This is a genomic window from Salipiger marinus, from assembly GCF_035481585.1.
In the GTDB taxonomy this organism is placed as follows: Bacteria; Pseudomonadota; Alphaproteobacteria; order Rhodobacterales; family Rhodobacteraceae; genus Salipiger; species Salipiger marinus.
Genome location: NZ_JAYKSL010000019.1, coordinates 65,285 through 109,739 on the forward strand (window position 1 = coordinate 65,285; position 44,455 = coordinate 109,739).

The 44,455-nt window shown below is 67.7% G+C and carries 43 protein-coding genes and 1 pseudogene; 12 read left to right on the forward strand and 32 right to left on the reverse strand.

Annotation, left to right across the window (positions count from 1 at the left end):
* Window positions 1–13: 13 nt before the first annotated feature.
* Window positions 14–610, reverse strand: a complete 597-nt coding sequence (locus tag VK682_RS20755) for an NADPH-dependent FMN reductase (protein WP_230797725.1) — start codon at window positions 608–610, stop codon at window positions 14–16.
* A gap of 135 nt (window positions 611–745) precedes the next feature.
* Between VK682_RS20755 and cobT the strand changes: the two genes are divergently transcribed.
* The 3 genes from cobT (at window position 746) to VK682_RS20770 (ending at window position 4,975) form a co-directional block, all read left to right on the forward strand.
* Window positions 746–2,623 carry a cobaltochelatase subunit CobT gene (cobT, locus tag VK682_RS20760; protein ID WP_324782481.1) on the forward strand — a complete coding sequence of 626 codons (1,878 nt, stop codon included), beginning with the start codon at window positions 746–748 and terminating at the stop codon, window positions 2,621–2,623.
* A 171-nt stretch (window positions 2,624–2,794) separates the two neighbouring features.
* Window positions 2,795–4,573, forward strand: a complete 1,779-nt coding sequence (locus VK682_RS20765) for an aminopeptidase P family protein (protein WP_230797724.1) — start codon at window positions 2,795–2,797, stop codon at window positions 4,571–4,573.
* Between the two features lie 57 nt (window positions 4,574–4,630).
* Window positions 4,631–4,975: a DUF427 domain-containing protein gene (locus tag VK682_RS20770; protein ID WP_207543668.1), complete on the forward strand. Its 345-nt coding sequence runs from the start codon at window positions 4,631–4,633 to the stop codon at window positions 4,973–4,975.
* 66 nt (window positions 4,976–5,041) lie between these two features.
* Here the strand turns inward: VK682_RS20770 and VK682_RS20775 are convergent, their stop codons facing one another.
* Window positions 5,042–5,470, reverse strand: coding sequence for a MarR family winged helix-turn-helix transcriptional regulator (locus tag VK682_RS20775; RefSeq protein ID WP_089850281.1), 429 nt, complete (start codon window positions 5,468–5,470; stop codon window positions 5,042–5,044).
* 106 nt (window positions 5,471–5,576) lie between these two features.
* On the opposite strand from VK682_RS20775, the gene VK682_RS20780 reads away from it, so the two are divergent.
* Window positions 5,577–6,005 (forward strand): organic hydroperoxide resistance protein, encoded by a 429-nt coding sequence (locus VK682_RS20780; protein ID WP_230797723.1) that lies wholly within the window; start codon window positions 5,577–5,579, stop codon window positions 6,003–6,005.
* A gap of 39 nt (window positions 6,006–6,044) precedes the next feature.
* On the opposite strand, the gene VK682_RS20785 is transcribed toward VK682_RS20780, so the two are convergent.
* On the reverse strand, window positions 6,045–7,721 hold the full coding sequence (locus tag VK682_RS20785; protein WP_230797722.1) for a chloride channel protein: 1,677 nt from the start codon (window positions 7,719–7,721) through the stop codon (window positions 6,045–6,047).
* Between the two features lie 70 nt (window positions 7,722–7,791).
* On the opposite strand from VK682_RS20785, the gene VK682_RS20790 reads away from it, so the two are divergent.
* Window positions 7,792–9,165, forward strand: coding sequence for an FAD-binding oxidoreductase (locus VK682_RS20790; RefSeq protein ID WP_230797721.1), 1,374 nt, complete (start codon window positions 7,792–7,794; stop codon window positions 9,163–9,165).
* Between the two features lie 93 nt (window positions 9,166–9,258).
* Here VK682_RS20790 and VK682_RS20795 read toward each other — a convergent pair whose 3' ends face one another.
* Window positions 9,259–9,582 carry a 2Fe-2S iron-sulfur cluster-binding protein gene (locus tag VK682_RS20795; RefSeq protein WP_089850273.1) on the reverse strand — a complete coding sequence of 108 codons (324 nt, stop codon included), beginning with the start codon at window positions 9,580–9,582 and terminating at the stop codon, window positions 9,259–9,261.
* 188 nt (window positions 9,583–9,770) lie between these two features.
* Here VK682_RS20795 and VK682_RS20800 point away from each other — a divergent pair, with 188 nt between their 5' ends.
* Window positions 9,771–10,283 (forward strand): peptidoglycan-binding domain-containing protein, encoded by a 513-nt coding sequence (locus VK682_RS20800; RefSeq protein ID WP_230797720.1) that lies wholly within the window; start codon window positions 9,771–9,773, stop codon window positions 10,281–10,283.
* 148 nt (window positions 10,284–10,431) lie between these two features.
* Window positions 10,432–10,989, forward strand: a complete 558-nt coding sequence (locus VK682_RS20805; RefSeq protein ID WP_089850270.1) for a CHAP domain-containing protein — start codon at window positions 10,432–10,434, stop codon at window positions 10,987–10,989.
* A 78-nt stretch (window positions 10,990–11,067) separates the two neighbouring features.
* Here VK682_RS20805 and VK682_RS20810 read toward each other — a convergent pair whose 3' ends face one another.
* From VK682_RS20810 to VK682_RS20860, 11 genes are all read right to left on the reverse strand, one after another.
* The gene (locus VK682_RS20810) at window positions 11,068–11,907 is read right to left on the reverse strand and encodes a fumarylacetoacetate hydrolase family protein (RefSeq protein ID WP_230797718.1); all 840 of its coding nucleotides are present in this window, start codon (window positions 11,905–11,907) and stop codon (window positions 11,068–11,070) included.
* A 286-nt stretch (window positions 11,908–12,193) separates the two neighbouring features.
* Window positions 12,194–13,471 carry a TRAP transporter large permease gene (locus VK682_RS20815; RefSeq protein ID WP_089850266.1) on the reverse strand — a complete coding sequence of 426 codons (1,278 nt, stop codon included), beginning with the start codon at window positions 13,469–13,471 and terminating at the stop codon, window positions 12,194–12,196.
* Between the two features lie 7 nt (window positions 13,472–13,478).
* On the reverse strand, window positions 13,479–14,069 hold the full coding sequence (locus VK682_RS20820) for a TRAP transporter small permease (protein WP_089850265.1): 591 nt from the start codon (window positions 14,067–14,069) through the stop codon (window positions 13,479–13,481).
* Window positions 14,070–14,177: 108 nt separating this feature from the next.
* Window positions 14,178–15,167 carry a sialic acid TRAP transporter substrate-binding protein SiaP gene (locus tag VK682_RS20825; protein ID WP_230797717.1) on the reverse strand — a complete coding sequence of 330 codons (990 nt, stop codon included), beginning with the start codon at window positions 15,165–15,167 and terminating at the stop codon, window positions 14,178–14,180.
* 29 nt (window positions 15,168–15,196) lie between these two features.
* On the reverse strand, window positions 15,197–16,948 hold the full coding sequence (locus tag VK682_RS20830) for an Ldh family oxidoreductase (RefSeq protein WP_230797716.1): 1,752 nt from the start codon (window positions 16,946–16,948) through the stop codon (window positions 15,197–15,199).
* A 78-nt stretch (window positions 16,949–17,026) separates the two neighbouring features.
* Window positions 17,027–18,973 (reverse strand): 3-hydroxyacyl-CoA dehydrogenase NAD-binding domain-containing protein, encoded by a 1,947-nt coding sequence (locus VK682_RS20835; RefSeq protein WP_230797715.1) that lies wholly within the window; start codon window positions 18,971–18,973, stop codon window positions 17,027–17,029.
* A 1-nt stretch (window position 18,974) separates the two neighbouring features.
* A complete protein-coding gene (locus VK682_RS20840; RefSeq protein WP_324782484.1) occupies window positions 18,975–19,676 on the reverse strand; it encodes an ABC transporter ATP-binding protein in 702 nt (233 codons plus the stop codon).
* Window positions 19,663–20,454, reverse strand: coding sequence for an ABC transporter ATP-binding protein (locus tag VK682_RS20845; RefSeq protein ID WP_230797713.1), 792 nt, complete (start codon window positions 20,452–20,454; stop codon window positions 19,663–19,665). Before VK682_RS20845 ends, VK682_RS20840 begins: the two co-directional genes overlap by 14 nt.
* Window positions 20,451–21,407, reverse strand: a complete 957-nt coding sequence (locus VK682_RS20850) for a branched-chain amino acid ABC transporter permease (RefSeq protein ID WP_089850253.1) — start codon at window positions 21,405–21,407, stop codon at window positions 20,451–20,453. Before VK682_RS20850 ends, VK682_RS20845 begins: the two co-directional genes overlap by 4 nt.
* Entirely contained in the window at window positions 21,407–22,279 is an 873-nt protein-coding gene (locus VK682_RS20855) for a branched-chain amino acid ABC transporter permease (RefSeq protein ID WP_089850250.1), read from the reverse strand. Before VK682_RS20855 ends, VK682_RS20850 begins: the two co-directional genes overlap by 1 nt.
* A 71-nt stretch (window positions 22,280–22,350) precedes the next feature.
* Window positions 22,351–23,496 carry an ABC transporter substrate-binding protein gene (locus VK682_RS20860; RefSeq protein ID WP_230797712.1) on the reverse strand — a complete coding sequence of 382 codons (1,146 nt, stop codon included), beginning with the start codon at window positions 23,494–23,496 and terminating at the stop codon, window positions 22,351–22,353.
* A 228-nt stretch (window positions 23,497–23,724) separates the two neighbouring features.
* Here VK682_RS20860 and paaG point away from each other — a divergent pair, with 228 nt between their 5' ends.
* From paaG to VK682_RS20880, 4 genes are all read left to right on the forward strand, one after another.
* Window positions 23,725–24,519 (forward strand): 2-(1,2-epoxy-1,2-dihydrophenyl)acetyl-CoA isomerase PaaG, encoded by a 795-nt coding sequence (gene paaG, locus VK682_RS20865; protein ID WP_230797711.1) that lies wholly within the window; start codon window positions 23,725–23,727, stop codon window positions 24,517–24,519.
* Window positions 24,520–24,540: 21 nt separating this feature from the next.
* On the forward strand, window positions 24,541–24,981 hold the full coding sequence (gene paaI / locus VK682_RS20870) for a hydroxyphenylacetyl-CoA thioesterase PaaI (protein WP_089850377.1): 441 nt from the start codon (window positions 24,541–24,543) through the stop codon (window positions 24,979–24,981).
* 21 nt (window positions 24,982–25,002) lie between these two features.
* The gene (gene paaK / locus VK682_RS20875; protein ID WP_324782485.1) at window positions 25,003–26,310 is read left to right on the forward strand and encodes a phenylacetate--CoA ligase PaaK; all 1,308 of its coding nucleotides are present in this window, start codon (window positions 25,003–25,005) and stop codon (window positions 26,308–26,310) included.
* Window positions 26,311–26,387: 77 nt separating this feature from the next.
* Window positions 26,388–26,987 (forward strand): TetR/AcrR family transcriptional regulator, encoded by a 600-nt coding sequence (locus tag VK682_RS20880; protein WP_230797709.1) that lies wholly within the window; start codon window positions 26,388–26,390, stop codon window positions 26,985–26,987.
* A 634-nt stretch (window positions 26,988–27,621) separates the two neighbouring features.
* On the opposite strand, the gene VK682_RS20885 is transcribed toward VK682_RS20880, so the two are convergent.
* From VK682_RS20885 to VK682_RS20950, 14 genes are all read right to left on the reverse strand, one after another.
* Window positions 27,622–28,095 carry an acyl-CoA thioesterase gene (locus tag VK682_RS20885; protein WP_089850240.1) on the reverse strand — a complete coding sequence of 158 codons (474 nt, stop codon included), beginning with the start codon at window positions 28,093–28,095 and terminating at the stop codon, window positions 27,622–27,624.
* A gap of 3 nt (window positions 28,096–28,098) precedes the next feature.
* Window positions 28,099–30,162: a phenylacetic acid degradation bifunctional protein PaaZ gene (paaZ, locus tag VK682_RS20890; protein WP_324782486.1), complete on the reverse strand. Its 2,064-nt coding sequence runs from the start codon at window positions 30,160–30,162 to the stop codon at window positions 28,099–28,101.
* A gap of 16 nt (window positions 30,163–30,178) precedes the next feature.
* The gene (locus VK682_RS20895) at window positions 30,179–30,931 is read right to left on the reverse strand and encodes a Phenylacetic acid catabolic protein (protein WP_230797706.1); all 753 of its coding nucleotides are present in this window, start codon (window positions 30,929–30,931) and stop codon (window positions 30,179–30,181) included.
* Complete coding sequence (gene paaE / locus VK682_RS20900) at window positions 30,921–31,997, reverse strand: 1,2-phenylacetyl-CoA epoxidase subunit PaaE (protein ID WP_230797705.1); 1,077 nt, start codon at window positions 31,995–31,997, stop codon at window positions 30,921–30,923. The genes VK682_RS20895 and paaE overlap by 11 nt, the downstream gene beginning before the upstream one ends.
* Window positions 31,998–32,075: 78 nt before the next feature.
* Window positions 32,076–32,585: a 1,2-phenylacetyl-CoA epoxidase subunit PaaD gene (paaD, locus tag VK682_RS20905; RefSeq protein ID WP_230797704.1), complete on the reverse strand. Its 510-nt coding sequence runs from the start codon at window positions 32,583–32,585 to the stop codon at window positions 32,076–32,078.
* Between the two features lie 4 nt (window positions 32,586–32,589).
* Window positions 32,590–33,444, reverse strand: a complete 855-nt coding sequence (gene paaC / locus VK682_RS20910; RefSeq protein WP_230797703.1) for a 1,2-phenylacetyl-CoA epoxidase subunit PaaC — start codon at window positions 33,442–33,444, stop codon at window positions 32,590–32,592.
* Complete coding sequence (paaB, locus tag VK682_RS20915; protein WP_089850229.1) at window positions 33,444–33,731, reverse strand: 1,2-phenylacetyl-CoA epoxidase subunit PaaB; 288 nt, start codon at window positions 33,729–33,731, stop codon at window positions 33,444–33,446. The genes paaC and paaB overlap by 1 nt, the downstream gene beginning before the upstream one ends.
* Window positions 33,674–34,750, reverse strand: coding sequence for a 1,2-phenylacetyl-CoA epoxidase subunit PaaA (gene paaA / locus VK682_RS20920; RefSeq protein WP_324782487.1), 1,077 nt, complete (start codon window positions 34,748–34,750; stop codon window positions 33,674–33,676). The genes paaB and paaA overlap by 58 nt, the downstream gene beginning before the upstream one ends.
* 19 nt (window positions 34,751–34,769) lie before the next feature.
* Window positions 34,770–35,975: a 3-oxoadipyl-CoA thiolase gene (gene pcaF / locus VK682_RS20925; RefSeq protein WP_324782488.1), complete on the reverse strand. Its 1,206-nt coding sequence runs from the start codon at window positions 35,973–35,975 to the stop codon at window positions 34,770–34,772.
* A gap of 145 nt (window positions 35,976–36,120) precedes the next feature.
* Window positions 36,121–36,978 carry a PaaX family transcriptional regulator C-terminal domain-containing protein gene (locus VK682_RS20930; protein WP_324782489.1) on the reverse strand — a complete coding sequence of 286 codons (858 nt, stop codon included), beginning with the start codon at window positions 36,976–36,978 and terminating at the stop codon, window positions 36,121–36,123.
* 82 nt (window positions 36,979–37,060) lie between these two features.
* Complete coding sequence (locus tag VK682_RS20935) at window positions 37,061–37,855, reverse strand: siderophore-interacting protein (protein ID WP_230797700.1); 795 nt, start codon at window positions 37,853–37,855, stop codon at window positions 37,061–37,063.
* A gap of 198 nt (window positions 37,856–38,053) precedes the next feature.
* Complete coding sequence (locus VK682_RS20940; protein ID WP_324782490.1) at window positions 38,054–38,287, reverse strand: YgaP family membrane protein; 234 nt, start codon at window positions 38,285–38,287, stop codon at window positions 38,054–38,056.
* A gap of 57 nt (window positions 38,288–38,344) precedes the next feature.
* Window positions 38,345–39,013, reverse strand: coding sequence for a Crp/Fnr family transcriptional regulator (locus tag VK682_RS20945; RefSeq protein ID WP_230797698.1), 669 nt, complete (start codon window positions 39,011–39,013; stop codon window positions 38,345–38,347).
* A 69-nt stretch (window positions 39,014–39,082) separates the two neighbouring features.
* Complete coding sequence (locus VK682_RS20950; RefSeq protein WP_230797697.1) at window positions 39,083–40,048, reverse strand: SLAC1 anion channel family protein; 966 nt, start codon at window positions 40,046–40,048, stop codon at window positions 39,083–39,085.
* 378 nt (window positions 40,049–40,426) lie between these two features.
* Here VK682_RS20950 and VK682_RS20955 point away from each other — a divergent pair, with 378 nt between their 5' ends.
* A complete protein-coding gene (locus tag VK682_RS20955) occupies window positions 40,427–41,617 on the forward strand; it encodes a PQQ-dependent sugar dehydrogenase (protein ID WP_230797696.1) in 1,191 nt (396 codons plus the stop codon).
* Here VK682_RS20955 and VK682_RS20960 read toward each other — a convergent pair.
* The 3 genes and pseudogenes from VK682_RS20960 to VK682_RS20970 all read right to left on the reverse strand — a co-directional run.
* Window positions 41,614–42,528: an NAD-dependent epimerase/dehydratase family protein gene (locus VK682_RS20960; RefSeq protein WP_230797695.1), complete on the reverse strand. Its 915-nt coding sequence runs from the start codon at window positions 42,526–42,528 to the stop codon at window positions 41,614–41,616. The genes VK682_RS20955 and VK682_RS20960 overlap by 4 nt on opposite strands.
* Before the next feature lie 16 nt (window positions 42,529–42,544).
* Window positions 42,545–44,038 carry a glycerol kinase GlpK gene (gene glpK, locus VK682_RS20965; RefSeq protein ID WP_230797694.1) on the reverse strand — a complete coding sequence of 498 codons (1,494 nt, stop codon included), beginning with the start codon at window positions 44,036–44,038 and terminating at the stop codon, window positions 42,545–42,547.
* Window positions 44,039–44,319: 281 nt separating this feature from the next.
* Window positions 44,320–44,455: pseudogene (locus VK682_RS20970) on the reverse strand (IS3 family transposase); the annotation flags it as partial.

Consider the following 44,455-nt stretch of genomic DNA (forward strand, 5'->3'; position numbering starts at 1 on the left):
CCCCCCTGCCCCCTCAGGCGCTTTTGGCGCGGGCAGCCATGGTAGCCTCGGCCCACCACAGCAGTTCTTCGATCATCGCATCGGCAGATCCGCCGATGGCGTTCTCGACCTCCGCCAGCGGTTTTTCCTGCCCGCCCAGCGGATGGACCTCCATGAAGGTGCCTGCAGCGATATGTACGGCGTTGCGCAGCGGCACCATCTGCAGCTCCACCGCGATGCCGCGCAGATGCTCGATCGCGCGCGCAGCCCCCACGCCGCCATAGCCCACGGCGCCTGCGGGCTTGCGGTTCCATTCCTTGTAGGCCTGATCCAGCGCGTTCTTCAGCACACCGGTGATGGAGTGGTTGTATTCCGCGACCACAAAAATATAGCCGTCAAACTCCGCCAGCGTTTCCTGCCAGCGCACGGCACGCGGATCCTGCGAGGGCGCCCAGAGGTTGGAGGCCGCCTCGTCAAAGAAGGGCAGGTCGAAATCGCGCAGGTCCAGAAGCTCGGCCTCCATCCGGCCATCGGCCTGCAGGCGCGCGGTGATCCAGTCGGCGGGCACGTGGTTCCAGCGGGCGTCACGGGTGCTGCCGGTGATGACGGCGATGCGGGGCTTGCGGGTCATGAAAGTCTCCTTGGCAAAGGGGGGTGTCCCCGCACAACATGGCGCGGCACGGTCCACAGGCAAAGATCCGGTCCCCGCACAGTCGCTGTGCGCTTCCCTCTTGCCAATCCCGCGCGGCGGCGCGAAACCTGTGCCATGGCACGCGACACCGACAACCCCGCAGATCCGTTCAAGAAGGCGCTGGCCGACGCCACCAAGGTCATGGCCGACGATCCCGAGCTTACGGTCAACTATTCCGTCGACCCCTCCGGGGTGTCGGGCGACATCATGCGCCTGCCGCAGGTGTCGCGCCGTCTGACCCGCGACGAGGTGCTGCTGGCCCGCGGCACCGCCGACGCGCTGGCGCTGTACCGGCGCTATCACGATCCCGCGACCCATACCCGCTACGCGCCCCCCGGCGCCATCGCCCGCGATCTTTACGAGGCGATGGAAACCGCGCGCTGCGAAGCCATGGGGGCGCGCGACATGCCCGGCACCGCCGGCAATATCGACGCCAAGATCGGCCACGAGGCGGCGCGGCGCGGCTATGGGCAGATCACCCAGGCCTCGGAGGCGCCGCTGCCGGTGGCGGCGGGCTACATGATCCGCCATCTGGCCACCGGGCGCGACCTGCCCAAGGATGCGCGCCATGTCATGGAACTGTGGCGCGGCTTCATCGAGGATCAGGCGGGCGGCACGCTGGAAAGCCTGCAGGACAAGCTGGCCGACCAGACCGCCTTTGCCCGTTTCGCGCGGCAGATCATCACCGATCTGGGCTATGGCGACCAGCTGGGCGATGACCCGGACCAGCTGGATGACGACCAGCAGGACGAAGCCGAACCCGGATCCGACGAGGACGAACAGCCCGATTCCAACGGCGACGACCAGCAGGATCAGGACGAGGCGGAAGCCTCGCCAGAACAGTCGCAGGACGACACGCAGGACCAGAGTCAGGCGCAGGTCTCCATGGACGAGCTTGCCGATCAGGAGATGGGCGAAGAGGCCGAGATGCCGGACGGCGAGGCGCCGCTGGAACCGCCGCCGCCCCCCGCCGCCTCCGAGGCCGATCCGCTCTACAAGGTCTATGACGGCAGCCATGACGAGGAAATCCCCGCCGAGGATCTGGCCGATCCCGCCGAACTGGAACGCCTGCGCGCCTATCTGGACCAGCAGCTTGATCCGCTGAAAGGGGCGGTGTCGCGGCTGGCCAACAAGCTGCAGCGCCGCCTGCAGGCGCAGCAGAACCGCAGCTGGGAATTCGATCTGGAGGAAGGCATCCTTGATGCCGGACGTCTGGCACGCGTGGTCGCGAACCCGACCACCCCGCTCAGCTTCAAGGTCGAGAAGGATACGGAATTCCGCGACACGGTGGTAACGCTGCTGCTGGACAATTCCGGATCCATGCGCGGGCGCCCCATCTCCATCGCGGCGATCTGTGCCGATGTTCTGGCGCGCACGCTGGAACGCTGCTCGGTCAAGGTGGAGATCCTTGGCTTCACCACCCGCGCGTGGAAGGGCGGGCTTGCCCGTGAAAAATGGCTGGCCGAGGGGCGCGAACAGCAGCCCGGGCGGCTGAATGACCTGCGTCACATCATCTACAAACGCGCCGACGCGCCGTGGCGCCGGGTGCGCGACAATCTGGGCCTGATGATGAAAGAGGGCCTGCTGAAGGAAAACATCGACGGCGAGGCGCTGGAATGGGCGCACCGGCGTATGGTCGGGCGCCCCGAAGCGCGCAAGATCCTGATGGTGATCTCCGATGGCGCGCCGGTGGATGACAGCACCCTGTCGGTGAACCCCGCCAACTACCTTGAAAAGCACCTGCGCGATGTCATCGCCATGGTGGAACGGCGCCGGCAGGTGGAACTGCTGGCCATCGGCATCGGCCATGACGTGACCCGCTACTACAACCGCGCCGTGACCATCACCGACGTGGAACAGCTCGCCGGGGCGATGACCGAACAGCTCGCCGCCCTGTTCGATTCGGACCCGCGCGCCCGGGCACGGGTCATGGGCATGCGCCGCATAAGCTGAGATGCCGGGGCCGAGGGGCCAGCCCCTCGGGCTCCCCGGGATATTTGCAGCCAATGGAAACACAAGCACGTCCAGAGGTTTCCATTGGCTTAAAATATCCCGGGGTGAATTGGCGCGGCACGCGCCAAGAGGGGCAGAGCCCCTGACCAGCCCTCCAGAGGAGAGACCGCCATGTTCCAGAGCTTCGAGACCGCCGCCCGCCCGGAGCAGGGGCCGCCCCGTCTGGCCGCCCTGCGTGCCGAGCTTGCGGCGGAGGGTCTGGACGGGTTTCTGGTGCCGCGCGCCGATGCGCATCAGGGCGAATATGTGGCGCCGCATGACGACCGGCTGGCATGGCTGACCGGCTTTACCGGATCGGCGGGCTTTTGCGTGGCGCTGCGCGACAGTGCCGGGGTGTTTGTCGATGGCCGCTACCGGGTGCAGGTCAAGGCGCAGGTGGCCGCCGAGTTTACCCCGGTGGACTGGCCGGAAACCAGCTTGGGCGTCTGGATCGCGGCGCGGCTGCCGCAGGGCGGTCGGGTCGGGTTTGATCCATGGCTGCTTTCGGTCGAGCAGGCCACGCGGCTGCGCGCCGATCTGGGCGCGGTGGAGCTTGTGCCGGTTGCCAATCTGGTGGACCGGATCTGGACCGACCAGCCGCCCCCGCCCGCGGGCCGGGTCTTTGCCCAGCCCGAAGATCTGGCGGGGCAGTCCCATGGCGACAAGATCGCGCAGCTGGCGGCGGGGCTCACCCGCGCCCGTGCCTGTGTCCTCACCCTGCCCGACAGTCTGGCATGGCTGCTGAACATCCGGGGATCCGACATTCCGCGCAATCCGGTGCCGCATGGCTTTGCGCTGCTGCAGGCCGAAGGAGGAGTGACGCTGTTCATGGCGGCGGAGAAGCTGGCGGATCTGGGCGCGCATCTGGGGCCGCAGGTCACGCTGGCCGAGCCTGACGCCTTTCTGCCCGCCCTGCGCGCGCTGGAAGGCCTGGTGCAGATCGACCCCGCCACCTGCCCCGTGGCGGTGGCCGAGGCGCTGGCAGGCCGCGCGCTGGTGGAGGCGCCCGATCCCTGTCTTCTGCCCAAGGCGCGCAAGACCGGGGCCGAGCTTGCCGGAACCCGCGCCGCCCATCTGCGCGACGGGGCGGCCATGGTGCGCTTCCTGACATGGCTCGACGCGCAGACCCCCGGCAGCTTTTCGGAGATCGACGTGGTGCGCGCGCTGGAGGCCGAGCGCCGCGCCACCAATGCCCTGCGCGACATCTCGTTTGAGACCATCGCGGGCAGCGGTCCCAATGGCGCCATCGTGCATTACCGCGTGACCGAGGAGACCGACCGCGTGGTGCAGGCGGGCGATCTGCTGCTGGTGGACAGCGGCGGGCAGTATCAGGACGGCACCACCGACATCACCCGCACGCTGGCCATCGGTCCTGCCGGAGACGAGGAGCGTCTGGCCTTCACCCGCGTGCTGAAGGGCATGATCGCGCTGTCGCGGCTGCGCTGGCCCGAGGGGCTGGCCGGGCGCGACATCGACGCGCTGGCGCGGGTCTCGCTCTGGGAGGCGGGGCTGGATTATGGGCATGGCACCGGGCATGGCGTCGGCGCCTATCTGTCGGTGCATGAGGGGCCGCAGCGCATCGCCCGCAGCGGCACCGTGCCGCTGGAGCCGGGGATGATCCTGTCCAACGAGCCGGGCTTCTATCGCGAGGGCGCTTATGGTATCCGCATCGAGAACCTCATCGCGGTGGAGCCCGCGCCCCCCCTGCCCGGCCAGACTGTTGCGCGCATGCTGCGTTTCGAGACGCTGACCTATGTGCCCATCGACCGGCATCTGGTGGAGACGGGGCTGCTGACCAGCGCGGAGCGCGACTGGCTGAACGCCTATCACGCCGAGGTTCTGGAACGTATCGCACCGCTGGTGGAAGGCGCGGCACGGGACTGGCTCGGGGCGGCCTGTGCGCCGCTTTGACACGGGACTGTCGCAGGGACGTCGCTATACCATGAGCGGGTTGATGGGAGAGACAGGATGCTGAAACATATCGCAGTCCGTCCGGCGGGCGGCACTTGGGTGATCCGCGCGGGCGGGGCCGTTCTGGGCGAAAGCAGCCGGGCGCTGGAACTGACCGAGGGCGACAAGCCCTTTGTCATCTTCTTCCCGCGCGAGGATGTGGCCATGGCCTTTCTGGAGCCCAGCCCCTATCGCAGCTCCAGCGCAGCGCTTGGCGAGGCGGAGCATTACCACATCGCCTCGAAAAGCCGCACCTATGAGAATGCGGTGTTCTGCTATACGCAGCCGAAACCCGACGCGGCAGAGATCGGCGGCTATCTGGCCTTTGACGTGCAGGATGGCGTGGCGGTCGAACAGGTCTGACCGGTTCGGCCTGAACTCCGCAGGCGGGTGCGGGCTGCTGGCCTGACGCCCGGCTGCGCGACGCCTTCAGGCCTTGCGCAACTGGTCGCGCAGCGTGGTGATCTCGTCGCGCAGGCGCAGCAGATCGTCCAGCGGCAGGCCCGCCTCATCCGCGATGCAGCCCGGCACATGGGCGGCGCGGGCGCGCATCTGCTGGCCTGCTTCGGTCAGGTCCAGCCGCACCTGCCGCTCGTCCTCCGGATCGCGGCGGCGGATCAGCAGACCTGCCGCCTCGAGCCGTTTCAGCAGCGGCGTCAGCGTGTTCGATTCCAGCTGCAGCTGGCGCGCGACATCGCCCATGCGCGGCGGGGTGTCGGCGGTCCAGAGCGCGCTCAGCACCAGATATTGCGGATAGGTCAGGCCCAGCCGGTCCAGATGCGGGCGGTAGGCCTGCTGCATCGCATGGGTGGCGGAATACAGCGCGAAGCAGATCATGTCGGCGGGGGCTAGGGTCATCGCGGCAAGTTATATCGTGCGCGATCCTTTCGCAAGCGATTGACGGCAGTCCCGGGCCACGCTATCAATCGCGCACGATCCAATCGTTAGCGAAGGAATTACCCCCATGACCATTGATGCAAAATACTGGACCGAAGCGCAGGCCACCGGCGGCGGCCGCAACGGCGTGGCGAAGCTTGCCTCCGGCATGCTGACCGTCACCATGGCGAGCCCGAAGGAGCTGGGCGGATCGGGCGCGGGTCACAACCCCGAAGAGCTGTTCGCGCTTGGCTATGCCGCCTGCTATCTGGGCGCGATGCGCTTTGCAGCAAGCTCCGAAAAGCTGGGCACCGTGCCTGAGGATGCCACCGTCACCGCGCATGTGGGCATCGGCCCGCGCAGCGAGGGCGGCTTTGGCCTGAAGGTCAAGCTGGTGGTCGCCCTGCCCGGGCTGGAGCGCGACGTGGCGGAAAAGATCGTGGAACGCGGCCATTTCATCTGCCCGTATTCCAACGCGACCCATGGCAATATCGAGGTCGAGACCGAACTCGCCTGAGCCACGGCCAAAGCGGGACCGTCGCGGCGGCGCGGCGGTCTAGCTGTGTTCTTCTTCCGCCGTAGCGGCCAGCGCCCGGTTATAAGCCTTGAGCGCGTCGACATGGAACAGCGCGCCCTGCAGCACCGGGGTGCCGTCGGGCTCGGTCCGGGTGATGACCGGCAGATAGGCCACGCCGGATTTCTCGAACAGCGGCAGCGCGGTTTCCAGCGTGGACTGCGCGTTGAGATACAGCCCCTGATCCATCATGCGCAGGCAGGCTTCCTCGTCGGCGGCGCCCTCGGCGGTCACCGGGCGCATCACGCCCTGAACCCGGAACATCGCCAGCAGATAGGCCTGTGGCCCCGCCGCCAGATGCACGTTGCGCCGTTCCAGCTGCGTCAGGAAGAAGCTGCGATGCACCAGCCGCGACGCCACGGCGGTGGACATCGACACCGAGATCATCACCGCGAGCCCGGTCTGCCAGTCGCCGGTCAGTTCGAACACGATCAGCGTGGTGGAGATGGGCGCGCCCAGCACCGCCGCCGCCACCGCCCCCATGCCCGCCAGCGCATAAAGCGTGAAGGCCGAACTGTGATCGGGCACGATGGCCGTTGCCACATGGCCGAAGGCGAGCCCGGTCAGCGCCCCCACCATCAGCGAGGGGGAAAACACCCCGCCCCCCATGCGTCCGGCCATGGTCACCGACACCGCCGCCACCTTGACCACGGCAAAAAGCATCGCCTCGCCCAGCCCCAGCGTGCCGGTCAGCGCGCGCGAGGTCGTCTCGTAGCCCACGCCGATGATATGCGGAAACAGGATGGCGATGGCCCCCAGCATCAGCCCGGTGACCGCAGGCCGCAGCCAGTGCGGCAGCGACAGGCGGCGCTGGATGGTGGTGCCCAGATCGTCAGACCAGAAGATGGCCCGCATCATCAGCACCGCCACCAGCCCGCAGACCAGCCCCATCAGGAAAAACGCCGGAAGCTCCAGATAGAATTCCACCGTGGTCTGGCCGGGCAGCACAAATTCCGTGACATCGCCAAAGGCCAGCCGGTTGATGACCGTGCCCGCCGCCGAGGCCACGACGATGGGCGCAAAGGCATGCAGGGCGAAATGGCGCAGCACCACCTCCAGCCCGAACAGCGCGCCCGCAATCGGCGCGTTGAAGCTGGAAGAGACGGCGGCAGCCACGGCACAGCCCAGAAGGTCGCGCCCGGTGATGCCGTCCACCCGCAAGAGGTTCGACGCCCAGCTGGAGATCATGGCGGCGATATGCACCACCGGCCCCTCGCGCCCGGTCGACCCACCGGTGGAGAGCGTGATCCAAGAACAGAGCGCCGAGGCGAGCCCCGCCTTCTTTTCCACCCGCCCGTCGCGCAGTGCCGCCCCCTCGATCACGTCGGCGACGCTGCGCACCCGCCCGTCGGGGGTGAACTTGTGCAGGATCAGCCCCACCACGCCGCCCCCCAGCGCGGGCACCAGCAGCACCCAGATCCATGGCAGGCCCGAGGCAAAGGTGGCCAGCGTGCTGACATCCTCGGTGCCGTAAAGCGCGGCCTGCAGCCGTTCGATGGCCAGCCGGAACAGCAGCGCGGCAAAGCCCGAGGCGGCGCCCACCACCAGCGCGATCATCCAGAAGGTGATCTGCCCCGGCCCCTTGTGGCGCAGCAGATCCCAGCCCTCTGCGCAGGCGGCGCGGGTCTCGCGCCAGTGCCGGTCAAATTGGCTCAGCATTTCCCGTCCCATGGCTTTCGCAGGGCGCGCGGCTTGGATAGGATCGCCCGGCACGTCTGGAGGACCCCGAATGACAACCGCACCGGCCCTGGAGGCTCTGGCCCACTTCCTAGGCGAACGCCTCACGCGCTCCAAGTCCGAACTGGAGCTGCATGGCCGTTCGGAGTCGCATTTTCCGCTCACCCTGCCCGATGCGGTGGCCTATCCCGACACGACCGAGGAGGTGGCGCAGATCATGCGGGTCTGCGCGGCCCATGACTGCCCGGTGGTGGGCTGGGGCGCGGGCAGCTCTCTGGAAGGGCACGGGCTCGCGGTCCGGGGCGGCGTTGTGGTGGATTTCACCCGCATGAACCGGGTGCTGCAGATCCGGCCCGCAGATATGGATGTCACCCTGCAGCCCGGCGTGACGCGCGAGGCGCTCAATCAGGAGCTGCGCGCGACCGGGCTGATGTTCCCGGTCGATCCCGGCGCCAATGCCACGCTGGGCGGGATGGCGATGACCCGCGCCTCCGGCACCACGGCGGTGCGCTACGGCACCATGCGCGACAACGTGCTGGGGCTGCAGGTGGTGCTGGCCGACGGGCGGGTGATCCGCACCGGCACGCGGGCGCGCAAATCCTCCGCCGGCTATGACCTGACCGGGCTTCTGGTCGGATCCGAAGGCACGCTGGGGCTGGTCACCGAACTGACCCTGCGCCTGCATGGCATCCCCGAAGCCACCAGCGCGGGCATCTGCGCCTTTCCCGACATGCAGGCGGCGGTGACGGCGGTGATGGACACCATCCAGATGGGCATTCCCATGGCGCGGATCGAATTTGTCGATGCCGCCACCGCCCGCGCCTTCAGCAGCTATGCCGGGGTGGAGATGGCCGAGGCGCCGCATCTGCTGGTGGAATTCCACGGCTCGCCCGACAGCGTGGCGCAGGATGCGGCCCGCTTTGCCGAGATCGTCGAGGATCACGGCGGCTCGCCCTTCCGCTGGTCCGCCCGCGAAGAAGAACGCCGCGCGCTCTGGGCGATGCGGCATAACGGCTATTACGCCATCCTCGCCTCGCGCCCCGGGGCGCGGGCGCTGGTCACCGACATCTGCGTGCCGATCTCGGAACTGGCCCGCGCCGTCGAGGAAACTCAGGCCGACATCGCCGCCAGCCCGATTCCCGGGCCGATCCTCGGCCATGTCGGCGACGGCAATTTCCACGCCATCCTGCTCATCGACCCCGACAGCCCCGCGGATCTGGAGGCGGCCAAGGCGCTGTCGCACCGCATGGCCGAACGGGCGCTGGCGCTCGGCGGCACCTCGACCGGCGAACATGGCGTGGGTCTGGGCAAGCTTGCCTATATGCGCGCCGAACATGGCGAGGGCTGGGACGTGATGGGAGAGATCAAGCGCGCGCTTGATCCCAAAGGCCTGCTCAACCCCGGCAAGCTGGTGCCGCAGGGCTAGGGCCGCGCCACCACAGGCGACGCCCCCTCCGCGCGCCGCGGGTGCGGGGCGGCCACGCGCGCAAGGCAGACGCGGCGCCCCGGCACGCGGATCTCAGATCTGCTTTTCCGGCATCTGCACCACCAGACCGTCCAGCGCGTCGCTGACCTTCAGCTGGCAGGTCAGCCGCGAGCGGGCCGGATCGGGCTGGAAGGCGAAATCCAGCATGTCCTCTTCCATGTCATCCTTGGCGGGCAGCTTCTCCACCCAGTCGGGATGCACATAGACATGGCAGGTGGAACAGGCGCAGGCGCCACCACAATCGGCCTCGATGCCGGGAATGTTGTTGTCGCGCGCGCCTTCCATCACGGTCAGCCCGTTCGCCACCTCGACGACATGCTCGGTTCCGCCAAACTCGATATAGGTGATCTTTGCCATGGGCCTTGCCTCCTTCGTGGGTTGCCCCGGTTTTATCGCCCCGCCGCGCGATGGGCCAGAGCCCAGATCCGCCAAATCCGCTCCACCCGCCCTCTTTGCGCAAGTCCCGGGCGCAAAGCCGCTTTTCCCCCCCGCTGCGGCTTGCTAGGCTCCGCCCGCGCCCGCATAGCAGAACAAGGCCAGAGCAGATGATCCCCCTTCGCCCGCCTGCGGTCCTCCTCCGCCTGAGCCTGCTCGGCCTGCTGGCCGCCTGCGCCCCCACCCCGCCCGACGCGCCGCCGCTGCCGCCCGAAACCGATCCCGACGGCACCTGCTGGGCGCGCGAACATGTGCCCGCCATCTACGAGCAGGTGATGGGCGAGGTGCAGGTGGTGCAGGCCGAGATTGCCGAGGACGGCACGGTGATCCGCCCGCCGATCTATCGCCGCGCGCCGGTGCCGCGCGTGGTGCGCCCGCGCGGCGAGATGCGCTTTCAGGCGCCCTGCCCGGCGGAGATGACGGCGGAATTCATCGCCTCGGTCCAGCGCGCGCTGCAGGCCCGCCGCTATCACGGCGGCCCCATCACCGGGCAGATGGATGCCGCCACCCGCCGCGCGCTGCGCGCCTATCAGACCGAACGCGGCCTCGACAGCGCGCAGCTGTCGCTGGAAACCGCCCGCGCGCTGGGGCTGGTGGCGGTCGATCCCGCAACGCTGCTGTGACGCGGCTTTGGCGGGCCCCCATCGGCAAGATCCTGCCACCGGACCCCCCTGCCCGTTAACCAAGTCTTGATTTTAACCTTCGTTAAGGGAACCTGACCAAGGTCGCCACGAACGAGCGGCCGGGCAGAAACAACTGATCGAGGGACGCATGAGCGTGAACCGCTCCGGGACGGCTATCCGCCGCCTTCCATACCTGTGCGCTTTGCTTCTTCTGGCCGCCGCCTGCGCCAAGACCCCGTCGGAGCAGCTTCCGCTGTCCTCCCAGATGGGGATTGACCTCGACCGTCAGACGCTGGCGCTGCGCGAGGCGGAAACGCTGCAGGCCAAGGGCCAGCGCGTCTGGTGCGTGCCCTTCGCGCGCAATCTCAGCGGCATCGACATCCGCGGCAATGCCGAAACATGGTGGTCCAACGCCAAGGATCTCTATGCGCGCGGACGCCAGCCCGCCGTGGGCGCGGTGATGGCCTTCGGCTCCACCGGATCCATGCCGATGGGCCATGTCGCCGTGGTCTCCGAGGTGGTCTCGCCGCGCGAGGTGCGCGTCGACCACGCCAACTGGCACCGCAATCAGGTCTCGCTGCGCATGGCGGTGATCGACGTGTCGGACCGCAACGACTGGTCCGCCGTCCGGGTGCAGAGCCAGCCCACCGCCTTTGGCAGCGTCTACCCCATCGACGGCTTCATCTACCCGCAGCGTCTCAGATAACAGGACAGCGGCGGGCGCAGACATAAGAACGGCGCGGGAAGCTCTCCCGCGCCGTTCTCTTTTGGTCAGCCCGTCCGCTCAGGCGTCGTCGATGCAGTCCTGCCGCTGGCTGCCCAGCTTTTCGATGCCAAGCTCGACCACATCCCCCGCCTTGAGGTAAACCGGCGGCTTCATGCCCAGACCCACGCCCGGAGGCGTGCCGGTGGAGATGATGTCGCCCGGCTCCAGCGTAAAGAACTGCGACAGGTAGGACACGAGGAACGGCACGCGATAGACCATGGTGGCGGTCGAGCCGTCCTGCATGCGCTTGCCGTTCACGTCCAGCCACATGCCAAGGCTGTCGAAATCGCCCACCTCGTCCGGGGTCACCAGCCACGGGCCGGTCGGGCCGAAATTGTCCGAAGACTTGCCCTTCACCCACTGGCCCGCGCGCTCGGCCTGAAACTCGCGCTCGGACACGTCGTTGATCAGGCAGAAGCCCGCGACGTGATCCATCGCATCCTCTTCCTTGACGTATTTGGCGGTCTTGCCGATGACAAAGCCCAGCTCGACCTCCCAGTCGGTCTTGACGGATTTGCGCGGGATGATGATCGGGTCGTTCGGCCCGCAGATGGCAGAGGTGAACTTGGCGAAGATCACCGGCTCCGGCGGCACGTCCATGCCCGATTCCGCAGCGTGATCGGCGTAGTTCAGGCCGATGCAGATGAACTTGCGCGTGCCCCCCACACAGGCGCCCAGACGCGGGCTGCCCTCGACCAGCGGCAGCGAGGCGGGATCGATGGCTTTCAGCGTCTCAAGATCGGTCAGCACATCGCCTGCGATGTCGGCCACATGGCCGCTCAGATCGCGCAGCTTGCCGTCGCCATCCACCAGCGCGGGCTTTTCCGCGCCTCTCTCGCCATAACGTGCAAGTTTCATGCTCTTCCTCCAAGAAGTGGTCAGATTTTCATACCACCGTCCATGCCATGATCCTGCCGCGGGGGAAAGACATCACGAACGGTTGCGGCCCCCCTGCGCGTCCCCGCAGCGGTCCGGCCCGGCCGGGCGGACCCGGCAGCCCGGCACCACCCGCGCCTCCCCCGCCGCCCGCAAGCCCCGGGCCCTGCCGCGACCACAGGCTGGCCTTCATCTTGCCCCTGAACTCCGGGGGTGAATGCGGCAAAGCCGCAGAGGGGGCAGAGCCCCCTCCCGCCCTGCCGCCGGCTCAGCGGTAGATCAGCGTCGGCAGCCACATGGTGATCTGCGGCACATAGGTGATGAGGATCAGCACCAGCACCAGCGGGATCAGGAACGGCGCGGTACCGGTCATGGCGCGCTCGAAGGGGATGTTGGCCACCCTCGACAGCACGTAAAGCACCATGCCCACCGGCGGCGTCAGCAGCCCCAGCATCAGGTTCAGCACCACGATGACCCCGAAATGCACCGGATCCACCCCGATTGCCACCGCCACCGGCAGCAGCACCGGCACCAGAATGGTGATCGCCGCCACCGTCTCCATGAAACAGCCCACGATCAGCAGGATGATGTTGATGAGCAGCAGGATCACCCACGGATTGTCCGAGGCCCCCAGCAGCAGCGCCGCCGCCATTTCCGGCACCCGGTTCGAGGTCAGGATCCACGCGAAGATCGACGCGGCCCCCACCACCAGCAGCACCACGGCGGTGGTCTCGATGGTGTCGAAGCTCACCCGCACGAAGCGGCGCAGCGTCAGCGTGCGATAGACCACGGCGCCAAGGAACATCGCATAGGCGCAGGCGGCAACGGCGGCCTCGGTCGGGGTGAAGGCGCCGCTCAGGATGCCGCCCACGATGATGACCGGCGTCATCAGCGACAGGAAGGCGCGGCGGAAGCTGGAAAACAGGATCTTCCAGACAAAGGCCTGATCTCGCGGATAGCCGCGGCGCCGGGCGGTCCATGCCACCATCAGCATCAGCGCCACCGCCATCACCAGCCCGGGCACGAAGCCTGCGGCAAAGAGCTGCCCGATGGAGGCCCCCGCCACCACGCCATAGATCACCATGGGCAGCGAGGGCGGAATGATCGGCCCGATGGTCGAGGAGGCGGCGGTGATGCCCACGGCAAAATCCGTGTCATATTTGGCATCGCGCATCGCCTTGATCTCGATGGCGCCAAGGCCGCCGGCATCGGCCACCGCCGCCCCCGACATGCCCGCGAAGATCACGCTGGCGCCCACATTCACGTGACCCAGCCCGCCGCGCATCCAGCCCACCAGCGCCAGCGCGAAGTTGAAGATGCGTTCGGTGATGCCCGCCGTGTTCATCAGGTTGCCGGCGAGGATGAAGAACGGCACCGCCAGCAGCGGAAAGCTGTCCACGCCGTTGACCATGCGATGCGCCACCACCATGGGCGGCACCGTGCCCGACAGGATGAACAGCGCCGAGGCGCCCGCCAGCGCGATGGCCACCGGCACCCCGATCAGGATGAGGACCAGCAGCGCCACAAAAAGAAGGGTAATGGTCATGACGTCCTCAGTCGATGGCGCGGACATCGTCCGCATGAAGCTCGGGATCGATCAGGCGGCTGGTACCGCTTGACAGGTGGCGCCACATGTTGATCGCGGCATGCACCGCCATCGCGGCGAAACAGGCGGCAACGAACCAGTAGACCCAGGACTTCGGCACATCGATGGACACCATCATCTGCCCGGTCCGTCCGGCCAGCTGCACCGACAGCCCGGCAAGGGCGGCAAAAAAGCCGGTGGTGATCAGGTCGATCACCGTCTGCATCACCCGGCGCAGCGGACGCGGCACCCAGCGATACAGGAATTCCACCGCGATATGGCAGTTCTTGCGCGCCGCCATCACCGACCCGGCAAAGGTCACGCCGATCAGCAGGTAGCGGGCAATCTCCTCGGTCCAGCCAAGGCTGTCATTCAGCACGTAGCGGGTGAAGAACTGCAAAAACACCACCAGCGCGAGGATCCAGAAGATCGCCAGCACCAGCCCGTCCTGCCAGCGCAGATCCGACAGGTCGATCTCCTGACTGTCGAGATCGGAAATCTGCAGGCTGTGATCCCCCGGCGGCGGGCCGGACCGGCGCGGATCTGTGTCGTCAGTCATGAGGAAAGCCTTTCGTGGCAGAGGCGGAAGCGCAGGCACAGGCCGCAGGGCAGAGGCCCGAAGGCCCCCGCCACTGCGCTTGTGCGGATCTTGGGTCAGGCCGGAGCGTTACTCGATGGCCTGCAGCCGGTCGTAGGTTTCCTGATCCCAGCTTGCCATGTCGCCGTTATGCACCGCCTGCACCGCTTCGATGAACGGGCCGCGATCCACTTCGTTGACGGTCACGCCCTCGTCGGCGAACCACGCCTTGAGGTCTTCTTCGGCCTTGATGATCTGGTCGGTGGCGCAGACTGCCGCCTCGTCCAGAACCTGCTCCAGCGCCGCGTGATCTTCCTCGCCAAGGCTGTCCCATACCGGGCCGCCCACGATGGTCAGCAGCGCGTCGGTGATGTGCCCGGTCAGCGAGATGTCGGACTGCACCTCATAGAACTTCTTGGCCTGAATGGTGGGCAGCGGGTTTTCCTGCGCATCCACCGTGCCCTGCTGCAGCGCAAGATAGACCTCGGCAAAGGCGATGGGGGTGGGGTTGGCGCCGGTGGCTTCGGGGAACATCATGTAAAGCGTGGCATTGGGCACGCGGATCTTCAGCCCTTCCATGTCGGCGGGGGTCACGATCGGCTTGTTGGCCGTCACGTGGCGTTCGCCGTAATAGGTCATGGAGGTGATGTGGTTGCCCGTGGCCTCGTTATAGCCCAGCGACAGTTCGCCAAACAGGTCGGAATTGCGGTAGGCATCCCAATGCGCGTAGTCGCGGAACATGAAGGGCGCGCCGCCGATGGCGATGGGGCCGTAAGCCCGGCCCGCAAACAGCTGGCCGGTATAGATGATGTCCACCGTGCCAAGGCTCAGGCCTTCGTTGATGTCGGTTTCCTTGCCCAGCGAGGACGCCGGGAAGACCTCGACGCCCAGCCGGTTGTCGGTGGCGGCCATCAGCGCGTCATTCGCGGCGACGGCGCAGGTATGATAGGGTTCGTTGGCCTCGTAGACATGCGCCCATTTCAGCACGCGCTCGGCCTGCTGTGCGGATGCGGGCAGCGCTGCGCCAAGCGCCAGCCCCGCCGTGGTGGCCAGTGCGGCGGCCTTTGTAATCCGGTTCATCTGTTCTCCTCCCTGATGTAACCTGTGGTCTAGCGGGTCAGCACCTCCAGCGGTGCGATCCCCTTCTCCCCGGCGAAGCGCGTCAGCGCCTCCACCGCCGTCTGGTCAAGCAGCAGACCGGACATCCGGCGCCGCCTGCCTTCGGACCATTCGCGATCCCCTGCTGCCATCACCGTTCCTCCTGCGGTGGTGGCAGAGCCGCGAATGGCGTCCCGGTAGCGCCTGAGCGTTCCGGTAAAGATATCAAGCCCGGCAAAGGCCGCCGGGTCAAGCGCCAGCACGAAGGCGCCCAGCCCCCGGGGTGTCGCCATGTCCTCGGAAATCATCGGCGGCAGCTCGAAGCTGAGCGGCGCACCCGACAGCGCGGTGCTGAGGATTTCGGAAATCCCCGCCAGCCCTGCGCCCTTGTAGCCAAACTCGCCCCCCAGCGGCGCCAGCATCGCGGCCTCGTCGGGGTCGGTGGTGTTGACCCCCTGCCCGTTCGACGCAGTGTCGGGCGGCAGCGGGATCCCCAGCGCGCGGCTGAGCTGCACCTTGTTGAACGGAATGGCGCTGGTCGCCATGTCGAACAGCCACGGATCCTGCCCCTCGCCCGCAGGCCCCGCCATGGCGATGGGATTGGTGCCGTGGAATTTCTCGGCCCCGCCCTGCAGGCGCACGAAACTGTCGGAATTGCAGAAGCAGAAGCCCAGCATCCCCGCCTCTGCCACCGCCTTGGCATAGGCGCCCGCCGCGCCGAAATGCGAACTGGCGCGGATCGCGACGGCGCCGGTGCCGCTGCTGCGCGCCATCTCGACCGCCAGATCCACCGCCGCATAGGTGGCCCGCGCCCCGTGGCCGTCGCCGCCATCCAGCACCGCCGCCCCGGGGGCGCCCTGCTCCCATGTCACCGAGGGGCGCGCCACCAGACGGCCCCCGACAAAGCCTTCAAGGTAATGCGGCAGCAGCCGGTAGCCGTGGGTATCGACCCCGTGGATGGAGGCATGGCTCAGCGCGCGGATCACGGCGGCGCGGGTCGCGTCGTCGCAGCCTGCGGCCAGCATGGCGGCATCGGCGAACCGCTCCATCTCGGCCAGCATCACCCGGGCGGGCGGGCGCTGTGCCGCAGGCACGGCGGACAGCGCCTGCGCCAGATAGTTCTGCGTGGTGTCGCGGATATGGCTGCGCATCAGATCCAGCGCCGCCTCCAGATCCATGGCCGCAACCAGATCGGTCAGCGCCGCATGTTCGCCCAGCGAGCGGTCGTTCAGCGCCATGTCCCGGCTCAGCCGGTTGCGCAGCGCCTGAATCCGGAAGGACAGCATGTGATGCGTCTTTTCCAGATAGACATTGCCGCATTGCGCAAAGATCGCGTGGTGAAAGGCGTTGTCCAGCAGCTTGTAGCTGCGCCCGTCCTGCGCCGCCAAGGCCTCGCGCATCTGGTCGACCACGGCGCGGAGCGCGGCGGCGAGCGCCTCGGGGTCGCGCTGCATGGCTAGCCGCAGTGCCTCGGATTCCAGCATCTCGCGCAGTTCGCCCAGATCCCGGATGTCATCCGAGGTCATGTCGAACACCTTGTGGCTGCGGTTGGGCGACATCTGGATCATGCCTTCGCATTCCAGCTGCACCAGCGCCTCGCGCACCGGGATTTTCGACATGCCCAGCAGGGCCGCCAGTTCGGATTCCCGCAGCACGGCGCCCATGGGCAGATCACCTTCGATGATCCGGTCCCGGATCACGTCGCGCGCGTGGTCAGACAGTTTCGGTGCCGCCTCGCGCGGGGTCTGCAAATCTGCGGTCATAAAATCCTCCACTCCGGGAGAACGGTATATGGTATATCACCTTTGCGTCAACTCTGCTTTCGTTGCTGAAAGCAAGTTTCAGATAGACGGCATCTCCAGAGCGGCGGCGAACATCGGCCCGCCCTTCCAGCGCGGAAAGCCGTAGCCATGGATCTTCACCAGATCGATGTCGGCGGGCGCCTGCGCGATGCCCTCCGCCAGCAGCGCCTGCCCTTCGGCGGCCATGGCGCCCACCAGCGCTGCGGCAATCGCCTCGGGGGGCAGCGGATCGGCAGCGGCGACATGCGGCGCAAGCAGCGCCTCCACCGTGGGCGAAACCTGCGGGCGGCGCTCGCCTTCGGCATAGTCATACCAGCCGCCGCCGGTCTTCTGACCCTTGCGCCCGGCCCGCACCAGCAGATCGCCCAAAGTCTCGGGCACGTCCTGCCCTTCTGCCCGGGCGCCTTCGCGCTGCAGAAAGGCGATGTCGAGCCCGCCCAGATCCTGCGCCTCGAACGGGCCCATGCGGAAGCCATAGGCGCGCATGGCCGCATCCACCTGCGCCAGCGGCACGCCGCGCCGCACCAGCTGCTCCGCCTCGGCGCGGGTGCGTTTCAGGATGCGGTTGCCGATGAAGCCTTCGCAGACCCCCGCCTGCACCGGCATCTTGCCCAAGGCCCGCGCCAGCGCAAAGCCGGTGGCCAGCACCTCTGGCGCGGTGTCGGGCAGCGGCACGATTTCCAGCAGCTTCATCACATGGGCGGGGCTGAAGAAATGCAGGCCAAGGATGCGCTCGGGATGCGGCACGCCTTCGGTCAGGCCGCGCGGATCAAGATAGGAGGTGTTGGTGGCCAGCACCGCATCGGCGCGGCAATGGCGGCCCAGTTCGGCAAAGACCGCGCGTTTTACGGCGGCATCCTCGAACACCGCCTCGATCACCAGATCGGCCTCTGCCAGCCTGTCATACCCGGTGCTGCCGCTCAGCCCGTCGCTGCGCGCGGCACGTTCGGCCTGCGACAGCTTGCCCCGCGCCATGGCCCCGTCAAAGATCGCCTCGACCGCCGCCAGCCCGCGCGCCAAGGCCGCGTCGTCGCGTTCGATCAGCACCACTTCCAGCCCCGCCTCGCGGCAGGCGGCGGCGATGCCCGCGCCCATCGTGCCGCCGCCGATCACGCCCACGCGCTGCAGGGCGCGCGGGGCGACATCCTTCAGCGCGGCAGGGCGCGGCGCGGCGCGTTCGGCAAAGAACACATGGCGCAGCGCCTGCGCCTCGGGGCTGGGGCGCAGGGCCAGAAAGGTCTCGCGCTCCTTGGCCATGGCCTCGGCAAAGGGCGCCTCGGACGCACAGCGCAGACAGTCCAGCGCGGCGAGCGGCGCGGCATGTCCGGCCCGCGCCGCAGTCTTGCGGGCTTCGGTCCAGAACTCCTCGGGCATGGGCGACAGCGGGCGGGCGGAGACGGGATCGGGCAGATCCTCCTCCAGCGCGCGGCGGGCAAAGCCCATGGCCGCCTCGGTCAGATCCCCCTCCAGCACCGCGTCAAGCAGCCCGGCCTCCAGCGCTTTGGCGGCGGGCCAGTGCCTGCCGCTGGTCACCAGATCCACCGCCGCCGCCATGCCCACCAGCCGTGGCGTGCGCACGGTGCCCGACGCACCGGGCACGATGCCAAGCGTCACTTCCGGCAGGCCCACGCGCGCCGTCGGGGCGGCCACGCGGAACCGGCAGCCCATCGCCACCTCCAGCCCGCCGCCCAGCGCCGCGCCGTGGATCGCCGCCACCCAAGGCTTCGCCGCGCCTTCCAGACGTGCCACCACATCGGGCAGATGCGGCTCCACCGGAGGCTGGCCGAATTCCCGCACATCCGCCCCGGCGATGAAGGTGCGGCCCGCGCAGGTCAGCACCACCGCACGCACGTCCGGATCGGCGTCCAGCGTTTCGGCCATGTCCCACAGCGCGCGGCGCAGGGCGGCGGACAGCGCGTTGACCGGCGGGTTGTCCAGCGTCACGCAGGCGATGCCTTCGTCGATGCGGCAGGTCAGCAGGGTCATGTCATACTCCCAGATAGGCTTCACGGATGCGCGGATCGGCAATCAGATCCGAAGCAGGGCCGGTCATGGTGATCTGCCCGGTTTCCATCACATAGCCGCGGTCGGCAATCTTCAGCGCGCCAAAGGCGTTCTGCTCCACCAGCAGCACGGTCACGTCGCGCGCGCGCAGCGACTGCACCACCTCGAAAATCTGCGCCACCAGCAGCGGCGCCAGCCCCATGGAGGGCTCGTCCAGCAGCAGGCAGTGCGGGCGGCCCATCAGCGCGCGGGCGATGGCCAGCATCTGCTGCTGCCCGCCCGACAGGCCCCCGGCGGCAAGGTTGCGCTTTTCCTTGAGGATGGGGAACATGGCAAAGGCATCGGCCATGTCGCGGTCCACCCGCTCGTCGCTGTACAGAAAGGCGCCAAGCCGCAGGTTTTCCTCCACCGACAGGTTGGTGAAGATCTGCCGCCCCTCGGGGGACTGCGCCAGCCCCCGGGCAAGCCGCCGGTGGGCGGGCACGCGGGCCAGATTTTCGCCGCGAAAGACGATGCTGCCCTCGCTTGCGGGCTGCGTGCCCGACAGACAGCGCAGCAGCGTGGTCTTGCCCGCGCCATTGGCCCCCACCACGGTCACGATCTCGCCCGAGCGCACCTCCAGATCCAGACCGTGCAGCACCTCGATGCGGCCATAACGCGACCGCAGGCCTTCAACCGTCAGCATGGGCGGGATCCTCCGTCGGGGCGTCGGTGCCAAGATAGGCGGCGATCACGGCGGGATTGCGCGACACGGTGGCAGGATCGCCCTCGGCGATCTTCTGGCCATGGTCCAGCACCACGATATGGCTGGAAATGCGCATCACCAGCTTCATGTCATGTTCCACCAGCAGGATGGCGATGCCCGAGGCCGCCAGTTCCGCGATCAGATGGTCGATCTCTTCGGTCTCGACGGCGTTGCAGCCTGCGGCGGGTTCGTCCAGCAGCAGGATTTTTGGCCCCAGCGCCAGCGCGCGGGCAATCTCCAGCCGTTTGAGCGCGCCATAGGACAGGCTGCCCGCCTCCTGTTCGGCGGCCTTGTCGAGCCGCACCCGCGCCAGCAGATCCCGCGCGCCGCGCCGCACCTCTGCCGCGCGCCGCCGCATCGAGGGCAGCGCCAGCAGATCGGCCCAGACCGGCCCGCGTTCGGTCAGGTGATACCCCGCCAGCACGTTGTCGAGCACGGTCATCTCCTGAAAGATCTGCAGGTTCTGAAAGGTGCGCGACAGGCCCATGCGCGCCAGCAGATGCGGCGCCGTGGCGGTCACGTCGTGCCCGTTCAGGCGCACCGATCCGCGCCCGGGCCGGTAGATCCCCGAGATCATGTTGAACAGCGTCGTCTTGCCCGCGCCGTTCGGCCCGATGACCGACACGATCTCTCCGGGGCTGACCGAAAAGCTGACATCCTCCACCGCCCTGAGCCCGCCGAAGCTGATGCCAAGGCCCGATACTTCCAGAAGGCTCATTCGCTGGTCCCCCTCAGCCGCCGCGCGATGGAGGGCAGCAGCCCCTGCGGCAGAAAGATCATCACGCCGATCATCACCGCGCCCAGCACAAGCTGTTCATATTCCGCAAAGACCGTCAGCACCTGCGGCAGCAGCGTCAGGATGGCCGCGCCCAGCGTGGCCCCCAGCACCGACCCCACGCCGCCCAGCACCGCCATGGTCACCATTTCCACCGAATGCAGGAAGCCTGCGACATCCGGCGTGACATACTGGTTCTGCAGCGCCAGCAGCGACCCCGCGACCGAGGCATAGACCGCCGAGATCACGAAGGCGCGCAGCTTCTGCGCCGCGACGTCAATGCCCACCGTGGCCGCCGCCACCTCGGATCCGTGCAGCGCGCGCATGGCCCGCCCCGTGGGGCTGTCCAGCAGGTTCAGCGCGATCCACGCCCCCACCAGCAGCACCAGACCCGAGACGCCATACCACAGCTCGCCCCCCGACAGGCGCAGGCCCAGATCGCGCAGCAGGTCGCGCAGGCCCGGATCGGCCACCACCATGCCATCCGGCCCCCCGGTCAGCGCGCGTTCATTGGTCAGCACCATAGAGACGAGGATGCCGAAGCCCAGCGTCGCCACGGCAAGGTAATAGCCCTTGAGCCGCAGGATGGGCCGCCCGATCAGCAGCGCCATCACGCCGGAAATCCCCGCCCCCAGCAGCACCGCCAGCCCCGGATGCAGGCCCAGATGTTCGGGCGCCAGCGCGCAGGCATAGGCGCCGATCCCGGCAAAGCCCGCATGGCCAAGGCTGATCTGCCCGGCATAGCCGATCAGGATGACCAGCCCCACCACCGACAGCGCATTGACGAAGATCAGCGCGCCGACCCGGTAGTAATAGCCCGAGGGGAACAGCAGCGGCAGCAGCACGATCAGCGCCGCCAGCACGCCCAGTTGAATCCATTTCATGCGGCGGGTCATCACACGCGCTCCGTCGATTTATGGCCGAAGATCCCCTGCGGCATCACGAACAGCACGCCAAGGATCACCAGAAAGGCCACGGCATCCTTGTATTGCGAACTGAGATAGCCTGCGGTCATCGCCTCCAGCAGCCCCAGCAGCAGCCCGCCCACCAGCGCGCCCTTGGGGTTGCCCATGCCGCCCAGCATCGCGGCGGCAAACCCTTTCAGCGCCAGCGCCACGCCCACGTCATAGCTGACCAGCGTGATCGGCGTGACCAGCACCCCCGCCAGCGCGCCGATGGCCGCCGACAGGCCGAAGGACAGCGTCATGACCCATGCGGTGTTGATGCCCACAAGCTGGGCTGCGGTGCGGTTGTTGGCGGTGGCCAGCACCGCGCGCCCGGTCAGCGTGCGGGTGAAGAACAGCCACAGCGCCACGAACACCGCCACCGCCCCGACGATGACCCACAGGCTTTGCGGCAGGATCGTCGCCCCCAGCACCCGGATCGGATCATCGCCGGAAAAGGCCGGAAAGCGGTGCAGCTGCTTGTCGAAGATCAGCTGCGACGCGCCCCGGATCAGGATCGAGGCCCCGATGGTGATGATGATGAGCGACACCACCGGCGCGCCGCGCGCGGGTTCGATGGCAAGCTTGTTCAGCGCCACGCCCAGCGCTGCGGTCAAAAGGATCGCCGCCAGCGCCGCGAGGGGCAGCGGCAGCCCCGCTTCAAAGGTGAAGACGGTGATCATGCCGCCCAGCATGACGAATTCGCCCTGTGCGAAATTCACCACGTCCGAGGCGTTGTAGATGATGGTAAATCCCAGGGCCACCAGCGCATAGACTGCGCCCACGGTCAGGCCGGAAAAGACGAATTGCAGCAGGGCGTCCATGGCGGCTCCCGGGCTTTGATCAGGGGAAACGGGGGGACCGGGGGAACACTCCCCCGGCCCTGCAGAGGCGATCAGTCGACGGCAGACCAGCCGCCATCCCGGATCTCCAGCATGCGGAAGGCGCTGAGATCGAGCCCGAGGTGATCCTCTGCCGAGAAGGTGTAGGTGCCGGTGGTGCCCACCAGCCCCTCGGTCGTTTCCAGCGCGTCGCGGATGTCGTCGGGATCGGTGCTGCCCGCGCGGGTCACCGCATCGACGATCAGCGCCACCGCGTCATGCGCATAGCCGCCAAAGGTCGAGGTCGCGGTGCCATAAGCCTCGCGATAGGCGGCGGTATAGTCGGTCACCACCTGATACTGCGGGTCATCCTCGGCCAGAAGATCGGCGATCAGCAGCGCGGTGCCGGGAAGGCGGACGCCTTCGGCGGCCTCGGCCCCGGCCAGTTCGATGAAGGCGTCAGAGGCGACGCCATGGCTCTGATAGAGCGGAATATCGAAACCCAGCTGCGCCACGTTGCGGGTGACGATGGCGGGCCCCTGCCCGAAACCGGGGTTGAGCACCGCCTGCACGCCTTCGGTGTTGCGGATGCGGGTCAGCTGCGGGGTCATGTCGGCATCCTGCGGACCATAGGTCTCGTCCGCCAGAATCTCGATCCCCTGCGCGCCCGCGACTTCCTTGCACTGCGCCTGCATCGAGGCGCCAAAGCCGTCGGTGCCAGAGATCATGCCGATCCGGGTGATGTCCTGCGCCGCCATGTCGGCGAAGATCTTTTCGCAGGCCATGCGGTCGGTATGCGGGGTCTTGAACACATATTCGCGCACCGGGTCGATGATGGAAATGGCGCCCGCCAGCGAGATGAAGGGAATGCCCTCGGCCTCGGCCACCGACAGGATCGACATGGTGGTGCCGGTGGTCGATCCGCCGATGATCGCCACGACCTCGTCATCTTCCACCAGACGGGTGGCAAAGGTGCGCGCCTTGTTCGGATCGCCGCCATCGTCATAAAGCGTCAGCGCGATTTCCTCGCCATTGATGCCGCCAGAGGCGTTGATCTGCTCCACCATCATCTCGATGGTCTTGGCTTCCGGATCGCCCAGAAAGGCGGCGGGGCCGGTGGCGGACACGCTGGCGCCAAGCCGGATTTCGGCCTGTGCCGCGCCGGTCAGCGTGGCCAGTGCGGCCAGCGTGGCAAGCGCCGTGGTGGTTCTGGATCTCATGGTATCTCCTCCCGAAAAGACATCCCCAAGCAGGCGGGTCAGGCCGCGATCCGCGCTCCGCATCCGCACGGGTGGGCCCAGCCCCAAAGGGCTGTCCACAACGCGCGCTGGCGGTCCGACCTGTCCGGCTTGGCTCCTCCCAAAGCTCGAGTCATATCATTGACCGACCGGACGGTTTATGCAACATTTATCTTGTAGAGCCCGTTGGAGGCGGGCCGGGAGGACCACATGACATCATCCGATACCGTCCTGGCGGAGCTTGGCTCCGGCGTGCTCAAGCTGGTGCTGAACCGGCCGGAAAAGCTGAATTCCCTGAATGAAGACCTGCATCTGGCGCTGCGCGCGCAGATCCAGCGCGCCCATGACGACCCGGCGATTCGCGCCGTGCTGCTGACGGGGGCCGGGCGCGGCTTCTGCGCCGGGCAGGATCTGGGCGACCGCGATCCGCGGCAGGGCGGGCCGAAGCCCGATCTGGGCCAGACCATCGGCACCTTCTACATCCCGACGCTGCGGCTGATCCGGGCGCTGGACAAGCCGGTAATCTGCGCGGTCAACGGCGTGGCGGCGGGGGCTGGCGCCAATCTGGCGCTGGCCTGCGACATAGTTCTGGCCGCGCAGTCCGCGCGCTTCATCCAGTCTTTCGCCAAGATCGGGCTGGTGCCCGACGCGGGCGGCAGCTGGCATCTGACCCGGCTTCTGGGCGAGGCGCGGGCCAAGGCGCTGGCGATGACCGCAGAGCCGCTGAGCGCAGAGACCGCCGCCGACTGGGGCCTGATCTGGAAAGCCCTGCCCGACGACGCCCTGCTGCCCGAGGCGGAGGCGCTGGCGGCCAAGCTGGCGGCGGGCCCGACGCTGGGTCTGGGGCTGACCAAGCGGCTGATCCATCAGGCCGGAGCGCAGGATTTCGACACGCAGCTGGAGGCCGAACGCGACAGCCAGCGCGCGGCGGGCCTGTCCGACGATTACGCCGAAGGCGTCACCGCCTTTCTGGAAAAACGCGCGCCGCGCTTTCGGGGGCACTGAGCGATGAAGGACACCGCGACCCTGACCCCGCAGCAGCTTGCCGAAGCCTGCGCGCAGGCCATGTGGAACGCCGACAGCGCCTCGCAGCGGCTGGGAATGGTGCTGACCCGCATCGCGCCCGGACAGGCGGTGCTGACCATGACCCTGACCGAACGGATGACCAATGGCCATGGCAATGCCCATGGCGGCTATCTGTTCACGCTGGCCGACAGCGCCTTTGCCTTTGCCTGCAACACCTACAACGTGATGACCGTGGCACAGCACTGCGCGGTCACCTACATCACCCCCGGCGCGCTGGGGGACCGGCTGGTGGCCACCGCCCGCGAGGTATCCCGCACAGGCAGGTCCGGCATCTATGACGTGACGGTGACCCGGGAGGACGGGACCGTCATCGCAGAATTCCGCGGTCATTCGCGGGCGCTCAACAGGCCGCTGCTGCCGGACACCGGTGCAGAGGCCTGACGTCCAAGGGAGGAGGACAACATGACCGACATGACCCCGGCGCGGGCCAGTCTGGACCCGATCGAGATCGCCAGCCGCGACGAGATCGCAGCCCTGCAGCAAAGCCGCATGGCATGGTCGCTGCGCCACGCCTATGAAAACTCGCCCTTCTACCGCAAGCGGTTCGACGATCACGGCGTGCATCCCGACGATTTCACGACGCTGGCCGATCTGGCGAAATTTCCCTTCACCACCAAGCAGGATCTGCGCGACACCTATCCCTTCGGCATGTTCGCGGTCCCGCGCGAGAAGCTGGCGCGCATTCACGGATCCTCCGGCACCACGGGCAAGCCCACCGTCGTGGGCTATACCGCGCGCGACATCGACATCTGGGCCGACTGCATGGCCCGGTCGATCCGCGCCAGCGGCGGGCGGCCCGGCGACATCTGCCATGTCGCCTATGGCTACGGGCTGTTCACCGGCGGGCTGGGGGCGCATTACGGCGCCGAACGGCTGGGCTGCACGGTGGTGCCGATCTCGGGCGGGATGACCGAGCGGCAGGTGGTGCTGATGCAGGATTTCCAGCCCAGCATCATCATGGTGACGCCGTCCTACATGCTGTCCATCCTTGACGAACTCCGCCGTCAGGGGATCGATCCGCGGCAAAGCTCGCTGCGGGTGGGGATCTTCGGCGCCGAGCCCTGGACCAATGCCATGCGCGAGGAGATCGAACAGGCCTTCGACATGCACGCCGTCGACATCTACGGCCTGTCGGAAATCATGGGGCCGGGCGTGGCCAATGAATGCGTGGAAACCAAGGACGGGCTGCATGTCTGGGAAGATCATTTCTACCCCGAGATCATCGACCCTGTGACCGGCGACGTGCTGCCCGATGGCGAGATGGGCGAGCTGGTCTTCACCACGCTGACCAAGGAAGGTCTGCCCATGGTGCGCTACCGCACCCGCGACCTGACCCGGCTGCTGCCCGGCACCGCCCGGTCGATGCGGCGCATCGAAAAGATCACCGGGCGCTGCGATGACATGATCATCCTGCGCGGCGTCAACGTTTTTCCCACCCAGATCGAGGAGCAGATCCTGAAATGCGCAGGCCTCGCCCCGCATTTCCAGATCGAACTGACCCGGCAGGGCCGCATGGACAGCATGACCGTGCATGTGGAGTGCGGCCCCGAGGCTACGGGCGCCGAGGCGCGCGCCGCCTCGGCCCGCGATCTGGCCCATCACATCAAGTCGGTGGTGGGCGTGTCGACCCGGATCGAGGTGCATGACCCGCAAGGCGTCGCCCGGTCCGAAGGCAAGGCAAAACGCGTGGTCGACAACCGGCCGAAATAGGCCATCCGCCGCACTGGCATACCTTCCGGCAAGGGGATATCCCCTTGCCGCCTGAACCACGAGGAGCACTTGCGCTGATGGCAAGGACGCGCGCCAATGATTTCGAGGAAAAGCGGCATCAGCTGCTGCTGTCCGCTGCCAATGTCTTTGCGACGCAGGGCATGGAAAAGGCCTCCATGTCGCAGATCGCCTCCGAGGCGGGTGTGTCGAAATCGCTGCTCTATCACTATTACCCGTCCAAGGACGCGCTGATCTTCGCGATCATAGAGACGCATCTGGAGGATCTGGACGCCGCCCTTGCCGAGGCGCATGACCCCGCCCTGCCCGCCGAGGCGCGGCTGGAACGGCTGGTGATGACCGTGCTCGACGCCTATCGCGGTGCCGATGACCTGCACAAGGTGCAGCTGAACGCGGGCCCTGCGCTGTCGGACGCGCAGAAGGCCGACCTGACCGGGATCGAACGGCGCATCGTCAAACGCTTCTCCGCCGTCATCCGCGAGATTCACCCCACGCTCGACACGCCCGACCGTCCGCTGCTGATGCCGGTCACCATGTCGCTCTTCGGCATGATGAACTGGGTCTACATGTGGTTCCGCGACGGCGGCGCCATCAGCCGCGAGGATTACGCCCATATGGCGACGACGCTGATCCTTGAAGGCGTGAAGGCGGTGAAATGAGCGGCACCAACTAAAAGCGCCCAAAAAACTCAAGCTTCCCGACGCCGACGAAGTCCCCATTCTCCTCGTGAGTGTTTCACAAACAGGTCCACGCCGCGAAAATTATCGGAGTCCGATGAATGATCTTCGATTGTGCGCCGGATGGTCGCCTGCAATGTCGGTGGCAACGATCGACCACCCTGTCTGCGAAGTTCTTCAACCTTTCCATAAATTTGATGAAGAGAGGCTACTCCTCCTAGCAGCTCCAAGGCCAATTCAACGTCATCTACCCACCGGACCCTCCCAACAAGGGCTCTCGTGACGTTGAAAACTTGCTCTAGCTCGCAATTAGAGGTTAAAGCCTCTTCTGTAGCCCTTGATCTCTCGTCCTTTTTTACAGCGTGGCACAGGGTGCTAACTCGCATGTCAGGACCCATGTCTCCAGAGAGCCCAAAAACCCTGCGCAGAACATCATTTTCAGCTATTTCGTTCGGTTCTCTTCTCCGCCAAATTTCCGAAAATACGTCGAGATCAACTTCAATAGTTCGCTTCATGTGGCAAATCCTGGCTCAGGGCTCATCTAGGACCCCAGCAAGAATTAGTTACTTCACCCTACTCTGTAAAGAGGTATTTACCTCCAAAATAGAAACCTCTTTTAGCCCGCCGCCGCCTTGCGCATCTCTTCCTCGAACTGGCGGCGGAGCTTGCGGCGCAGGGTGGCGGCGCGGTGGCGGCGCTGTTCGGTTTCGGTTTCGACCTGCAGCACCGGCACCTCGGCGGGGCGGCTGGCATCGTCCACCGCCACCATGGTGAAATAGCATGAATTGGTGTGACGCCGGGTGCCCTTGCGGATGTCCTCGGCCTCGACCCGGATCCCCACCTCCATCGAGGTGCGCCCGGCATGGTTGATGCTGGCGCGGAAGGTCACCAGTTCGCCCACATTGATCGGCTCCTTGAAAATGACCTGATCCACCGACAGCGTGACCGCATAGCGGCCCGAAAACCGGGAGGCGCAGGAAAACGCCACCCGGTCCAGCAGGTTGAGCAGCGCCCCGCCATGCACCTTGCCGCTGAAATTCGCCATGTCGGGCGTCATGAGAACGGTCATTTCAAGGTGGCGGGGATCCATTGCTTACTCCGTCAGCGGCCAGGTTTTCGCCACCATGGTTAGCACATCATATTGGGCGACCACCTCCTGATTCTGGTTGGTCACGCAACAATCCCAGCGCACTTCGCCATAGACCGTGCCGTCGCGCGGGGTGATCTGCTTGCAGGTCAGCCGCACCTGCAGGCTGTCGCCGAAATAGACCGGCGCCAGAAAACGCAAGTGGTCCACGCCGTAATTGGCCAGCACCGGGCCGGGTTCAGGCATCACGAAGAGCCCCGCCGCAAAAGAGGCGATCAGATAGCCATGCGCCACGCGATCCTCGAAGAACGGATTGGCGCGCGCCGCCTCGCGGTCCATATGGGCATAGAAGGTGTCGCCGGTGAAATGGGCGAAATGCTCGACATCCGCTTCGGTGATCTCGCGCCGGTCGGTGACGATCTGATCGCCGATGCGCAGGTCTGCCAGCGATTTGCGGAACGGGTGGATGTCCTGCTGCGCGGGGGCGCCCGGCACCCATTCGCCCGTCACCGCCGCCAGCAGCCGGGGCGTGCCCTGAATGGCGCTGCGCATCATGAAATGTTTGACCCCGCGCATCCCGCCCATTTCCTCGCCGCCGCCCGCGCGGCCCGGTCCGCCATGCACCAGCGGCGCCAGCGGCGCGCCATGCCCGGTGGAGGATTTGGCGCTGTCGCGGTTGCCCAGCATGATCCGCCCGTGAAAAGCGGCAACGCCGCGCACCATCTCGGCCGCCACGCCGGTGTCATTCGTAAAGACCGACGACACCAGCGAGCCCTTGCCCAGCTTCGCCAGCGCCACCGCCTCCTCGACGCCGTCATAGGCCATGACCGTGGCGACGGGGCCAAAGGCCTCGATCTCGTGCGGGGCGCGGGCGGTGAAGGGATCGGCGCAGCGCAGCAGCACCGGATTCAGGAACGCCCCCCGCGCGGCATCGCCCGAAGACAGGCGCACCTCGTCGGGGGTGCCGCAGACGATCTCGGCCTCTGCCGCGATCTCGCGGATGCGGGCGCGCACGCCCTCGCGCTCGCCCAGCGACACCAGCGCCCCCATGCGGGTCTGCGCGTCATCGGGCAGGCCCACGGCGGTGCGGTCCAGCGTGGCGCGCAGCGCGTCGATCACCGCGCCCTCATGGGCGGCGGGCACCAGCACGCGGCGGATGGCGGTGCATTTCTGCCCGGCCTTCGCGGTCATCTCGCGCGCGACCTCCTTCACGAACAGATCGAATTCCGGCGTGCCGGGGCCTGCATCGGGGCCAAGGATCGCGGCGTTCAGGCTGTCGGCCTCCATGGTGAAGCGCACCGAATTCTGCACCACCGCCGGATGGGTGCGCAGCTTCTGCCCGGTCTGGGCGGATCCGGTGAAGGTCACGGCATCCTGCCCGGTCACATGGTCCAGCAGGTCGCCCACCCCGCCGCAGATCAGCTGCAGCGCGCCCTCGGGCAGGATCTGCATCTCCAGAATGCGCCGCACCACCAGTTCGGTCAGATAGGCGGTCTGCGAGGCGGGTTTGACCACGCAGGGCACGCCCGCGATCAGCGCAGGCGCGATCTTTTCCAGCATGCCCCAGACCGGGAAGTTGAACGCGTTGATATGCACCGCCACACCTTCCAGCGGGGTCAGGATGTGCTGACCCACGAAACTGCCATCGCGCGACAGCATCTCCACCGGGCCTTCGGGCAGCACATGGGCATTGGGCAGTTCGCGCCGCGCCTTGGAGGCAAAGGTCAGCATCGTGCCGATGCCGCCGTCGATGTCGGGCCATGCGTCGCGGGGCGTGGCGCCGGTGGCAAGGCTTTCGGCGTAGAATTCGTCCTTCCCCGCCATCAGCGCCTGACCGATGGCCTTCAGCATCAGGGCGCGCTCGTGCAGCGTGTGGCGGCGCAGCGCCGTCCCTCCCGTGCGGCGGCCCCAGTCCAGCGCCCCGGCAAAATCGAGCCCGTCCGAGGAGATCAGCGCATGGACCTCGCCCGTTGCGGCATGGGCCAGCGGCTTGGCCTCGCCCTGCCCCGCGCGCCACGCGCCCGAGACATAGCTTTCAAGGCGGCGCGCGGTGCGTCCGGTGTCCAGCATCAGATGTCCTTCCTGTTCAGATCAGCCGCAGCGGCGCCAGCGTGGCCTCCGCCGTGGTCCGCCACGCCCTGCGCAGCGTTTCATTGTCGGTGCGGCGCAGGCCCATGGCCCGCAGCCGGTCAAACCGGTCCGACTGCGCGGGCCCGAACGTGTCCGCCACCCGGGGCAGCCAGTAGCCGACGGAGGCGCGCGCCTCGGCGGTGGCGCCGATGCGCTCCAGCCCCTCCAGCCCCAGTTCCATGTGCCGCCGCTCGCGCGGGAGGATGTCGCGCAGCACCTCGGCCAGCGGCTGATAGGAACAGCGCGCCAGATCCTCCAGCACCTCCAGCGTGGCCTGCCCCATCAGCACGTTCATCACCACCGCGTCGGTCCAGCCGGTCAGCGGCGCGTGGAACACCGACAGCCGCATGTCGCCGCCCCGGCGCCGTGCCTCTGGCGCCGCGTCGCGCGGGCCGCGCGCGGCCCAGTCATGCGCCTGTTCGTAAAGCGCCTTGTCGGTGCCGAAGGCCTGCATCAGATCCAGCACCCGTTCGGCGTGATCGGCCTTTTCCAGCGTGATGCGGCTGGCGGCGATGCGCGCCTTGATGCCGGGCGCCCAGTTGATCGCTCCGGCGAAGCCCGCCGATCCGGCAAGCTGGCTGTCGACAAACGAGGCCATGAGCCGCAGCACTTCGCCCCGGTAGCGCGGCGGCACGTTTTCCGGCGAGGTCAGCTTGCCGCCCTGCGCCAGATAATCCGCCAGCGCCATGTGATCCGCGTCATTCGTCATAGCTGAGCACCACCCGGTCCGACAGCGGCACGCACTGGCAGGACAGCACATAGCCCGCCCGCACCTCGTAATCCTCCAGCGCGTGGTTGACCTGCATCTCCACCTCGCCTTCCAGCACCTTGGCCCGGCAGGTGGAACAGACCCCCGCCTTGCAGGAATAGGGCGCGTCCATGTGGTTCTGCAGCGCCGCATCCAGCAGCGCCGTGCCGTCCTTGGGCATCCGGAAGCTGCGCGTGGCCCCGTCCAGCGTCACCGACACCTCGCAGCTGTTGCCCGCCATGGCGGCCTGCCGCGACACGGCCCGCGCCTTGGCCCGGCCCGGCTGGGACGAGGCGAAAAGTTCGAACTTGATCTGATCCTCGGCCAGACCCTGCTGGCGCAGGCTTTCGGCGATGGTCAGCATCATCGGCTCCGGCCCGCAGATGAAGGCGGTGTCCACCGTGGCAGCATCGATCCACAGCCGGAACAGCATCGCCATCTTGTCCGCGTCGATCCGCCCGGTGAACAGGTCGATCTCCTGCCCCTCGCTTTCAAGGATGTGGATGACCGACAGCCGCCCCAGATAGATGTTCTTCAGATCCTCCAGCTCCTCGCGGAACATGATGGAGGCCACCTGCCGGTTGGCATAGACCAGCGTGAAGCTGGACTGCGGTTCGCGCGCCAGCACGGTCTTGATGATCGACAGCAGCGGCGTGATGCCCGACCCGCCCGCAAACCCCAGATAGCTGCGCGCGCGGCCCGGATCGAGCGGGGTGTGGAACCGGCCCTGCGGTGGCATCGCCTCCAGCATGTCGCCGGGGCGCAGGCCCTCGTTGGCCCAAGTGGAAAAGGCGCCGCCCTCCACCCGCTTGATCCCGACCCGCAGGCAGCCCTCGTCGCGTCCCGCACAGATCGAATAGGACCGGCGCAGTTCCTCGCCGTCAAAGGCCCGGCGGAAGGTCAGATACTGCCCTTGGGTAAAGTCGAACTGTGCTGTGTCCTCGGGGCGCGGGCGCAGCGTGACCACCACCGCGTCGCGGGTGTCGCGGCGGATCTCTGTCACCTCTAGGGGATGGAAACGGGGCATGTCAGACCTCCTCCTGTCCGGATGCGGGGCGTGCGGCGGCGGGCAAGGCCCGTCGGGGGTTTCAGCGGGCAAGGCCCGTCAGTGGCATTTGAAATAGTCAAAGGGTTCAAGACAGTCGCGGCAGCGCCACGCCGCCTTGCAGGGGGTGGATCCGAACTGGCTGACCCGTTCGGTCTGCGCCGATCCGCAGCGCGGGCAGGCGATGACCAGATTGCTGCCCCCGGCGAGCCGCGCCGCCCGGCCCGAGCGGCCATCGGGGGCGGTGCCGTCCACCGGCGGGGCGATGCCATAGGCGGTGAGTTTCGCGCGGCCCGCCTCGGTCAGCCAGTCGGTGGTCCATGGCGGCGAGAGGCGCCGCTCCAGCCGCACCCGCGCCACGCCGCGCGCCTGCAGATGGGTCTCGATCGCAAGATCGATGACCGCCGTGGCCGGACAGCCGGAATAGGTCGGCGTCACCGCCACCACCAGCGTGTCGCCGTCCCAGCGCAGAGCGCGCACGATGCCCAGATCGGTGACAGAGATCACCGGAATCTCGGGGTCGGGCACCTCTGCCAGCCAGTCCCAGATCTGCGCGTCGGTCGGGGTCATGGCATTACCAGCTTGCGCCGGGATAGGCGCGCTGCAGGAACTGCATCTGGGCAAGGATGTAGCCCAGATGTTCCGTATGCCGCCCCTGCTTGCCCCCGTGCTGCGCGTCGAAACGCCGCTCGGGCACATGCAGCGTCGCCTCGGCCAGCACCTCGGCGACGGTGCGCTGCCAGAGCGGCAGCAGAGCGGCGGGATCCGGCGCGATGCCCGCCTCCGTCACCGCCCGGTCGACGGCATCACCCGCGAACATCTCGCCAGTATAGGGCCAGAGATAGTCCAGCGCCGCCTGCATCCGTTCATGGCTCTGCTCGGTGCCGTCACCCAGCCGCACCACCAGATCCGAAGAGCGTTCCAGATGGTAGGACACTTCTTTCACCGCCTTGGCGGCGATCTCGGCCACGCGCGGGCTGCTGGAGCTGCCCAGCGCGGTCAGCATCTCGAAATGCCATGCGTCGAACAGGAAACCCCGCATCAGCGTCTGGCCGATGTCGCCATTGGGCAGTTCCACCAGCTTCACGTTGCGGAATTTCATCGCGTCGCGCAGAAAGGCCAGATCATCGGCGCTGCGGCCCTGCGCCTCGACCTCGGCGGCCAGCCCCAGCCAAAGCTGCGTCTGCCCGATGAAATCCAGCGCGGTATTGGCCAGCGCGATGTCCTCTTCCAGCACCGGGCCATGGCCGCACCATTCCGACAGGCGGTGGCCAAGGATCAGCGTGCTGTCGCCCATCCGGCACAGCCAGTCGAAAAAGGCGGGCTTCAGCGCCACATCCTCCAGATGCGGATCGGCGGTCTGGCCAGAGGCGGCGCGGCGCGCCAGATCCGCCACTTCGGGGGTCATCACATCGGGCAGCGACGGCATCACATATGCCCCACGTCTTCGGGAATGTCGTAGAAGGTCGGGTGGCGGTAGACCTTGCTTTCGGCGGGATCGAAGAGCGGCCCCTTGTCCGAGGGCGCCGAGGCGGTGATCTGCGCCGAGGGCACCACCCAGATCGACACGCCTTCCTTGCGGCGGGTATAGACGTCGCGCGCGTTGTTGATCGCCATTTCCGCATCCGGCGCGTGCAGGCTGCCTACATGGCGGTGGTTCAGCCCGTGCTGGCCCCGGATGAAGATCTCCCAAAGCGGCCATTCTTTTCTGGACATGTCAGACGCTCCTTACTCTGCGGCCACGCGCGCGGCGGCGCGGCGGCGCGGCGGGCGGCGGCTTTTTCGGCATAGGCGCTGAGCCCGTCGCGGAACCACGCGCCCCGATCCCAGGCGCTGCGCCGCGCCTCCAGCCGTTCCTCGTTGCAGGGGCCGTTGCCCTTGATGACCTCGAAGAACTCGTCCCAGTCGGGTTCGGCAAAATCGTAATGCCCGCGCGCCTCGTTCCAGCGCAGCGTCTCGTCGGGCACGGTCAGGCCCAGAAATTCAGCCTGCGGCACCGTCTCGTCGACAAATTTCTGCCGCAGCTCGTCATTGGTGTTCATCTTGATCTTCCACGCCATCGACTGCGCGGAATGCACCGAATCCTTGTCGGAGGGCCCGAACATCATCAGCGCCGGGAACCAGAAGCGGTTGAAGGCATCCTGCGCCATCTCGCGCTGCTCCGGCGTGCCCTGCGCCATCTTCATCATGATCGCATAGCCCTGCCGCTGGTGGAAACTTTCCTCCTTGCAGATGCGGATCATCGCGCGGCTGTAAGGCCCGTAAGAGGTGCGCTGCAGCGGCACCTGATTCATGATCGCGGCCCCGTCCACCAGCCAGCCGACAGCGCCCATATCGGCCCATGTCAGCGTCGGGTAATTGAAGATGGAGCTGTATTTCATCGCGCCGGAATGCAGCTTTTCCATCAGCTCGTCGCGGCTGACACCCAGCGTTTCGGCGGCGGAGTACAGGTAAAGCCCGTGCCCCGCCTCGTCCTGCACCTTGGCCAGCAGGATCGCCTTGCGTTCCAGCGTCGGCGCGCGGGTGACCCAGTTGCCTTCGGGCAGCTGGCCCACGATTTCGGAATGGGCATGCTGGCCGATCTGGCGGATCAGCGTCTTGCGGTAGCCTTCGGGCATCCATTCCTTCGGCTCGATCTTTTCGCCGCGGTCGATCCGCTCCTGAAAGGCGCGCTCCTCGGGCGTCATGTCCTCGAGGGATTTCATGCCTTCGGATTTTACCATCTGTGCATACATCGTCGTGCCTCCGGTTGCGTCAGCTGCGTTCAAGGATAAGGGCAATGCCCTGCCCCACGCCCACACACATGGTGCAGAGCGCGTAGCGGCCGCCGGTGCGGTGCAGCTGGCGGGTGGCGGACAGCACCAGCCGGGCGCCGGACATGCCCAAGGGATGGCCCAGCGCGATGGCGCCGCCCTGCGCGTTCACATGCGGCGCGTCATCGGGCAGGCCCAGATCGCGCAGCACCGCCAGCCCCTGCGCGGCAAAGGCCTCGTTCAGTTCGATCACGTCCATCTGGTCCAGCGTCAGACCGGCGCGGGCCAGCACCCGGCGCGTGGCGGGCACCGGACCAATGCCCATGACGCGCGGCGCCACACCGGCGGCGGCCATGGCGACGATGCGCGCCTGCGGGGTCAGGCCATGCTGCCGCGCCGCCGCTTCGGACGCGACGATCACCGCCGCCGCCCCGTCATTGACGCCGCTGGCATTGCCCGCCGTCACGCTCAGGTCAGGCCCGTTCACGCCGCGCAGCTTGGCCAGCTGCTCCGCCGTGGTGCCGGGGCGCGGATGTTCGTCGGTATCCACCACCAGCGGCTCGCCCTTGCGCTGCGGGATCTGGACCGGCACGATTTCTTCGGCAAAAAGCCCGCGCTCCTGCGCCGCCTGCCAGCGCGCCTGCGACCGGGCGGCAAAGGCATCCTGATCCTCGCGGCTGATGCCATAATCTGCGGCGACGTTATCCGCCGTCTCGGGCATGGAATGGGTGCCGAAGAGCTTGTCCAGCTTCGGGTTCTTGAACCGCCAGCCGATGGTGGTGTCGTAAATTTCCGCGTTGCGGGAAAAGGCCGTCGTGGCCTTGGCCATCACGAAAGGCGCGCGGCTCATGCTTTCGACCCCGCCCGCCAGCAGCAGATCGGCGTCCCCCGCGCGGATGGTGCGCGCGGCAAGCCCGATCGCATCCATGCCCGACCCGCAAAGCCGGTTGACCGTGGTGCCCGGCACTTCCTGCGGCAGACCCGCCAGCAGGGCCGCCATGCGCGCCACGTTGCGGTTGTCTTCCCCTGCCTGATTGGCACAGCCAAGGATCACATCCTCGACCTGCGCCCAGTCCACCGACGGGTTGCGCGCCATCAGCGCGGCCAGCGGCAGGGCGGCCAGATCATCGGCGCGGATGCCCGAGAGCGCGCCACCATAGCGTCCGATGGGCGTGCGCACGGCATCGCAGATGAAAGCGTCGGTCATGGGATCCTCCTCGCGTCGCGCGGTGGGTGCCTCCATATTCACCGACCGCTCGGTCATGGATATAGCGCCGAAAGCGTCACACGCAAAGAGAAAAGATGGAAAGGCCGTGATGCTTTGGCGGAGCAACCAGAGGCGGCTAGCAAAATCAGTCGCTTGGCCGCGCCGCCTCGCGCCGCAGCCGGTCCAGCCGCAGGTCGGTGGCGGCGGTGGCCTGCGGCAGCAGCCCGTCGGGATCAAGGAATCGGCTGCCGATGCAGGCATCCGCCGCCTCGGCCAGTGTCAGATACAGCGTGACGAACAGCCGCCGCGCCGCGGGCCCCGGCCAGTCGGCCGGCAGCGCCGCCTGCGGCAGACGCGGATCGGCCAGCGCCGCCAGCCGGTAATCGTGCACCAGCCGCAGCCGCAGCGCCAGCGCGCGGGCCGCATCGGGCGGATCGCTGCGGCACTGGTCCAGCAGCGGCGCGAACCGCGCGACAAATGCGGCATAGGCGGTGCCCACCTCCGCCACCGGCCAGAGCGCGGCGGCAAGCCCGGGCAGGTCCGCGACCCCCGACACCACGTCGGCAGACCAGACCAGCCCCGCCGGGCGCGGCATGTCGCTGCGGTTGGGGGCCAGCGCCACCCCGCCCAGCGGCGCCCAGCCGGGCGCGGGCGGCTGGTCCGCCGGAGCCAGCAGCCAGCCCTGCGGCGCGGGCGGCGGGGTATAAAGCACCTGCGCGGCGGCACCGAATTCAGCGCGGGCGGCGGCGGCCAGCCGGTAATGGCTGCGCCGCCCGATGCGCTCGCCCTCCAGCCGTCCGGCGCTGACCAGCCGCGACACGGCGGTCCGCACAAGGCTTTCGCTGATGCCGTGCCCGGCGCAGCAGTCGATCAGCGTGCCCATCCACAGCCGCCCGCCGCGCGGCTCCACCACATCGCCATAAAGCGTGACGATGAAGGCGGAGGCGCGCGGCGGATCCTCCGCCAGCGGGTCCGGAATGACGGTCAGGGCGGGGGCAAGCATGTCTGGCGGCATAAGTCCTCGGTCGGCAAAAGCGGCACGCCACTATCCCACAAACGCGGCGGGCTGTCAGGTCTGAACCGGCTCAGCCGTCCAGCGTCTTGTCGGAGGCATCGGCCCGCCCGGCGGTCCAGTAGCCGGAGGCTTTCATCCATGTCTTGGGATGGCCGCGCGTCAGCAGCGCGTCGCGCAGCGCCCGCGCCACGCCCGCCTCGGCGGCCAGCCAGACATAACACCGCGCTGGCAGGTCAATACCGACCAGCGCCGCCAGCAGCGGCGCGGGATCAGCGGCGGCAGAGAGCGGACGGTGCACCCAGATCCCGCGCCAGTCGGCGGCGGTTGACAGCGCCTGTTCATCCGCCGTCCCCGGCACCGCCACAAGGCTGGTGACGGCAGTCCCCGCAGGCAGATCCTCGATCCGGCGCCCGATGGCGGGAAGTGCCGTTTCATCGCCGATCAGCAGCCAGTGGGCGATGTCGCCCTCCACCACGGCAGAGCCGCGCGGCCCCGCCACGGTCACGCTGTCGCCCACCCGCAGTTCCCGGGCGAAATCGGCGGCAGGACCGCCGGGATGGTCGACAAAATCCAGCACCAGTTCGTGAAGCGCGGGATCAAAGCGGCGGGGGGTGTAATCGCGGCGCGCCTCCTCCGGCCCGGCCTGCGGGAGGATGACCTTGAGGTGATCATCCGCGCCAAGGCTGACAAAATCCGCCAGATCGGCGCCGGTCAGGGTCAGGCGGATCATGTGCGGGCTCAGCTGCACGGTGTCGGCCACGGTCAGGCTGCGGCGGCGCAGCTCGTGCCGGATGCGGCGGATCTGCGGCGGCGCATCCTCGGCGGCGGGGGTGCTGTCCGGGTCGGTGTCGAAAATTCTGGTCACGTCCTGTCCTTTGATACGGCCATGGGCGAAGCACGCCCTGCGCAGCGGCCAAAGCCGGTGCGGGTCTGCGCGTGGAGGACGTCACCACGTGCGATGGCCCGGTGGCGCCTGCCCCGGGCTATAGTTGAATAAATTAGTCAGGAATGAAAAGTCACGCTTGCGTGAGGGGGCAGGCTTGTCACGGCCCGCCCCGCCCGGTCAGCTGCGGCAGGTGCGCAGGCCGATCAGCGTGTAAAGCGGGCAGCTGCCCGCAAGCGAGGTCACAAGAAAGACTGCAGCCACCACAACCGCCAGCCACATCCACAGGCCGGTGCCCAGCATCGCCGTGCCGAAGGCCAGATAGAGCAGCCCCAGCGCCACGATGGTCCGCAGCGCGCGGTCAAGTTTTCCCATGTTTCGGGTCATGTCATCCTCCGGGGGATCAAGGGTCATGGCCCCTTGTGCCACGGAACCCGCCCGCCGGACGGTGACCATGTCACCAAGCCGGGGCTAGCGCGTGCCGCCCCGCGCAAGCTGCCGCAGCGCCTCCGGATCGGCCAGCCGCACCGCGCCGCGCGCCTGCGCGATCCAGCCCCGGCGGTGAAATTCAGCCAGCGTGCGCGTGATTACCTCGCGCGCGGTGCCAAGCTCATGGGCCAGCACCTGATGCGTGGCCTGCACCTGACCACTGTCATCGGCCAGCGCCAGCAGCCGCGCCGCCAGCCGCACATCCATGCGCTGCGACAGGATGTCGTCGATCAGCGCGAACAGATCCGCGATGCGCCGGGCGTAGGCGTGGAAGACCAGCCTGCGGAATGCCGCAGATCCGGCAATGATCGCCTCGAACCCGGCGCGGGGGATCGCCACGGCGGTCACCTCGGTTTCGGTGATGGCTTCGGCGGTATAGGCCTCGGAGGAGAGCAGGCAGGCGGTGGTCAGGATGCAGCTTTCCCCGGCATGCACGCGATACAGAAAGACCTCGCGCCCGGTTTCGGTCTGCTGCTGCACCCGCACCGTGCCGGTCCGCAGCAGGAAGAAGGTCTGTGCCTCCTGCCCGGGGGCAAAGACCGTGCGGCCTGCGGGCAGGTGCATCGCATGGGCGCTGCGCCGCAGCAGCGCCTGTTCGTCTGCGGGCAGATCGCGCAGCCCGTCAAAATGCGTGGTCCAGTCCTCGGTCATGCCCTGCCCCCTGCCCCGGTCCGCCCCAGCGGTAGCGCGGGCGGACGGGGTGACGCAAGCCAGCCGTCCCTAGTCGGGGAGGCAGATCTGCCCCGCGCGCGCCGCGCGCAGCGTGCGCCAGAGCAGACCCGCGATGGTGACGGCCAGCACCGCCAGCAGCCCCTGCCCCAGCAGATGGTGCAGCCCCGATCCGGTCAGCGCGGCGAAGCGGAAGCTGGCCGTGGTCAGTGCCGCCAGCGGAAAGGACAGCGCCCAGAAGGACAGCGCGAAAGGCAGCCGCAGCAGCGCGGGGATCTGCAGCGCCACCAGCGCGGCAAAGAAATAGCCCAGATTGAGCAGAAGCCGCGCCACGGCATCCACCTCTCCGCCCAGTTGCAGCCATGCCAGATGCGCGACGGCGGGCGGCGCCACAAGGATCACCAGCGTCGGGCGCAGCTTGCCCGGCAGCGGATCGTGAAAGATCAGCCGGTTGAACACCAGCGTCAGCAGCACCAGCCAGAAGATCAGCCCGACCGAAAAGAAATACCAGCTGAGTTCCACAAACCCCAGCCCCACCCCCGCCAGCGGCGCCACGACATTGCCCACCGCCGGGATGAACCATGCGGGCGACAGGTGCTGCGGGCCAAAGGCGCGGTGCGAGATCCATGCCGACACCACCACCAGCGTCAGCACCGCCTGCGCCCCCGCCCCCAGCAGCCAGACCGGCCGCGCCAGCAGCGGCGCGTTGGGGCCAAGGAATGCCGCCAGCAGCAGCAGCGAAATGCTGATGGCAGGAAAGAAGGCCAGCTTCACCGGATGCGCCCAGTCCGCCGCCAGGGCTGCGGGATGCCGCACCGCCTTGACGGCGAGCACCGCGCCCAGCCCCAGCAGCACCGCCAGCGCGCCCCAGCCGGTGATCTGGCCCGCGCCCTCCAGCCCGGCGGCACGCAGCGCCAGCGCAAAGCCGAAAAGCCCCATCGGGATGGCAAAGGCGCTGACCGGGAAATGCGCCAGCGACGCGGCGGGCGGGGGGGCGGCTGTGTCTTGGGCGGTCATCAGGAACGGTCCTTCTGCGGTCTGGGGGAATGCCCGTCCGCGGGGGACGGGGCATCGGGGCGGTCATCAGGCAGTCTTTGTCACGGGCACGGGCGTTTATGCGGGCAGGCACCCCCGCCCACCGAGCCACAGCTTTGCCCGCAGGGCAATGCGGCGGCACAGCATGTGGCCAAGGGTCGGGCCCGCCCGCATCTTCGGCAGGCAGCGCGACAGTGCCCTGCCGCCCTCCTGCCCGATGCCGCGCCGCCTGTCTGTGATCTGGGTCACAGCGGGGGCCGTTCACGCAAGCGTCACTGTGCCGGGCGGCTTGGGGCACTAGGTTCCGGGGCGTCATCCAACTCCGGACCGACACGGACCCCGAACCAAAGGAGCCCGATCATGGCCCATCTTTCCCGCCTTCCCCTTGTTGCCCTGCTGGCCGCCTGCGGCCCCGCCTCGGCACAGGATTTCAACGCCGAGCCGCCCAACGCTCCCGACCAGTCCCCCGCTTTCGAGGCCCAGACCCGCGCTCCGGTGCTGGATGAGGGCATGACCCTGAACCATGAGGTGGTGGTGGACGGGCTGGTGCACCCCTGGGGCATGGACCAGCTGCCCGACGGGCGCTGGCTGGTGACCGAACGGCCCGGGCGGCTGCGCATCGTGGCCGAGGATGGCACGCTGTCCGATCCGGTGCAGGGTCTGCCCGAGGTGGACACCCGCCGTCAGGGCGGGCTGCTGGACGTTGCCATCAATGACTCGACCTTTGCCGACACCCGCCGCGTCTGGTGGAGCTATGCCGAACCGCGCGACGGCGGCACCACCGGCACCGCCGTGGCCACCGGCATCCTGTCCGAGGATGGCAGCCAGATGACCGAGGTCGAGGTGATCTTTCAGCAGGATCCGGCATGGGAGTCGACCATGCATTATGGCTCGCGGCTGGTCTTTGACGGCGAAGGCGCGCTGTTTGTCACCACCGGCGAGCGGTCGCTGCCCGAACCGCGGCAACTGGCGCAGGATGTGGACACCCATCTGGGCAAGGTGCTGCGCCTTGATCCCATGGGCGGTGCCGCAGAGGGCAATCCGCAGATCGAGGGCGGCCTGCCCGAGATCTGGAGCTATGGCCACCGCAACCTGCAATCCGCAGCCCTTGGCCCGGATGGTGCGCTCTGGACCGTGGAACACGGGCCCAAGGGCGGTGACGAGCTGAACCGCCCCGAGGCCGGGCTGAACTATGGCTGGCCGGTCGTCACTTACGGTCTGGATTATTCCGGCGGCCCCATCGGCGAAGGCCGGACCGAGGCCGACGGCATGGAGCAGCCGATCTATTACTGGGATCCGGTGATCGCGCCCTCCGGCATGGTGTTCTATGACGGCGAGATGTTCCCCGACTGGCAGGGCAGCGCCCTGATCGGCGGGCTGGCCAGCCAGTCGCTGGTGCGGCTGACGCTGGAAGATGGTCAGGTCAGCGGCGAAGGCCGCTATCTGCAGGGCGAAGGCCGGGTGCGCGATGTCGACGTGGCGCAGCAGGACGGCGCGGTGATGCTGCTGATGGATGCCGATGACGGCACGCTGCTGCGCGTGACGCCTTAAGTTTGCGGCGCGGTGGCCCGCCAGCGGGCCACCATCCGCGCCAGCCCCTCCTCCAGACCCACGCGCGGCGCCCAGTCCAGCAGGTCACGGGCGCGGGTGATGTCCAGCACGCTGGATTTCACCTCCATCTGCGAGGGCGCGTGGCGCAGGCTCAGGCGGCGGCCCGTCGCCGCCTCCAGCCGCGGGATCAGGTCGATCAGCGCGGTGCCCGTGCCGCTGCCAAGGTTCAGCCTTGTGATCCCGCTTTCGGGCGGGCGCAGGCAGACCCGTTCCACCGCGCGCAGGAAATCCGACATGTGCAGGTAATCGCGCAGCCCGGTGCCGCCGCCATAGACGGTGAACTCTGCCCCGCTCTCCGCCGCATCCATCAGCAGCCGCATCACCCCCCGGTCGCGCCGGGGCAGATCGCCGCCATAGGGATTGGCGACACGCAGGAGGGTCAGGCGGAAACCGTGCTGCGCCGCCAGAAACAGCAGCGCGTTTTCCACCATCAGCTTCTGCAGGGCATAAAACCCCTTGGGCTGCGGCTCGCGTGGCTCGGGGATCGGCAGATCGTCGCTGTCGCCATAAACGGCAGCCGAGGAGAGATAGACCAGATGCCCGCGCCAGCCGCGCGCCAGCAGCGCCTCGGCAAAGCCGGTCTGCGGCAGCACCTCGCGCGTGACCAGATCGCCCACACCCTCGATACTCGCCCGCGCATCCGAAAGACCGGCGCAATGCACGATCGTCGCCGCCTCCTCGCCGGGCTCCAGCCAGTCCGCCGCCAGCACATCCGCCACCCGCCGATGCGCGGCCCCCGGCACGGGCGCGGGCAGCGCGCTGCGCGAGATGCCGGTGACGGGGCCAAGCCGTGCCAGATGGCACAGGATTTCAAAGCCCAGAACCCCCGCGCAGCCGGTGACATGGATCATGACCGTTCCTTTCGCCTCAGACCGTCATCGTCGCCTGCACGGCGCGCTGCCACGCGGCATATCTCGCCTCGCGCGTGGCACTGTCCATGGCGGGGGTGAACTGCCGGTCCAGCGCCCAGCCCTTGGCGAATTCCTCCGGCCCCGGATAAAGCCCGGCGCGCTGCCCGGCAAGCCATGCCGCCCCCATCGCGGTGGTTTCCAGCACCTGCGGACGGTCCACCGGCGCGCCAAGGATGTCTGACAGGAACTGCATCGCCCAGTCACTGGCGCTCATGCCGCCATCGACGCGCAGCGTCGCCACCGAACTGTCGATGCCCGCCCAGTCGGCGCGCATCGCCTCCACCAGATCGCGGGTCTGGTAGCCCACGCTTTCCAGCGCGGCGCGGGCAAATTCCGCAGGCCCCGAATTGCGGGTCAGACCGTAAACCGCGCCCCGGCATTCGGCGTTCCAGTAAGGCGCGCCCAGCCCGGTGAAGGCAGGCACGAGGATCACCTGCTGCCCGTCATCGGCACGCTCCGCCAGCCCCTGAGTGTCCGACGCCTGCCGGATCAGCCCCAGCCCGTCGCGCAGCCACTGCACCACCGCGCCCGCGATGAAGATCGACCCCTCCAGCGCATAGGTGGTCTGCCCGTCGAGCCGGTAGGCGATGGTCGACAGCAGCCGATGCTGCGAGGTCACCCGCTCCGTCCCGGTGTTGAGCAGCGCAAAACACCCTGTGCCATAGGTGGATTTCAGCATGCCGGGCGCAAAACAGGCCTGCCCCAGCGTCGCCGCCTGCTGGTCCCCGGCCACGCCGAGGATCGGCAGCGGACGCCCGAACAGATCGGGCCGGGTGGTGCCGAATTCGGCGCCGCAATCCAGCACCTCGGGCAGCATCTCCTGCGGGATGTCGAGCATGTCGCACATCTCGGGCGACCACGCATTGCGGCTGATGTCGTAAAGCATGGTGCGGGCGGCATTGGTGGCATCGGTGACATGGCGCGCACCGCCGGTCAGTTTCCAGATCAGCCAGCTGTCCACCGTGCCGAACGCGAGCTCGCCCCGCCGCGCCCTTTCCCGCGCGCCCTCCACATGATCGAGGATCCATGCCAGTTTCGTGCCCGAAAAATACGGGTCAAGCAGCAGGCCGGTGATTTCGGTCACGCGCGCCTCCTGCCCCTCGTCGCGCAGGCGGCGGCACAGATCGGCGGTGCGCCGGTCCTGCCAGACGATGGCGCGGTGGATGGGCTGGCCGGTCTTGCGGTCCCAGACCACCGTGGTCTCGCGCTGGTTGGTGATGCCGATGGCCACCACATCCTCGGGCCCCGCCCCGGCCTTTTCCAGCGCCGCCCGGCAGGTGCCCGCCGTGGAGGACCACAGATCGGCGGCCTCATGCTCCACCCAGCCCGACTGCGGGAAATGCTGCGGAAATTCCTCCTGCGCCTGTGCCGCGACCCGCAGGTCAGCATCGAACAGGATCGCCCGGCTGGAAGTGGTGCCCTGGTCAATGGCAAGAATGTAGCGCGTCATGGTGACCTCCCCTCTGAAAATTCCGGCCACACGGGCCGGACCGGTCTAGGGTAAGGCATGAGGCGCGGCTGTCCACAGCCATAGCGCACCGCCCGGAGCCCCGGCGATCTGACGATCCGCTGGACGCGCCGGGTCGCGGTCGCTGGCCGCTGATACGTGGGGCGCTGGTGATGTGCCTTTGACCGAGGAAAATGAAGCCTATGAGATGGAACCCCGTGATGGCAAAGCCGTCAAACGCACACTGAACCTCTCCGGGTTTGCCGGAGGCTGATTTCGGTTAGTTACGCAGCCATGGCTTCAGTTTCCAGAGCTGCATAAAGAATTGGCCTCTGCCTCGGCTGGCGGGATGTTTCCGATTGGTTCGAGGAGGCGGCGGTTGTTGAACCAGTCCACCCATTCGAGTGTTGCGTATTCGAC

Coding starts and splice junctions, on each gene's coding strand:
- VK682_RS20755 (WP_230797725.1), bottom strand. CDS start 610: ATGACCCGCAAGCCCCGCATCGCCGTCATCACCGGCAGCACCCGTGAC.
- cobT (WP_324782481.1), top strand. CDS start 746: ATGGCACGCGACACCGACAACCCCGCAGATCCGTTCAAGAAGGCGCTG.
- VK682_RS20765 (WP_230797724.1), top strand. CDS start 2,795: ATGTTCCAGAGCTTCGAGACCGCCGCCCGCCCGGAGCAGGGGCCGCCC.
- VK682_RS20770 (WP_207543668.1), top strand. CDS start 4,631: ATGCTGAAACATATCGCAGTCCGTCCGGCGGGCGGCACTTGGGTGATC.
- VK682_RS20775 (WP_089850281.1), bottom strand. CDS start 5,470: ATGACCCTAGCCCCCGCCGACATGATCTGCTTCGCGCTGTATTCCGCC.
- VK682_RS20780 (WP_230797723.1), top strand. CDS start 5,577: ATGACCATTGATGCAAAATACTGGACCGAAGCGCAGGCCACCGGCGGC.
- VK682_RS20785 (WP_230797722.1), bottom strand. CDS start 7,721: ATGCTGAGCCAATTTGACCGGCACTGGCGCGAGACCCGCGCCGCCTGC.
- VK682_RS20790 (WP_230797721.1), top strand. CDS start 7,792: ATGACAACCGCACCGGCCCTGGAGGCTCTGGCCCACTTCCTAGGCGAA.
- VK682_RS20795 (WP_089850273.1), bottom strand. CDS start 9,582: ATGGCAAAGATCACCTATATCGAGTTTGGCGGAACCGAGCATGTCGTC.
- VK682_RS20800 (WP_230797720.1), top strand. CDS start 9,771: ATGATCCCCCTTCGCCCGCCTGCGGTCCTCCTCCGCCTGAGCCTGCTC.
- VK682_RS20805 (WP_089850270.1), top strand. CDS start 10,432: ATGAGCGTGAACCGCTCCGGGACGGCTATCCGCCGCCTTCCATACCTG.
- VK682_RS20810 (WP_230797718.1), bottom strand. CDS start 11,907: ATGAAACTTGCACGTTATGGCGAGAGAGGCGCGGAAAAGCCCGCGCTG.
- VK682_RS20815 (WP_089850266.1), bottom strand. CDS start 13,471: ATGACCATTACCCTTCTTTTTGTGGCGCTGCTGGTCCTCATCCTGATC.
- VK682_RS20820 (WP_089850265.1), bottom strand. CDS start 14,069: ATGACTGACGACACAGATCCGCGCCGGTCCGGCCCGCCGCCGGGGGAT.
- VK682_RS20825 (WP_230797717.1), bottom strand. CDS start 15,167: ATGAACCGGATTACAAAGGCCGCCGCACTGGCCACCACGGCGGGGCTG.
- VK682_RS20830 (WP_230797716.1), bottom strand. CDS start 16,948: ATGACCGCAGATTTGCAGACCCCGCGCGAGGCGGCACCGAAACTGTCT.
- VK682_RS20835 (WP_230797715.1), bottom strand. CDS start 18,973: ATGACCCTGCTGACCTGCCGCATCGACGAAGGCATCGCCTGCGTGACG.
- VK682_RS20840 (WP_324782484.1), bottom strand. CDS start 19,676: ATGCTGACGGTTGAAGGCCTGCGGTCGCGTTATGGCCGCATCGAGGTG.
- VK682_RS20845 (WP_230797713.1), bottom strand. CDS start 20,454: ATGAGCCTTCTGGAAGTATCGGGCCTTGGCATCAGCTTCGGCGGGCTC.
- VK682_RS20850 (WP_089850253.1), bottom strand. CDS start 21,407: ATGACCCGCCGCATGAAATGGATTCAACTGGGCGTGCTGGCGGCGCTG.
- VK682_RS20855 (WP_089850250.1), bottom strand. CDS start 22,279: ATGGACGCCCTGCTGCAATTCGTCTTTTCCGGCCTGACCGTGGGCGCA.
- VK682_RS20860 (WP_230797712.1), bottom strand. CDS start 23,496: ATGAGATCCAGAACCACCACGGCGCTTGCCACGCTGGCCGCACTGGCC.
- paaG (WP_230797711.1), top strand. CDS start 23,725: ATGACATCATCCGATACCGTCCTGGCGGAGCTTGGCTCCGGCGTGCTC.
- paaK (WP_324782485.1), top strand. CDS start 25,003: ATGACCGACATGACCCCGGCGCGGGCCAGTCTGGACCCGATCGAGATC.
- VK682_RS20880 (WP_230797709.1), top strand. CDS start 26,388: ATGGCAAGGACGCGCGCCAATGATTTCGAGGAAAAGCGGCATCAGCTG.
- VK682_RS20885 (WP_089850240.1), bottom strand. CDS start 28,095: ATGGATCCCCGCCACCTTGAAATGACCGTTCTCATGACGCCCGACATG.
- paaZ (WP_324782486.1), bottom strand. CDS start 30,162: ATGCTGGACACCGGACGCACCGCGCGCCGCCTTGAAAGCTATGTCTCG.
- VK682_RS20895 (WP_230797706.1), bottom strand. CDS start 30,931: ATGACGAATGACGCGGATCACATGGCGCTGGCGGATTATCTGGCGCAG.
- paaE (WP_230797705.1), bottom strand. CDS start 31,997: ATGCCCCGTTTCCATCCCCTAGAGGTGACAGAGATCCGCCGCGACACC.
- paaD (WP_230797704.1), bottom strand. CDS start 32,585: ATGACCCCGACCGACGCGCAGATCTGGGACTGGCTGGCAGAGGTGCCC.
- paaC (WP_230797703.1), bottom strand. CDS start 33,444: ATGCCGTCGCTGCCCGATGTGATGACCCCCGAAGTGGCGGATCTGGCG.
- paaB (WP_089850229.1), bottom strand. CDS start 33,731: ATGTCCAGAAAAGAATGGCCGCTTTGGGAGATCTTCATCCGGGGCCAG.
- paaA (WP_324782487.1), bottom strand. CDS start 34,750: ATGTATGCACAGATGGTAAAATCCGAAGGCATGAAATCCCTCGAGGAC.
- pcaF (WP_324782488.1), bottom strand. CDS start 35,975: ATGACCGACGCTTTCATCTGCGATGCCGTGCGCACGCCCATCGGACGC.
- VK682_RS20930 (WP_324782489.1), bottom strand. CDS start 36,978: ATGCTTGCCCCCGCCCTGACCGTCATTCCGGACCCGCTGGCGGAGGAT.
- VK682_RS20940 (WP_324782490.1), bottom strand. CDS start 38,287: ATGACCCTTGATCCCCCGGAGGATGACATGACCCGAAACATGGGAAAA.
- VK682_RS20945 (WP_230797698.1), bottom strand. CDS start 39,013: ATGACCGAGGACTGGACCACGCATTTTGACGGGCTGCGCGATCTGCCC.
- VK682_RS20950 (WP_230797697.1), bottom strand. CDS start 40,048: ATGACCGCCCAAGACACAGCCGCCCCCCCGCCCGCCGCGTCGCTGGCG.
- VK682_RS20955 (WP_230797696.1), top strand. CDS start 40,427: ATGGCCCATCTTTCCCGCCTTCCCCTTGTTGCCCTGCTGGCCGCCTGC.
- VK682_RS20960 (WP_230797695.1), bottom strand. CDS start 42,528: ATGATCCATGTCACCGGCTGCGCGGGGGTTCTGGGCTTTGAAATCCTG.
- glpK (WP_230797694.1), bottom strand. CDS start 44,038: ATGACGCGCTACATTCTTGCCATTGACCAGGGCACCACTTCCAGCCGG.